54 protein-coding genes, 1 tRNA gene and 1 rRNA gene (1 of these 56 cut by a window edge) are annotated in these 57,346 nt (G+C 61.8%); 35 read left to right on the plus strand and 21 right to left on the minus strand.

The annotated features are described in order from the left end of the window. Positions 1-135: 135 nt before the first annotated feature. Positions 136-252, plus strand: a 5S ribosomal RNA gene (gene rrf / locus ACIOU9_RS13130). 451 nt (positions 253-703) lie between these two features. Here rrf and ACIOU9_RS13135 read toward each other — a convergent pair. Then, entirely contained in the window at positions 704-1,741 is a 1,038-nt protein-coding gene (locus tag ACIOU9_RS13135; protein WP_402697178.1) for a hypothetical protein, read from the minus strand. Between the two features lie 81 nt (positions 1,742-1,822). Here ACIOU9_RS13135 and ACIOU9_RS13140 point away from each other — a divergent pair, with 81 nt between their 5' ends. From ACIOU9_RS13140 to ACIOU9_RS13185, 10 genes are all read left to right on the plus strand, one after another. Continuing rightward, entirely contained in the window at positions 1,823-2,716 is an 894-nt protein-coding gene (locus ACIOU9_RS13140; RefSeq protein WP_332498095.1) for a hypothetical protein, read from the plus strand. Positions 2,717-2,764: 48 nt separating this feature from the next. Then, positions 2,765-3,772 carry an HAD-IIA family hydrolase gene (locus ACIOU9_RS13145; protein ID WP_402697179.1) on the plus strand — a complete coding sequence of 336 codons (1,008 nt, stop codon included), beginning with the start codon at positions 2,765-2,767 and terminating at the stop codon, positions 3,770-3,772. Between the two features lie 2 nt (positions 3,773-3,774). Beyond that, positions 3,775-3,948, plus strand: coding sequence for a hypothetical protein (locus ACIOU9_RS13150; protein WP_388063492.1), 174 nt, complete (start codon positions 3,775-3,777; stop codon positions 3,946-3,948). Continuing rightward, a complete protein-coding gene (locus tag ACIOU9_RS13155; RefSeq protein WP_105659025.1) occupies positions 3,945-4,733 on the plus strand; it encodes a TlyA family RNA methyltransferase in 789 nt (262 codons plus the stop codon). The genes ACIOU9_RS13150 and ACIOU9_RS13155 overlap by 4 nt, the downstream gene beginning before the upstream one ends. 74 nt (positions 4,734-4,807) lie before the next feature. Further along, positions 4,808-5,833 carry an NAD kinase gene (locus ACIOU9_RS13160; RefSeq protein WP_105659026.1) on the plus strand — a complete coding sequence of 342 codons (1,026 nt, stop codon included), beginning with the start codon at positions 4,808-4,810 and terminating at the stop codon, positions 5,831-5,833. 117 nt (positions 5,834-5,950) lie between these two features. After that, complete coding sequence (gene recN, locus ACIOU9_RS13165) at positions 5,951-7,705, plus strand: DNA repair protein RecN (protein ID WP_332487351.1); 1,755 nt, start codon at positions 5,951-5,953, stop codon at positions 7,703-7,705. 107 nt (positions 7,706-7,812) lie between these two features. Further along, complete coding sequence (locus tag ACIOU9_RS13170) at positions 7,813-9,492, plus strand: CTP synthase (RefSeq protein ID WP_332487349.1); 1,680 nt, start codon at positions 7,813-7,815, stop codon at positions 9,490-9,492. A gap of 120 nt (positions 9,493-9,612) precedes the next feature. After that, positions 9,613-10,257: an NUDIX hydrolase gene (locus ACIOU9_RS13175; protein WP_332487347.1), complete on the plus strand. Its 645-nt coding sequence runs from the start codon at positions 9,613-9,615 to the stop codon at positions 10,255-10,257. Further along, entirely contained in the window at positions 10,254-11,177 is a 924-nt protein-coding gene (xerD, locus tag ACIOU9_RS13180; RefSeq protein WP_402697182.1) for a site-specific tyrosine recombinase XerD, read from the plus strand. Before ACIOU9_RS13175 ends, xerD begins: the two co-directional genes overlap by 4 nt. Next, a complete protein-coding gene (locus ACIOU9_RS13185; RefSeq protein WP_388025414.1) occupies positions 11,177-11,683 on the plus strand; it encodes an 8-oxo-dGTP diphosphatase in 507 nt (168 codons plus the stop codon). The genes xerD and ACIOU9_RS13185 overlap by 1 nt, the downstream gene beginning before the upstream one ends. A 14-nt stretch (positions 11,684-11,697) precedes the next feature. Here ACIOU9_RS13185 and ACIOU9_RS13190 read toward each other — a convergent pair whose 3' ends face one another. The 6 genes from ACIOU9_RS13190 to ACIOU9_RS13215 all read right to left on the minus strand — a co-directional run bounded on the left by ACIOU9_RS13190 (position 11,698) and on the right by ACIOU9_RS13215 (position 16,919). Next, on the minus strand, positions 11,698-11,910 hold the full coding sequence (locus ACIOU9_RS13190) for a helix-turn-helix transcriptional regulator (RefSeq protein ID WP_105659032.1): 213 nt from the start codon (positions 11,908-11,910) through the stop codon (positions 11,698-11,700). Continuing rightward, entirely contained in the window at positions 11,910-12,407 is a 498-nt protein-coding gene (locus ACIOU9_RS13195; RefSeq protein ID WP_105662543.1) for a DUF2975 domain-containing protein, read from the minus strand. Before ACIOU9_RS13195 ends, ACIOU9_RS13190 begins: the two co-directional genes overlap by 1 nt. 178 nt (positions 12,408-12,585) lie before the next feature. Next, positions 12,586-13,725: a bifunctional 2-methylcitrate synthase/citrate synthase gene (locus ACIOU9_RS13200; protein ID WP_332487340.1), complete on the minus strand. Its 1,140-nt coding sequence runs from the start codon at positions 13,723-13,725 to the stop codon at positions 12,586-12,588. Between the two features lie 95 nt (positions 13,726-13,820). After that, positions 13,821-14,750 (minus strand): methylisocitrate lyase, encoded by a 930-nt coding sequence (gene prpB, locus ACIOU9_RS13205; RefSeq protein ID WP_332487338.1) that lies wholly within the window; start codon positions 14,748-14,750, stop codon positions 13,821-13,823. 1 nt (position 14,751) lies between these two features. After that, a complete protein-coding gene (locus ACIOU9_RS13210) occupies positions 14,752-16,269 on the minus strand; it encodes an MmgE/PrpD family protein (protein ID WP_105659036.1) in 1,518 nt (505 codons plus the stop codon). Continuing rightward, positions 16,266-16,919 (minus strand): GntR family transcriptional regulator, encoded by a 654-nt coding sequence (locus ACIOU9_RS13215; RefSeq protein WP_332487334.1) that lies wholly within the window; start codon positions 16,917-16,919, stop codon positions 16,266-16,268. The genes ACIOU9_RS13210 and ACIOU9_RS13215 overlap by 4 nt, the downstream gene beginning before the upstream one ends. 188 nt (positions 16,920-17,107) lie before the next feature. Here ACIOU9_RS13215 and ACIOU9_RS13220 point away from each other — a divergent pair, with 188 nt between their 5' ends. After that, positions 17,108-19,024, plus strand: coding sequence for an AMP-binding protein (locus ACIOU9_RS13220; RefSeq protein WP_402697184.1), 1,917 nt, complete (start codon positions 17,108-17,110; stop codon positions 19,022-19,024). 13 nt (positions 19,025-19,037) lie between these two features. On the opposite strand, the gene ACIOU9_RS13225 is transcribed toward ACIOU9_RS13220, so the two are convergent. Continuing rightward, positions 19,038-19,787 (minus strand): response regulator, encoded by a 750-nt coding sequence (locus ACIOU9_RS13225; protein WP_388025411.1) that lies wholly within the window; start codon positions 19,785-19,787, stop codon positions 19,038-19,040. Positions 19,788-19,801: 14 nt separating this feature from the next. Further along, a complete protein-coding gene (locus ACIOU9_RS13230) occupies positions 19,802-21,508 on the minus strand; it encodes a sensor histidine kinase (RefSeq protein WP_166650818.1) in 1,707 nt (568 codons plus the stop codon). Between the two features lie 167 nt (positions 21,509-21,675). On the opposite strand from ACIOU9_RS13230, the gene ACIOU9_RS13235 reads away from it, so the two are divergent. From ACIOU9_RS13235 to ACIOU9_RS13245, 3 genes are all read left to right on the plus strand, one after another. Continuing rightward, a complete protein-coding gene (locus ACIOU9_RS13235) occupies positions 21,676-22,974 on the plus strand; it encodes a cation:dicarboxylate symporter family transporter (protein ID WP_105659041.1) in 1,299 nt (432 codons plus the stop codon). A 114-nt stretch (positions 22,975-23,088) separates the two neighbouring features. Continuing rightward, complete coding sequence (locus ACIOU9_RS13240) at positions 23,089-23,700, plus strand: GDSL-type esterase/lipase family protein (RefSeq protein ID WP_402697185.1); 612 nt, start codon at positions 23,089-23,091, stop codon at positions 23,698-23,700. A gap of 9 nt (positions 23,701-23,709) precedes the next feature. Continuing rightward, the gene (locus ACIOU9_RS13245) at positions 23,710-24,153 is read left to right on the plus strand and encodes a cytidine deaminase (RefSeq protein WP_105662547.1); all 444 of its coding nucleotides are present in this window, start codon (positions 23,710-23,712) and stop codon (positions 24,151-24,153) included. Between the two features lie 16 nt (positions 24,154-24,169). Here the strand turns inward: ACIOU9_RS13245 and ACIOU9_RS13250 are convergent, their stop codons facing one another. The 3 genes from ACIOU9_RS13250 to ACIOU9_RS13260 form a co-directional block, all read right to left on the minus strand. Further along, on the minus strand, positions 24,170-24,520 hold the full coding sequence (locus tag ACIOU9_RS13250; RefSeq protein ID WP_402697187.1) for a VOC family protein: 351 nt from the start codon (positions 24,518-24,520) through the stop codon (positions 24,170-24,172). A 69-nt stretch (positions 24,521-24,589) separates the two neighbouring features. Continuing rightward, positions 24,590-24,760 (minus strand): maleylpyruvate isomerase N-terminal domain-containing protein, encoded by a 171-nt coding sequence (locus ACIOU9_RS13255; protein ID WP_133834507.1) that lies wholly within the window; start codon positions 24,758-24,760, stop codon positions 24,590-24,592. Between the two features lie 44 nt (positions 24,761-24,804). Beyond that, the gene (locus ACIOU9_RS13260) at positions 24,805-25,185 is read right to left on the minus strand and encodes a hypothetical protein (protein WP_105659045.1); all 381 of its coding nucleotides are present in this window, start codon (positions 25,183-25,185) and stop codon (positions 24,805-24,807) included. Between the two features lie 186 nt (positions 25,186-25,371). On the opposite strand from ACIOU9_RS13260, the gene ACIOU9_RS13265 reads away from it, so the two are divergent. From ACIOU9_RS13265 to abc-f, 10 genes are all read left to right on the plus strand, one after another. After that, positions 25,372-26,268 (plus strand): ParA family protein, encoded by an 897-nt coding sequence (locus ACIOU9_RS13265; RefSeq protein WP_013348536.1) that lies wholly within the window; start codon positions 25,372-25,374, stop codon positions 26,266-26,268. Continuing rightward, on the plus strand, positions 26,268-27,170 hold the full coding sequence (locus tag ACIOU9_RS13270) for a segregation and condensation protein A (RefSeq protein ID WP_402697189.1): 903 nt from the start codon (positions 26,268-26,270) through the stop codon (positions 27,168-27,170). Before ACIOU9_RS13265 ends, ACIOU9_RS13270 begins: the two co-directional genes overlap by 1 nt. Continuing rightward, positions 27,163-27,753 (plus strand): SMC-Scp complex subunit ScpB, encoded by a 591-nt coding sequence (scpB, locus tag ACIOU9_RS13275; protein WP_105659047.1) that lies wholly within the window; start codon positions 27,163-27,165, stop codon positions 27,751-27,753. The genes ACIOU9_RS13270 and scpB overlap by 8 nt, the downstream gene beginning before the upstream one ends. A gap of 101 nt (positions 27,754-27,854) precedes the next feature. Continuing rightward, a complete protein-coding gene (locus ACIOU9_RS13280; protein WP_105659048.1) occupies positions 27,855-28,964 on the plus strand; it encodes a pseudouridine synthase in 1,110 nt (369 codons plus the stop codon). A 3-nt stretch (positions 28,965-28,967) separates the two neighbouring features. Then, positions 28,968-30,068: a prephenate dehydrogenase gene (locus tag ACIOU9_RS13285; RefSeq protein ID WP_133834497.1), complete on the plus strand. Its 1,101-nt coding sequence runs from the start codon at positions 28,968-28,970 to the stop codon at positions 30,066-30,068. Beyond that, a complete protein-coding gene (gene cmk / locus ACIOU9_RS13290; RefSeq protein ID WP_105659050.1) occupies positions 30,050-30,745 on the plus strand; it encodes a (d)CMP kinase in 696 nt (231 codons plus the stop codon). The genes ACIOU9_RS13285 and cmk overlap by 19 nt, the downstream gene beginning before the upstream one ends. A gap of 65 nt (positions 30,746-30,810) precedes the next feature. Then, on the plus strand, positions 30,811-32,343 hold the full coding sequence (gene der, locus ACIOU9_RS13295) for a ribosome biogenesis GTPase Der (RefSeq protein WP_105659051.1): 1,533 nt from the start codon (positions 30,811-30,813) through the stop codon (positions 32,341-32,343). Positions 32,344-32,444: 101 nt separating this feature from the next. Beyond that, positions 32,445-32,518: transfer RNA gene (locus tag ACIOU9_RS13300), tRNA-Pro, on the plus strand. A gap of 100 nt (positions 32,519-32,618) precedes the next feature. Then, complete coding sequence (locus ACIOU9_RS13305; protein WP_402697191.1) at positions 32,619-33,461, plus strand: PhzF family phenazine biosynthesis protein; 843 nt, start codon at positions 32,619-32,621, stop codon at positions 33,459-33,461. 209 nt (positions 33,462-33,670) lie between these two features. Then, positions 33,671-35,377 (plus strand): ribosomal protection-like ABC-F family protein, encoded by a 1,707-nt coding sequence (gene abc-f / locus ACIOU9_RS13310; protein ID WP_332487307.1) that lies wholly within the window; start codon positions 33,671-33,673, stop codon positions 35,375-35,377. Here abc-f and ACIOU9_RS13315 read toward each other — a convergent pair. Further along, a complete protein-coding gene (locus ACIOU9_RS13315) occupies positions 35,370-35,822 on the minus strand; it encodes a hypothetical protein (RefSeq protein ID WP_332487305.1) in 453 nt (150 codons plus the stop codon). The two genes, abc-f and ACIOU9_RS13315, sit on opposite strands and share 8 nt — an antisense overlap. Before the next feature lie 36 nt (positions 35,823-35,858). Here ACIOU9_RS13315 and ACIOU9_RS13320 point away from each other — a divergent pair, with 36 nt between their 5' ends. Continuing rightward, positions 35,859-36,170 carry a hypothetical protein gene (locus tag ACIOU9_RS13320; protein ID WP_332487303.1) on the plus strand — a complete coding sequence of 104 codons (312 nt, stop codon included), beginning with the start codon at positions 35,859-35,861 and terminating at the stop codon, positions 36,168-36,170. Positions 36,171-36,381: 211 nt separating this feature from the next. Further along, positions 36,382-38,271 (plus strand): FAD-binding monooxygenase, encoded by a 1,890-nt coding sequence (locus ACIOU9_RS13325; protein WP_402697193.1) that lies wholly within the window; start codon positions 36,382-36,384, stop codon positions 38,269-38,271. A 236-nt stretch (positions 38,272-38,507) separates the two neighbouring features. Here ACIOU9_RS13325 and ACIOU9_RS13330 read toward each other — a convergent pair whose 3' ends face one another. After that, on the minus strand, positions 38,508-38,870 hold the full coding sequence (locus ACIOU9_RS13330) for a DUF488 domain-containing protein (protein WP_105659057.1): 363 nt from the start codon (positions 38,868-38,870) through the stop codon (positions 38,508-38,510). A 267-nt stretch (positions 38,871-39,137) separates the two neighbouring features. On the opposite strand from ACIOU9_RS13330, the gene ACIOU9_RS13335 reads away from it, so the two are divergent. The 4 genes from ACIOU9_RS13335 (at position 39,138) to ACIOU9_RS13350 (ending at position 41,779) form a co-directional block, all read left to right on the plus strand. Next, a complete protein-coding gene (locus tag ACIOU9_RS13335; protein ID WP_105659058.1) occupies positions 39,138-39,590 on the plus strand; it encodes an FHA domain-containing protein in 453 nt (150 codons plus the stop codon). Positions 39,591-39,664: 74 nt separating this feature from the next. After that, positions 39,665-40,420 carry a MerR family transcriptional regulator gene (locus ACIOU9_RS13340; protein WP_286134412.1) on the plus strand — a complete coding sequence of 252 codons (756 nt, stop codon included), beginning with the start codon at positions 39,665-39,667 and terminating at the stop codon, positions 40,418-40,420. A 40-nt stretch (positions 40,421-40,460) separates the two neighbouring features. Further along, the gene (locus ACIOU9_RS13345) at positions 40,461-40,943 is read left to right on the plus strand and encodes a bifunctional nuclease family protein (protein WP_105662558.1); all 483 of its coding nucleotides are present in this window, start codon (positions 40,461-40,463) and stop codon (positions 40,941-40,943) included. A gap of 242 nt (positions 40,944-41,185) precedes the next feature. Further along, positions 41,186-41,779 carry a MerR family transcriptional regulator gene (locus ACIOU9_RS13350; protein ID WP_105659060.1) on the plus strand — a complete coding sequence of 198 codons (594 nt, stop codon included), beginning with the start codon at positions 41,186-41,188 and terminating at the stop codon, positions 41,777-41,779. A gap of 93 nt (positions 41,780-41,872) precedes the next feature. Here ACIOU9_RS13350 and ACIOU9_RS13355 read toward each other — a convergent pair whose 3' ends face one another. Further along, the gene (locus ACIOU9_RS13355; protein ID WP_105659072.1) at positions 41,873-42,688 is read right to left on the minus strand and encodes a ParA family protein; all 816 of its coding nucleotides are present in this window, start codon (positions 42,686-42,688) and stop codon (positions 41,873-41,875) included. A gap of 351 nt (positions 42,689-43,039) precedes the next feature. On the opposite strand from ACIOU9_RS13355, the gene ACIOU9_RS13360 reads away from it, so the two are divergent. Next, a complete protein-coding gene (locus ACIOU9_RS13360) occupies positions 43,040-46,492 on the plus strand; it encodes a pyruvate carboxylase (protein WP_332487295.1) in 3,453 nt (1,150 codons plus the stop codon). 98 nt (positions 46,493-46,590) lie between these two features. Next, positions 46,591-47,133, plus strand: coding sequence for a hypothetical protein (locus ACIOU9_RS13365; RefSeq protein WP_332487293.1), 543 nt, complete (start codon positions 46,591-46,593; stop codon positions 47,131-47,133). On the opposite strand, the gene ACIOU9_RS13370 is transcribed toward ACIOU9_RS13365, so the two are convergent. The 3 genes from ACIOU9_RS13370 to ACIOU9_RS13380 all read right to left on the minus strand — a co-directional run bounded on the left by ACIOU9_RS13370 (position 47,106) and on the right by ACIOU9_RS13380 (position 50,235). Next, positions 47,106-48,917 carry a long-chain fatty acid--CoA ligase gene (locus tag ACIOU9_RS13370; protein WP_105659063.1) on the minus strand — a complete coding sequence of 604 codons (1,812 nt, stop codon included), beginning with the start codon at positions 48,915-48,917 and terminating at the stop codon, positions 47,106-47,108. The genes ACIOU9_RS13365 and ACIOU9_RS13370 overlap by 28 nt on opposite strands. Positions 48,918-49,030: 113 nt before the next feature. Then, a complete protein-coding gene (locus ACIOU9_RS13375; RefSeq protein ID WP_105659064.1) occupies positions 49,031-49,465 on the minus strand; it encodes a hypothetical protein in 435 nt (144 codons plus the stop codon). After that, a complete protein-coding gene (locus ACIOU9_RS13380; RefSeq protein WP_105659065.1) occupies positions 49,462-50,235 on the minus strand; it encodes a carboxylesterase in 774 nt (257 codons plus the stop codon). The genes ACIOU9_RS13375 and ACIOU9_RS13380 overlap by 4 nt, the downstream gene beginning before the upstream one ends. Positions 50,236-50,370: 135 nt before the next feature. On the opposite strand from ACIOU9_RS13380, the gene ACIOU9_RS13385 reads away from it, so the two are divergent. Next, positions 50,371-51,042: a 1-acyl-sn-glycerol-3-phosphate acyltransferase gene (locus tag ACIOU9_RS13385; protein ID WP_105659066.1), complete on the plus strand. Its 672-nt coding sequence runs from the start codon at positions 50,371-50,373 to the stop codon at positions 51,040-51,042. Between the two features lie 71 nt (positions 51,043-51,113). Continuing rightward, entirely contained in the window at positions 51,114-52,517 is a 1,404-nt protein-coding gene (locus ACIOU9_RS13390) for a class II 3-deoxy-7-phosphoheptulonate synthase (protein WP_402697302.1), read from the plus strand. Positions 52,518-52,588: 71 nt separating this feature from the next. Here ACIOU9_RS13390 and ACIOU9_RS13395 read toward each other — a convergent pair whose 3' ends face one another. The 3 genes from ACIOU9_RS13395 to ACIOU9_RS13405 all read right to left on the minus strand — a co-directional run. Then, positions 52,589-54,805 carry a Stk1 family PASTA domain-containing Ser/Thr kinase gene (locus tag ACIOU9_RS13395; RefSeq protein WP_105659068.1) on the minus strand — a complete coding sequence of 739 codons (2,217 nt, stop codon included), beginning with the start codon at positions 54,803-54,805 and terminating at the stop codon, positions 52,589-52,591. Positions 54,806-55,007: 202 nt separating this feature from the next. Further along, on the minus strand, positions 55,008-55,256 hold the full coding sequence (locus tag ACIOU9_RS13400) for a WhiB family transcriptional regulator (RefSeq protein ID WP_013348560.1): 249 nt from the start codon (positions 55,254-55,256) through the stop codon (positions 55,008-55,010). Between the two features lie 638 nt (positions 55,257-55,894). Then, positions 55,895-57,346, minus strand: the final stretch of a protein-coding gene (locus ACIOU9_RS13405; protein WP_402697194.1) for an FtsK/SpoIIIE domain-containing protein. Its footprint extends 2,358 nt past the window's final position; the window shows 1,452 of its 3,810 coding nt (coding positions 2,359-3,810); its start codon lies off the right edge, out of view; it ends in the stop codon at positions 55,895-55,897.

The raw sequence follows: 57,346 nt of genomic DNA on the forward strand, positions 1-57,346 counted from the left end.
TTCAATGCTGTTCGCGTTCACTATGCGGTTACGAGACAACAACCTCTAGCCAGCAAATACGGATGAGTTACAAGACTTTGTAGCACCGGAAAACACTGACCAGGAAACGTTTTGGTTTGTGTGCTTCGTGATTGTTACGGCGGTCATAGCGTGGGGGAAACGCCCGGTCCCATACCGAACCCGGAAGCTAAGGCCCACTGCGCCGATGGTACTGCACTCGTGAGGGTGTGGGAGAGTAGGTCACCGCCGGACTTAACTTGAGTAGATGGTTTGAGGCCCTGGTACCGTTTGGTGCCGGGGCCTCACCTGTTTAACCCGTCCCCTGGTAATCGACTTGCTACAGCCTATGGGTTCAGTTTCATGCTGGGCCCTTTTTGTCGTTAACCCCTTTTAGAAGAGTTGAATCTATCAAGGGGCTTCGATCGGCTACGCATGCGTCGATGGCTGGGGGGACAACCTTAGGGCCGCCACTGAGTGTCTTGCCACATTGGACCCGTTTCCCTATGGTATGACTCGTGCCTCCCGTAGACTTGAATTTAGATGTACATGCCTCGAGGGCATGCTGAATAGTTAATAGTGAAGTGATTTGCAAAGGCAAACACGAAGGTTGCGGTATTGAGATAGCCGCTGAAGGGGACATTAGATGTCTAACGAATTCCGCCGTAACTCCGACAACGGACGAGGCGACTTCCGGAACTCAGATTCAAACCGCAACAACTCCCGCGATGGCTTCAAGCGTCGCGACGACCGTAGTGATTTCAAGCGCACCGACGATAACCGTGGTGGCTTCCGCGGTGACCGTAATGCTGACCGCGGCGGTGACTTCAAGCGCGACGACAACCGTGGTGGTGGCTTCAAGCGTGATGACAACCGTGGTGGTGGCTTCAAGCGTGACGATAACCGCGGTGGCGGTTTCCGCAATGATGACCGTGGTGGTTTCCGCGGCGAGCGTCGCGATGACAACCGTGGCGGTGGCTTCCGCAATGATGACCGTGGTGGTTTCCGTGGCGAGCGTCGCGATGACAACCGCGGTGGCGGCTTCAAGCGTGATGACAACCGTGGTGGTGGCTTCAAGCGTGATGACAACCGCGGTGGCGGTTTCCGCAATGATGACCGTGGTGGCTTTAAGCGTGATGACAACCGCGGTGGCGGTTTCAAGCGTGATGACAACCGCGGTGGCGGCTTCAAGCGTGATGACAACCGTGGCGGTGGCTTCAAGCGTGATGACAACCGTGGCGGTGGCTTCAAGCGTGACGACAACCGCGGTGGCGGTTTCCGCAATGACGATCGTGGCGGCTTCAAGCGTGATGACAACCGCGGTGGCGGCTTCAAGCGTGATGACAACCGCGGTGGCGGCTTCAAGCGTGATGACAACCGTGGCGGTGGCTTCAAGCGTGATGACAACCGCGGTGGCGGTTTCCGCAATGATGACCGTGGCGGCTTCAAGCGTGATGACAACCGTGGTGGCGGTTTCCGCAATGAAGACCGTGGTGGTTTCCGCGGCGAGCGTCGCGATGACAACCGTGGCGGTGGCTTCAAGCGTGATGACAACCGTGGTGGCGGTTTCCGCAATGACGATCGTGGCGGCTTCAAGCGTGACGATAACCGTGGCGGTGGCTTCAAGCGTGATGACAACCGTGATGGTGGCTTCAAGCGTGCCGACGACCGTCGCTCGAAGGGTGAGTACCCAGCACGTGAAGACCGCTTTGCTGATAAGCGCGGTGACGCACCGCGCGCACATAATCCTGGCGATCTTCGCATCTCGAACCGTGCCGATCGTGAACAGTCCCCAGATATCGATGAGGATGTTACCGGTAAGGAGTTGGACCGCGTAGCACGCGCCCAGCTGCGTTACCTCGAAGAGCGCTCGGCAAGCTGGGTCGCAAAGCACCTGGTGATGGCTGGCCGCCTGCTGGAAGACGACCCAGAGCTGGCATACGAGCACACCCTGGCAGCATCGCGCCGCGGCGGCCGTGTCGCGGTGGTTCGCGAGGCCGTTGGCATCGCTGCCTACCACGCTGGCAAGTACGCCGATGCACTGCGCGAACTGCGTACCCACCGTCGTATTTCCGGTTCGGACTACAACCTGCCATTGATCGCTGACTCGCTGCGTGGCCTGGGCCGCCCAGAGAAGGCAATCGAGCTCGCCCAGTCCGAGGAATGCGCCAATCTGGAAAGCGCCGTCAAGGTTGAAATGCAGATGGTTGCTGCCGGTTCGTATGGTGACTTGGGCAAGCTGGATAAGGCTCTGGCTGAGCTGGAGTCGCTGGAACAGCTGAACTTCAACCGTGCCTTCTCCTTCAGCCCACGTTTGTTCACTGCCTACGCTGATCTGCTGTCGGCTGCCGGCCGTGCAGAAGACGCGAAGCGCTGGAACGCTCAGGTCGAGGTTGCAGAAAGCGCCCTGGGCATCGAGCGTGAAACCGAATCCTTCATCATGGACCTGGCTCCGGAGATGGATGAGGAAGAGGAAACCCCACGCGCCAAGGATCTGATCGAGCCTTCGGAAGCTGAAGAAGCAGATGCCGACGCCGAGGCTGAAGAAGCAGATGCCGACGCCGAGGCTGAAGAAGCAGATGCAGAAGCCGAGGCCGAAGAAGCAGAAGAGGCAGAAGCCGAGCAGACCGGCATCGACGAGGAAGATGACCTGAACGAAGTCATCGAATCCGACACGGAAGCTGGCGAAGCTGACGTGGAAGAAGAATCGGCGAAGTAAGCTTTGGCGTAGTAGCCAAATACCTCAAGTAGTAGGAACCACCACCGAATGCTGATTTCCGGATTTGATTCCGTCCTCTCCGACTTGGACGGCGTCGTCTATGCTGGCCCGAACGCCATTGACGACGCCGTGGAGTCGCTGAACACCCTCGCGGAAGTGAATGTCACCTTGGCGTTCATTACCAACAATGCTGGGCGTTCGCCGATGTCCGTCGCGGCCCACCTGCGCCAGCTGGGCGTGAAAACCAGCGCTGAGCAGGTTTTCGGTTCTGCCGACGCCGGTGCGGAGATGCTGGCCCGCGAATTGAATCCGGGATCCAAGGTTTTGGTGGTGGGTTCCCCCTACCTGCGCGAATGCATTGCCGTGCGCGGGTTGGAAGTCGTCGAATCCCATAAGGAAGAACCCATAGCGGTGATCCAGGGGTTCGACCCGGACATCTCGTGGAAGAACCTGGCCGAGGCCAGCTACGCGATCAATCACGGTGCCCAATGGGTTGCCACCAACACCGACCTGACGATTCCGCGCGCCGAGGGCCTGGCCCCGGGCAACGGATCGCTGGTCAATGCGGTGAAACTGGCCACGAGCGTGGAACCACGCGTGGCGGGCAAACCCGAATCCTACCTGTTCGCTCGGGCCGCGGACCGACTGGATTCCCAGCGCCCGCTGGTCGTCGGCGACCGCCTGGATACCGACATCCTTGGCGGCTTCCGTGCTGGGTTCTCCACCGCGCTGGTGCTGACCGGTGTGGACACTCCGCGCACAGCACTGGGCGCACCGGTCGAGCAGCGCCCCAACTACCTCATCAATTCGATGGCTGATCTGTACCGGCCGTACCCGACCATCAAGGTACTGGGCTACGGTGTGCAGGTCGGCGACGCGGTTGCCAAGGTCGATAACGGCGCGATCGAAGTCTCGGGCAGCGACCAGGACCTGAATGCCTGGCGCGCCGCCTGCCATGCCTGGTGGCTGGCCCATCCGCGCCAGTCGGGGCACGAAGAACCGGAAATCCGGTTTACCGAACGCGGGCTCGATGCCCTGCGCAAGATCCGGGGCTAAGCATGCAGCCGCAGAATCCTCTTCCGAGCCCTGGCCCTCGCGGGCCGGATGATGCAGCAGTGGAGCAGGCGCTGTCTTCCCTGGCCGACCATGACATTACCGAGCATGCCGGAATCTATGAGCAACTGCTCGCCGGCCTGCAGCAAGAACTGAATCGTACGGAGCACGGCGCGTGAATCGCCTGGATCAAGAACTTGTCACCCGTGGGCTGGCGCGCTCGCGCACCGAAGCAGCCAAGCTGATCGATGCCCAGCGGGTGCTGCTGAACGGGCAGGCCGCCACCAAGGCCGCCAAGAAGGTTTCCGCCACCGATGAGCTGGCGCTGGTGCCCAGCGAAGGCGAAGAATACGTCTCCCGTGCCGGGCATAAGCTCGCCGGAGCCCTAGATGCTTTTACGACTATTGACCCCGCTGGCCTGCACTGCCTGGACGCCGGTGCCTCGACCGGCGGCTTCACCGACGTGCTGTTGCGCCGCGGTGCGAAATCTGTGGTCGCAGCCGATGTAGGCCATGGCCAGCTGGTCGACGAGCTGCGCGAAGACCCCCGCGTCACGGTCCACGAAGGACTGAACGTCCGCTATCTGGCCCCCGAAGATATTGGGGGACCAGTCGACCTCGTAGTAGCCGACTTGTCCTTTATTTCGCTGCGCCTGGTGATCGACGCCTTGGCCGGGGCCGCCAAGGACGGCGGCTTCCTGCTGCTGATGGTCAAGCCGCAGTTCGAGGTCGGGCGCGAACACCTGAACCGCACCGGCGTGGTCACCGATCCCGCCCTGCGCCGCAGCTCCGTTGAAGCGGTGGTCGCCAGCGCGCAAGCCGCGGGACTGCACCTGCGCGGGCTGGCACGCAGCCCGCTGCCGGGACAGGACGGCAATGTCGAATTCTTCCTTTGGCTTGCCGCAGGAGAGGATCCACAGCCTGCCGATGTTCCACGCATCGGGCAGGATGTTGACTATTCTTAGTAGTGACGTGTTTTAGCCGTGGTCGATAACCACGGTCATTTTGCACCTCGCGATGCTGAGAGGGGCCGACCGCCTTGCGCCGAATCCTGATTTTCACCCATACCGGACGCCAAGAAGCGATCACCGCGGCCATAGAAACCTGCGCCCTGCTCAACGCCGCCGGAGCTATCCCGGTGATGCGCGGCAAGGACCAGCTGGCGATGACCGAAGCGATCGGCGCGGCTGTGCCTTCGGTGCAGGTGCTCGGCGAGGATTGCCAGATCGAGGACGTCGACATGGGCGTGGTGCTCGGTGGCGATGGCTCCGTGTTGCGTGCCGCGGAATTGGTGCGGGAATCCCCGATGCCGCTGGTGGGGGTAAACCTCGGGCATGTGGGTTTCCTCGCCGAAGCTGAACGCAGCGAACTGGCCTCCACCGTGGAAGCACTGGTCAATGAGACCTACACCGTGGAAGAACGCATGACCATGGAGGTCAAGGTGTGGCTGGACAACGTCTGCCTCGCCGAGACCTGGGCCTTGAACGAGGCCGCGGTGGAAAAGGCCAACCGCGAACGCATGGTCGAGGTCGTGATCGAGGTCGACGGCAGGCCGATCTCCACCTTCGGTTGCGATGGTGTCGTGATGGCCACGCCTACCGGTTCCACCGCGTACTCCTTCTCCGCCGGCGGCCCGGTGGTCTGGCCGGACGTGGCGGCGCTGATCATGGTGCCGATCTCCGCACACGCACTGTTCGCCAAGCCCCTGGTCATTTCCCCGGATTCGATCATGGCCGTCGAAATGCTGACCCGCACCGATGCCGGGGCCGTGCTCTGGTGCGATGGACGGCGCACCATCGAGCTGCCGCCGGGAGCCCGTGTGGAAGTAACGCGCAGTGACCGCCCGGTGTACATGGCGCGATTGAACACGACGCCGTTTTCCGAGCGCCTGGTCAACAAGTTCGAGCTGCCCATTACCGGTTGGCGCGGACCAGCGAAGGAAGAGGCGCGCCGTCCGGCCACTACGGCACTGCCGGTGATCGGACCAGGCCTGCAAAGCGTCGATCCGCATTACCGCGATGAACCGGGCATTCCCATGGTGGGACGCCCCGAGGACCAGGACTGAATAGCGGCCTCGAAGAAAAACTTTCCACATGCTCGAACATAGTTACGAAAAATAGGGTTAGAACACATATACTAAAAGCGCACGGTACGACTTGAACTCGACATTCGGGAGCAGGCATTGATTCAGGAAATCCAGATATCCAACCTTGGGGTGATCACCGAGGCCACGCTTCCGCTTGGTCCGGGACTCACGGTAGTCACCGGTGAAACCGGCGCTGGCAAGACCATGGTGATCACCGCCTTGTCCCTGCTGCTCGGGCGCCGGGCCGATGCCGGTGCGGTGCGCAACGGCGCCAAGCACGCTCTGGCTGAAGCCGTGGTGCACTTGCCGCCGGATCACCACGTGCTCGATGCCGCAGGCCAGGCAGGCGCATTCATCGAACCAGCGGGGGAGAACAGTGAACTGCTGCTTTCCCGCTCGCTCTCGGCCCAAGGCCGTTCACGCGCCACCATCGGCGGACGCAGCGCCCCTGTCGGCCTGCTGGCCGAGCTGGGGCACGATCTGGTGGCCGTCCATGGCCAATCGGACCAGATTCGCCTGAAAGAGCCGGTGGCGCAACGCGATGCCCTGGACCGCTTTGCAGGTAGCTCGCTGTCGCGCACGCTAAGCAACTACCAGCGAGCCTACCGCCAGTGGCGATCGGCTTCCAAGGAGCTGGCGGGGCTCAAAACCGAATCGCGCAACCGTGTTCGCGAAGCAGAAAACTTGCGCCTGGCGCTGGACGAGATCGATTCCCTGGATCCGCAGCCGGGCGAGGACGAAGCCTTGCGCGAGCAATCCATGAAGCTGGGCAATGTCGAGTCCCTGCGCACCGCCGGCCGGCAGGCGCAAGCCGTCATCGACTCCGAGGATTTCGAGAACCCGGGCGTTACCACCTTGGCGGAGACCGCCCGCGGCGTGCTGGCCCAGGCCAGTGACGATGACACTGCGCTGGCCGCCTTCGCGGAGCGGGCAGCGGAACTGGGCATTCTCGCCTCGGAACTCTCCAGTGATCTTGCCGCCTACGTTGCCGACCTCGATGAGGAAGGCCCGGAGCGCTTGGCGCAGATTGAAGCCCGCCGTGCCGATTTGAGCAAGCTCATGCGCAAGTACGCACCGAGCATTGATCAGGTGCTCGCCTGGGCTGCCGAATCTCGTACCCGTCTGGAAGAACTCGGTGGGGATGACTCGCGCATCGAGGAGCTGGAAACAGAAGTCGTTGAATTGGAGCACAAGGTGGCCTCGCTGGCCTCGGACCTCTCCGACGCGCGCCGCAAGGCTGCCAAGAAACTCTCCGCGCAGGTTTCAGCCGAGCTCAAGGCCCTGGCGATGCCGGATGCCAAGCTCGTCATCGAGGTGAAGGAACTGGAAGAACCAGGTGCCTTCGGCCAGGACGCGATTTCCATGCTGCTGGCCCCGCATGCCGGAGCCTCGCCGCGACCGCTGGGCAAGGGTGCCAGCGGCGGCGAGCTCTCCCGCGTCATGCTGGCCATTGAAGTCGTCCTAGCGGCGGTCGACCCGGTGCCGACCTTCGTCTTTGACGAGGTGGACCAGGGCGTGGGCGGCAAAGCGGCGGTGGCCATTGGCGAGCGCCTGGCGATGCTGGCAAAGCATGTGCAGGTCATCGTCGTGACCCACCTGCCCCAGGTGGCCGCCTATGCGGATCGGCACATTCGTGTGATCAAGAATTCAGATGCCAAGTCGAAGGCGGGAGCTGGCTACACTGCCAGCGATGTCATCAGCTTGGATCAGGAAGCCCGCGTCAAGGAACTTGCGCGCATGCTCGCCGGCCAAGAGGAATCCGGCACGGCGCAGGCGCATGCTGAGGAGTTGCTTGAAGAAGCGCAGAACCTAGTGTCATCGCTCACCTCCAAGAAAATGGCGAAAGCCTAAAAGTCTTGGTGAGCCCCTGAATTACGGCAATGCTAGGGCATTGGCCGGAGGTGCACTAGAGTCTTATGAGGATGCGAAATATTGGAATGGTGATAGGATGAAATCCCGTGGTGCAGCGTAATTCAACTCGTGATTCTCGGTCGTCTGAAACGACAAAGCATATCTTCGTCACCGGCGGTGTGGCCTCTTCCCTGGGTAAGGGATTGACGGCATCCAGCCTTGGACATCTACTTCGAGCTCGTGGTCTCTCAGTGACCATGCAGAAGCTCGACCCGTACCTGAACGTCGATCCAGGTACTATGAACCCCTTCCAGCACGGTGAAGTCTTCGTTACTGACGATGGCGCAGAAACCGATCTGGATATCGGACACTATGAGCGTTTCCTGGATGAGAACCTTCCGGGTACCGCCAACGTGACCACCGGACAGGTCTACTCGACCGTTCTTGAACGCGAACGTCGCGGTGAATACCTCGGCGATACCGTTCAGGTCATCCCTCACATCACCGATGAGATCAAGCGTCGTATGCGCTTGGCAGCAACCGAACCAGGGGCCGGCAAGTCGGCACCTGACGTGATCATCACCGAAATCGGTGGCACCGTCGGCGATATCGAATCCCAGCCATTCCTCGAAGCAGCACGCCAGGTCCGCCAGGACATCGGCCGCAAGAACGCATTCTTCGTACACGTTTCCCTGGTTCCATTCATCGGCCCAAGCCATGAACTGAAGACCAAGCCTACCCAGCACTCCGTTGCCGCTTTGCGTTCGATCGGTATCCAGCCAGATTCGCTGGTAATCCGCTCGGACCGTCCAATCCCGGCAGAAATGCGCGCCAAGCTCGGCCGTACCTGCGATGTGGACACCGAAGCAGTGATCAACTGCGCCGATGCTCCAAGCATCTACGACATCCCAAAGGTCATCCACTCCCAGGGCCTGGACGCTTACATCGTCCAGACCTTGGAGATGAAGTTCCGCGACGTCGACTGGGCTTCATGGGATCGCTTGCTCGAAGTCGTGCACAACCCCGCAACCGAGCTGACCGTAGCTTTGGTGGGCAAGTACATCGATCTGCCCGACGCCTACCTGTCGGTCACCGAAGCTCTGCGTGCCGGCGGGTTCGCAAACAACGCCAAGGTCAACATCCGCTGGGTACCAGCAGATGACTGCGCTACCGAAGCAGGGGCCGCCAAGGCGCTTGAGGGTGCAGAGGCAATCTGCGTCCCCGGTGGCTTCGGCATCCGCGGTCTGGAAGGCAAGCTGGGCGCGCTGCGCTTCGCTCGCGAAAACAAGCTGCCAACCCTGGGCCTGTGCCTGGGACTGCAGTCGATGGTCATCGAATACGCCCGCAACATGGCTGGCCTCACCGATGCATCGTCCACCGAATTCGATCCTGAAACCTCGACCCCGGTCATCGCGACCATGGAAGAGCAGCTGGACATCGTTGAAGGCAAGGGCGACCTGGGCGGCACCATGCGTTTGGGCCTGTACGACGCAAAGCTGCTTGAGGGATCGGTTCTGGCTGAGACCTACGGCAAGACCGAGGTTGCGGAGCGCCATCGCCACCGCTACGAGGTCAACAACTCGTACCGCGCGCAGCTCGAAGAGGCTGGCCTGGTCTTCGCTGGCACCTCGCCAGATGGCAACCTGGTCGAGTTCGTTGAACTGCCAAGGGAAGTACACCCGTACTACGTTTCAACGCAGGCTCACCCTGAGCTCTCCAGCCGCCCGACTCGCCCGCACCCGCTGTTTGCAGGTCTGGTCGAGGCAGCTCTGGAGCTGCGCAAATAAGTAATACAGCTTGCCGGAGGTAAAACTCTGAAGGCACTGCGCGCCGGTCGTTACTGACCGGCGCGTAGCTGTTTAAGCTGGAGAATACCGACCAGCTTTTTCTACCGAAGGATGATCCTCGTGCCGCTGCATCCGATAGCCGATGAATTCTCACCACGTGAATTGCTGAACCGTGAAACCGTGTATGAGGGACGGATCTGGGACGTCATCCATGACACGGTGAAGCTCTCCGAATCCGGGGCGACCATTGAACGCGATTACATCAACCACCCCGGTGCTGTATGCGTTCTGGTCATGGATGCTGAAGAACGCATCTTGATGGTCAACCAGTACCGCCACCCGGTAGGCATGCGGCTGTGGGAAATCCCTGCCGGGCTGCTCGATGTGGCTGGAGAACCACCTTTGGAAGCTGCCAAGCGCGAATTATGGGAAGAAGCGGATCGTACCGCCGAGCACTGGTCGATCCTCACCGATGTCTTCTTGAGCCCGGGCTCCTCGGCCGAGGCAGTGCGAGTCTACCTCGCGCGCGATGCGAAACTGGTTGCCGCCGATCAGCGCCATGAGCGTACCGAGGAGGAAGCTGAAATGATCAGCACCTGGGTGCCGCTGGAGGAAGCCGTCGCAGCCGTGCTGGCAGGCAAGATCCATAATCCCACCGCGACAATCGCGATCCTTGCCGCTCATGCAGCCCGTACCAGCAAGTACTTGGACCTGCGCGATGCGAACGAGCCATTCGATGTGCACCCATACCTGCGCGAACGATGAGCGACCACTTCGAGACCCCGCTCAAGCGCTACCTGCAGCATCTGGCGATCGAGCGTGGGCTGGCCGAGAATACCCTGGCTTCCTACCGGAGGGATCTGCTTCGCTACGTTGAAGCGCTGCAGGCAGCCGGCGTAGCACAACCGCAGCAGATTACCGAGCTGGTCATCAGCGGCTACCTTCAGGATCTATCCCGCGGGGACCAAGAGCATAAGCCGTTGAGCGCCCGCTCCGTCGCTCGCCATTCGGTAGCCATCCGCCAACTGCACAAGTACTGGGAGCTCGAAGGGATTTGCGCGCCTAACCCAGCCCGCGAGATCCAGCCTCCGGCTATCGGGCAATCCCTGCCCAAAGCGATCTCCATCGACCTTGTTACCAGGATCCTCGAATCGGTGAGCATCGAAACCCCTGCCGGGCTGAGGGATCGCGCGATCCTGGAGTTCTTGTACTCCACCGGTGCGCGCATTTCCGAAGTCGTGGACCTGGACGTCGATGACCTGCACTTTGCCGAAGACGCCGTGGTGCGCTTGTTCGGCAAGGGATCCAAGGAACGCGTCGTTCCGGTCGGCGGTTATGCCCAGCGTGCGGTCAGCGATTATCTGGTGCGTGCCCGTCCCGGGCTAGCCACCAAGGGCAAGGGAACTCCAGCGTTGTTCCTGAACCAGCGCGGGGGACGGCTTTCCCGCCAATCGGTGTGGCTGTTGCTTTCGAAGGCAGCCGAGCGCGCCGGGATTACCACCGAGGTTTCTCCGCATACGCTGCGCCATTCCTTCGCCACTCATTTGCTGGAGGGCGGCGCGGATGTGCGGGTGGTCCAGGAGCTGCTGGGACATGCATCGGTCACCACCACGCAGATCTACACCAAGGTCACCGTGGATTCGCTGCGTGAGGCCTACCAGCTGGCCCACCCGAGGGTGAACTAGTGGTCGCCGGCCACCAAGTGCGTTCTGCCAAGCAGGTAGCCCTCGTGGCGCTGCTGCAGGAGCGCGAAGGACGGCTGCACGTGTTGCTCGGACGCAAGCGTCGCGGATTCGGCAAGGGCAATATCGTGTTGCCCGGCGGCAAGATCGAGCAGACAGAGATCGCGCGGCAAGCGGCCATCCGGGAATTCTCCGAGGAAACCGGACTGCTCCTCGCTCCGGAGGATCTGGAGCCTGCGGCGCAGGTCAATTTCCGGTTCCCCGCCCAGCCGGCAGCCGACATGGAATGCGCCACCTTCATTGCCCGGAAGGCATCGGGCCAGCTGCACATCACCGAGGAGCTCGAGCCGCTGTGGGCCGATCCGGCGGCCTTGCCCTTGGAGCAGATGTGGCAGGATTCCCCGTTGTGGCTGCCGCAACTCGTAGCCGGCGGGAAATTTACCGTCGAGATCGTGCTGGCGCAGGACAACACCTCGGTGCAGAGCATCAGCTTCGAGAACTGGGACTAGCCAGCGAGCTGCATCTAGTCCTGTTCGGTTTCGAAGATCAAGAGGTCGCCGGGCTGGCATTCCAATTCCCGGCAGAGGGCTTCAAGTGTGCTGAAACGTACGGCCTTGGCGCGCCCGTTCTTGAGCACCGCGAGGTTGGCCGGGGTAATGCCGATGCGTTCGGCCAACTCGCCGACGGCCATTTTGCGGCGGGCCAGCATCACGTCTATATCTACGCGGATTCCCATTAGATCACGCCGCCCAGTTCGGTACGGAGCGCATCGGCTTGGGCTTCGGTCATCGCCGCTTGTGCGAGCAACTGCCGCAGTACGAGCACGATGATGCTGATGCCGATCATCAGCACCCCGGCTCCACCAACAAGAAGCACGACTCCGGGTGCAATTTCCGTGCTGGCGGCGAAGATCGCTCCGAGGGCAAAAGTGGATAGGGCGCCGATCGTGAAGGCAATGATGATCGGCGTTACATAGCCCAGGGAAGCGGGATCGAAAACGGTGCCGCGTTTAACTCTCGTGGCTAGTTTCCACACGCTGTAGACGCAGGTTTCAATGATGAGCCCGGCGAGAAGCAAGTAGCCGAGGAAAGAGGCTTGAAAGAACTTGTCGGTGCCGTTGCTCGGCGACTCGTGGATCAAGATCATCGGGATCATGAACAGCTGCACAAAAAGCGTGCCAGCCAGGATCACGGCCAGAACTACCTTCAAACCGATAATGCTGAATTTTCCCATGGCAATAGACCTTATCGTTCTTCGGAATGCATCTATCGTTAAACGATAGGCCCATTGGCCTGGGACTGCAACCTTGGGCAACGATGGCAAGCCGATGCCGTCTCGCAGCAGGCACGGCAATGGCCACGGGCTGGCACGGCTATGCCATACCCGCGGCCAATGCCGTGAGTCGAAGCGTCTACAGCGAGCGCTGCTCCACGCCGTTATAAGCCGAAAGCGGGCGGATCAGCGCATTGGCTGCACGCTGCTCGAAGATGTGGCTGGTCCAGCCGGTGATGCGTGCCGCGATGAAGATCGGGGTGAACATCTCGGTGTCGAAGCCCATCAGATGATAGGTAGGGCCGGCCGGGTAGTCGAGGTTCGGCTTGATGGACTTGGCCTCGTCCATGGCTGCCTCCAGGCCGTCGTACAAGCCCAGCATCTCATGGCGGCCGTAGTGCTCGATCATGCGATCCAGCGCGGCCTTCATGGTTGGCACGCGGGAGTCGCCGTGCTTGTAGACGCGGTGGCCGAAGCCCATGACCTTCTTCTTGGCGGCCAGTGCCTCTTCCATCCACGCCTTGGCGCGCTTGGCGGCATCCTCGCGGGATTCTTCCTTGTCGATGCCGATCTCGTTGAAGGTATGCATGACAGCTTCGTTGGCGCCGCCGTGCAGGGGGCCCTTCAGTGCGCCGATCGCCCCGGTGACGGCCGAGTGCAGGTCGGAGAGGGTCGAGGTGATCACGCGGGCGGTGAAGGTCGAAGCGTTGAAGGAGTGCTCGGCATAGAGCACCATCGATACGCGGAACGCGTCGACAACCTCGGGGGCTGCTTCTTCGCCGAAGGCCATCCACAGGAAGTTCGAGGAGTAATCCAGATCTCCGCGCGGTGCTACCGCGTCCTGGCCGCGGCGGCGGCGCTGGTCGTAGGCAACCACTGCGGGGAAGGCCGCGAACAGCTCCTTGGCCTTGAGCAGCTCTGCCTCGGGGGAGGAGTTCTCGGCCTCGGGGTGGTTGGCGCCGATTACCGAGACGGCGGTACGGCCCACATCCATGGGATGGCAGTCAGCTGGAAGCAGGTCGATGGCGGCCTTCACCCGCGGGTCCAGCGCGCGGTTGGCCCGCTCGAAAGCACTGAACTCGGTCAGTTCGCTTTGCGTTGGCAGCTCGCCGGTCCAGAGCAGCAAGGCGACCTCTTCGAAGGACTTGTTCGCGGCCAGGTCCTGGACCGGGTAGCCGCGGTAGAGCAGCGAGTTGGTGTCTGGATTGACCTTGGAGACGGCGGTGTAGTCAACGACGACGCCTGCTAGGCCCTTCTTGATTTCCTCGGTGGCAGTCATTCTTGCTCCTCTTCATTGCCGGAGAATAATAATGCTTTGGGTCGCGCCGGCCGGCGGGTGCCGGCCGGCGCAGGGGGTAGTAGGTGCTTGCGAGCCTAGAGGTTCGCGCTGTTGGAATCAATGTCCAGGGTTGGGACCTGGAAGTTGAAGATTCCGGTGTCGAAGCGGTTGTATGCCTCGTAGTCCACGAGCTCGTACAAACGTGACCTGGTCAACATGCTATCCACTTCACGGGCCTGGGTGCCATCCTCGCTGATGGCATCCAGTACGCGTTCAGCCGCGCCCATGGCGCTGCGCAGCAAGGTGACCGGATAGATGATCAGCGCGACGCCTGCATCGGCCAGTTCCTGGCGGTTGAACAGCTCGGACTTGCCGAACTCGGTCATGTTCGCCAGTACCGGCACGTCGACCGCGTTGCATACTGCCTCGAATTCGGCGACGTTCTTCATCGCCTCCGGGAAGATCGCGTCGGCACCAGCATCGACCATCGCCTTGGCACGGTCGATCGCCGCATCCAGGCCATCGACCGCACGGATATCGGTGCGGGCCATGATCAGGAAGTTCTCATCGATGCGTGCATCAGCGGCAGCGGCGATGCGCTTGAGCATGGTGTCGGTATCCACCACATTCTTGCCATCCAGGTGCCCGCAGCGCTTCGGGTTGAACTGGTCCTCGATGTGGCAGCCGGCAAGGCCGGCGTATTCGAGTTCCTGGATGGTGCGCGCCACGTTCATCGGCTCGCCGAATCCGGTGTCGGCATCCACGATCGCCGGCAGGTCCGACATGCGCGCGATCTGCCCGGCGCGGGTTGCTACCTCGGTCAGCGAAGTCAGGCCGATATCCGGCAGGCCCAGGTCGTTGGCCAGCACGGCACCGGAGATGTAGATTCCGTCGAACTGCTTCTCGCTGATCAGCTTGGCCGAGAGCGGGTTGAAGGCTCCGGGGAACTGGCGGGCAGCGCCCGGGGTGAGCATCTCGCGCAGCGCAAGGCGCTTTTCTGCGGGGGTCCTGGTCGAGTACAGCATGCTAGAACAGGCCCTTCGGTGCGGCCGCGGCGTCGATGACGCCCGCTGCGGCGGCGATGTTCAGCTGGTCCAATTCGCCGGCGGCCAGGTTTTCCAGGTTTTCCGCGGCCGCGATGAAGCGGTCGATCTCGGCGTCGTCCACCAGGCCGGCGGCCAGGGTGCGGAACTTGTTGATGTACTGCTCGCGGGCGAAGGGACGGGCGCCCAGCGGGTGCGCGTCCGCAACGGCGATTTCGTCGGTGATCACGGTGCCATCGTTCAAGGTGATTTCCACCGAGCCGCCGAAAGCCTTCTCGGCAATATCCAGCGAGTGGTAGCGGCGGGTCCATTCGGCATCTTCTTCGGTGGCCACCTTGTTCCACAGCTCCACGGTGTCGGCGCGGCCGGCACGCTCTGGCGAGTAGGAATCCACGTGGTGCCATGCGCCATCCTGCAGGGCGACGGTGAAGATGTACGGGATCGAGTGATCCAGGGTCTCGCGCGATGCGGTTGGATCGTACTTCTGCGGGTCGTTGGCTCCGGAACCGATGACGTAGTGCGTGTGGTGGCTGGTCTTGATCAGCACCGACTTGACGTTCTGCGGGTCGGTGGCCTCCGGGTGCTCGCCATGCAGCTTGCGGGCCAGGTCGATCCAGGCCTGCGCCTGGTACTCGGCCGAATGCTCCTTGGTGTAGGTGTCCAGGATGGCGCGCTTGGCTTCGCCGGCCTCTGGCAGCGGCACCTCGTAGGCGGCATCCTTGCCGTCGAGCATCCAGGCGATCACGCCGTCTTCGCCTTCGTAGATTGGCACGGGGGAAGTCTGGCCGCGCATCGCGCGGTCGGCAGCCTCGACGGCCATCTTGCCGGCGAAGGCCGGGGCATGGGCCTTCCAGGTGGAGATTTCGCCCTTGCGCGACTGGCGGGTGGCGGTGGTGGTGTGCAGGCCCTGGCCAACGGCCTGGAAGATGGTCTCGACATCCAGCCCCAGCAGGGTGCCGATGCCGGCAGCGGCCGATGGGCCCAGGTGCGCTACGTGGTCGATCTTGTGCTTGTGCAGGCAGATGGCCTTGACCAAGTCCACCTGGATCTCGTAGCCCGTGGCGATGCCGCGGATCAGGTCCTTGCCCGAAGCTCCGGTGTGCTGGGCAACCGCCAGGATCGGCGGGATGTTATCGCCCGGGTGGGAGTACTCGGCAGCCAGGAAGGTGTCGTGGTAATCCAATTCGCGCACGGCCACCCCGTTGGCCCACGCTGCCCATTCCGGGGAAACCTTCTCGGAAATGCCGAAGACGCTGGCGCCCGCACCGCCGGTGGATGGCGCGTGGGACAGTGCCTGGGCACGGGCGGCAACGATCGGCCCGCGGTTCAGCGAAGCGATCGCGACCGAAGCATTGTCGATGATGCGGTTAATGATCATGCCGGCCACTTCTGCGGTGACCTCTACCGGATCGGCAGCAACCGTGGCGATCTTATGTGCCAGCTGGTCTTCGCGAGCCAGGTTTTCCTCTGAGCGGTATACGCGTACGGGGTGGTTGATCATGGTAACTGCCTTTCTGATCCGGCCGCATGGGCCATGATGTGGGTGAAGGATTCGTGCAGGTGAACTGTGGTGGCCGCGGCCGCGACCTCTGGGTTTCCGCTGGCGATTGCCCTGGCGATGGCCGCGTGCTCGGAAGCGGAAGCCTTGAGCCTTTCGGGATTGTCCTTGGCCATGCGCCGCACCCGTTGCAGGTTCACCCGCAAGGTGCGCAGGGCGTTGGACAGGTAATTATTGCCAGCTGCTTCGTCGATGGACTCGTCCAGCAGCTGCACCAGCTGGTAGTAGGACTCCCGGGATCCGGGAAGCTCCACCTCCGTGAGAGCTGCTTCGAAGCGGCTGGCCAGCTGCGTGAAGGCCGATCGCTGCGCGGACTTGGCAGCTTCGCGTGCGCTGGCGCATTCCAATGCCAAGCGCAGTACGAACAGGTCTTCCACGTGGTCCTCGCTGACCTCGGAGACGACAGCGCCGCGTCCGCGATGCTGAACCGCCAAGCCGTCGGCGACCAGCCGGCCCAAGGCCTCGCGCACCGGAGTGCGGGAAACGCCCAGGCGCTCTGACTGTTCCACTTCGGCCAGGACGGTCCCTGGAGCCAGGCGCCATTCGACAATGTCGGCGCGGAGGCTCTCGTAAACCTTGTCGCTTGCTCTCATGGCTCCAGTGTATACATGAAACCCGAAAATGTGTGAGTTGCGCCAAATTCTTTTGGTATTTTTTCGAAATCTGTATACAAAGTGGTTGCGGTGATGTGATCGTACTCATACAGTTAACGCCAAGAGGACGACCTCAACCACCACACAGGTGCCGGATGATGATGCCCCGGTGCCAGGAGGAGAGAACCATGGTGCAGGAATACCGCCAGGCCTATGACCAAGCCACCAATGACCCCGCCGCATTCTGGCTGCAAGCTGCCCGGGATATCCATTGGGACAAGGCGCCGCGGATTGCGCTGGATGATTCGCGCAAGCCGCTGTATGGCTGGTTCCCGGATGGCATGCTGAACCTTTCGGCCAATGCGCTGGACCGCCACGTCGAAGCCGGACGCGGAGAGAGCGCCGCCTTGGTCTACGATTCGGCAATGCTGGGCACCGCCACCACCTACTCCTACTCCGAACTGCTGCGCGAAGTGGAAATCTTCGCCGGCGTGCTGGACGGACGCGGCGTGAAGGCCGGTGACCGCGTGCTGGTCTACCTGCCGATGATCCCGCAGGCGGCCATCGCGATGCTTGCTTGCGCACGCCTGGGTGCAATCCACTCGGTGGTCTTCGGCGGCTTCGCGCCCAAGGAACTGGCGGCCCGCATCACCGACTGCGCCCCGGTCGCGATCATTACCGCCTCCGGCGGCATCGAGCCAAGCCGCCGCATCGAATACCTGCCGGCAGTGGCCGAAGCGCTGGGCCTGGCCGAGCCTGCGGTCAGGGACGTGATCGTTGCCCACCGCGATGGCTTCGAGCACGGCCTGGACGAATACCAGGCAAAGCCGGTCAACGGCCAGCAGATCAATTGGCTGGACTGGGAAGAGCAGGCGAAGACCGCCTCGCCGGCCGGGCCGGTCTCCGTGCCATCCACCCACCCGCTCTACGTGCTCTACACCTCGGGAACCACCGGTGCCCCCAAGGGCGTGGTGCGCGACACCGGCGGCTACGCCACGGCCCTGCAGTACTCCATGAACGCGGTTTACGACGTGCATCCGGGAGATACCATGTTCACCGCCTCCGACGTGGGCTGGGTGGTCGGACACTCCTACATCGTCTATGCGCCGCTGATCGCCGGGGCCACCACGGTGCTCTACGAGGGCAAGCCCATCGGGACTCCGGATGCCGGTGCGTTCGGCCGGATCATCGAGGACCACAAGGTCACCACGATGTTCACCGCGCCGACTGCGCTGCGCGCGGTGCGCAAGGCCGACCCGGAAGGCGCGATGATCGCCAGCCACGATCTGTCATCGCTGCGTGCGCTGTTCGTCGCCGGCGAGCGGCTGGATCCGGATACCTACCACTTCGCCTCGAAGCTGCTGGGCATCCCCGTGGTGGATAACTGGTGGCAGACCGAAACCGGCTGGCCGATCGCGTCCAACCCGCTGGGCCTGGAAGAGCTGTCTGCCAAGGCCGGTTCGCCCACCACCCCGGTACCGGGGTTCGACGTGCAGATCCGCGATGCGCTGGGCGAGCAGCTCGGCGCGAACCAGGAAGGCAACATCGTAGTCCGGCTGCCCTTGCCGCCCGGCGCCTTGACCACCCTGTGGGGCAACGACCAGCGCTTCATCGACACCTACCTTTCGCAGATCCAGGGGTGCTACCTCACCGGCGATTCCGGCTTCCTGGACGACGACGGCTACCTGTTCGTCATGGGGCGAACCGATGACGTGATCAACGTGTCCGGGCACCGCCTGTCCACCGGTGCCATGGAGCAGGTGCTGGCCAGCCATCCCGCCGTGGCCGAATGCGCGGTGATCGGCCTGGCCGACGCGCTCAAGGGCCAGCGGGCCAGCGGCTATGTGGTGCTCAAGTCCGGTGTGCAGATCCAGGAGGAAACGCTGAAGAAGGAAATCGTCGCGCTGGTGCGCCAGCACATCGGTGCGGTGGCCGACTTCCGCGAAGTCACCGTCGTGGCGGCGCTGCCCAAAACCCGTTCGGGCAAGATCCTGCGCAAGACCATGCGGCAGATTGCCGATGGCAAGGAATACTCGGTCCCGTCGACCATCGAGGACACCGCGGTGCTCGACGAGCTGGTGCCGCTGCTGCGTCCCGAAGCCTAGGGGAAACCAGAGCCTAGCTGCGCGAGGCTGCCCGGTATTCGTATTCCGGGCGGCCTCGTGTGCCATGCCGGGGCTGCTTGACCACGGCCTTGACCTCGGCAAGATGCTCCAGATAGCGCCGGGCGGTGACCCGGGAGATGCCCAGCTCTTCTCCGAGCTCGGTCGCTGACAGGCAGGTATCGGGCTTGCTGCGCAGATGGTCGGTGATCTGCGCCAGCGTTTCCGGAATCAGCCCCTTGGGCAGGGACGCGGAAGCGCTGGTGGTGCGCAGGGCCGAGAACGCATTATCCAGCGCGGCCTGGCTGGTATCCGGGCCGGTGGAGCTGATCTCGGAAATGAACCGCCGGTGGTTCTCCAATTTCTCGCTGAACGCCGCGAAGGTGAAGGGCTTGATCAGGTACTGGGTGATTCCGGTGGCTACCGCCGAACGCACCACAGCCAGGTCCCGCACCGCGGTAATGGCGATGATGTCGGTGGTCAGCCCGCGGCCGCGCATGCGCTTGGCGACGTCGATGCCGTGCAGGTCGGGCAGGGTCATATCCAGCAGGACCAGGTCAAAGGGATCCTGGGCATCGCGGGCCGCGGCCAGGAGCCCGAGCGCCTGCTGGCCGTTGGCGGCAATGGCGCCGGTGGCGAATCCCGGAACGCGGTTGACGTACTTGGCGTGGGAGGCGGCAGTTTGCGGCTCGTCGTCGACCACGAGCACCTTGAAGCTGTGCGAGGCGGTGCCCGGCGGGGGCGTGGCTGCAGGGGATTCGTGCACGGTACCCTCCTGGGCTAGTCGCTGATTCTCAAGGGCAAGGTGACGGTGAAGATTGCGCCGGCATCGTTATCAACACCCATTGTGCCACCTAGCCGCAGCACCGCCTGCTGCACCAGTGCCAGCCCCAGGCCGCGCGGCTGGCCGCCGGCCTTGGTGCTGGCCCCGAAGCGCAGCAGCTGATCGAGGAACTCGGGTTCGATGCCCGGACCGGAATCGGCCACCGCGATGATCAGCTCGTCATCGGCCGCGGCCACTTCCACCCACACCGTCGCGTCCTGGGTGCCCGCCGAAGCATCCAGCGCGTTATCCAGCAGGTTGCCGACGATGGTGACGATGTCGGTGGCGGCAAAGGCATTGCCCGGAATCATGCCCTGCGCGTTGATATCGAGCTTCACGCCGCGCTCATGGGCTTGGGCGGCCTTGGCCACCAGCAGGCTGGAAAGATAGACGTCGTCGATGGAATGCACGATCGCATCGGTGAGCTTCTGCGAATGCTGGCGGTCATCGACCGCGAAGGCCAGCGCCTTGTCGCTCTGGCCATTTTCGATCAGCGTGGCAATGGTGTGCAGGCGGTTGGCATGCTCATGGGTTTGCGCTCGCAGGGCGGTGGAGAAGGTCTTCAGCGATTGCACTTCGCCGGCCAGTTCCTGCACTTCGGTCAAATCGCGCAGCGTCATGACCTGGCCGGTCACCGGCTGGGAACCGAACCAGCGGGCCGGCAGCCCGCCGCGGCGGGGCAACCGCGCGTTGGTCAGGCGGGCCGGGCCCTGGGAAATGGACAGCACGGTGTGGGTGCCCAAATGGATTTCGTCCTTGCAGCTGCGTCCGGTCGCCATCAGGGTGCGCAGGGTTTCGGGGATCTGCACCTGGTCGAGGTCCAATCCGCCGGAAGGCACCTCCTCGGGGAAGCCGAGCAATCTGGAAGCTTCCTGGTTGTAGAGCACGATGCGGTGCCGCCGGTCCAGCAGGACCAGGCCCTCGCGAACCGAGTGCAGGGCCGAGAAGTAGAAGGCGTAGAGCCGGCGCAGCCCGTGCGGGCCGAAGCCGAGCGTGGCCTGGTTGACGTAGCGGGAGAAGGACCATGAGCTGAAACCCGCCAGCAGCAGGGCCAGCGCCGAAACGGTCATGATCTGCGGAAGTTCGCTGCGGTAGATCGACTCCAGGCTCTCCAGCGTGATGCCCGAAGAGACCATCCCCACCAGCTCGCCGTCGTGGTAGACCGGGGCGATGGTGCGCACCGAAAGGCCCAAGGTGCCCGCGGCCACCTCGTTGTGGGTCTGGCCGGCCAGCGCCTGGTTGATGCTGCCCGAATATCCCTTGCCCAGCTGCTCGGGGTCGGGGTGGGTGACGCGCAGGGCATCGGGGGTCATGATCGTAATGAAATCCACGCCTTGCCCGCGGTCCAGGATCTTGTCGGTGTAGGGCTGCAGCTGCTCGGTGGGGTGATCGCCGGCCAGGGCCTGGGACACGAAAGGATCGTTGGCCAGGGTGATGGAAATCGTGGCCACCGTGGCCTGCTTGTCATCCTGGATCACCTGCGCCTGGTGCTGGTAGGTGGCGACCGCCAGGCCCACGACGACGAAGATGACCACCAGCATCTGGGCGGCGAAGATGACTACCGCCAGGGACCAGCCGTCGCGGCTGAGCGGTGCGGGGGAGGCGGCCTCGCGGGTGGGGCGGGCCAGCGACAGGTCGGTGAAGTGATCGGTCACTGCGCTCATCTCCTTGTGCTGCCTGGTCCTTGTACTGTTCACCGCGTGACCAATATGAACGCAATGGAGATGCGGATCACTTCGAACCGCACCATGGATACAGAACGATTCTACGTAATGCCGGCTGTGCAAGGGTGCACGGTTCGGTTCCATGCGCTCACAAGGGTAGGACTACCATGGCTGTCACAGACCAGATGCCGCCGGCAGGCAATTCGCCGCAGGCCGGAACGAAGAAGAAAGACAAGACCCACTGGCTGTACATCATGGTGATTGCCGCCGTGGTGCTCGGCGCAGCGGTCGGCCTGCTGGCCCCGGAGGTGGGCAAGGCCCTCAAGCCCCTGGGCACCGGATTCGTCGCACTGATCAAGATGCTGATCGGTCCAGTCATCTTCTGCACCATCGTCCTGGGCGTTGGTTCCATTGCCAAGGCGGCAACCGTCGGCAAGGTCGGCGGCCTGGCGCTGCTGTACTTCATCACCATGTCCACCTTTGCGCTGGCCATCGGCCTGGTCGTCGGCAACATCATCCACCCGGGTTCGGGTCTGAAGCTCGAGCCGTACGAGTCGGGATCCGGCGGCGGGGAGAACTCCACCGTGGCCTTCCTGCTGGAAATGATTCCGGGCGACATCCCCGTGCTGCCGACCCTGGTGCTGGCCCTGCTGGTCGGCTTCGCGCTGCAGTCCATGGGCAAGTCCGGCGAGCCTGTGCTCAACGCAGTCAAGCACATCCAGGCGGTGGTCTTCCGCCTGATGATGATGATCATGTGGGCTGCCCCGATCGGTGCCTTCGGTGCCATTGCCGCAGTGGTCGGCGCTACCGGCTGGGCCGCCATCGGCTCGATGGCGATCCTCATGGGTGCCTTCTACGTCACCTGCGCGCTCTTCATCGTCGTCGTCCTCGGTTCCCTGTTGCGCCTGGTCACCGGCCTGAACATCTTCCTGCTGCTGAAGTACCTGGCTCGCGAATACCTGCTGATCTTCTCCACCTCATCCTCCGAGTCGGCACTGCCGCGCCTGATCGCCAAGATGGAGCACGCAGGGGTGTCCAAGCCCGTCGTGGGCATCACCGTGCCTACCGGCTACTCCTTCAACCTCGATGGCACCGCCATCTACCTGACCATGGCGGCACTCTTCGTCTCAACGGCCATGGGCATGCCCATGAGCCTGAGCGAGCAGATCGGCCTGCTGGTCTTCATGATCATCGCTTCCAAGGGCGCAGCCGGCGTGACCGGCGCCGGCCTGGCCACCCTGGCAGCCGGCCTGCAGTCGCACCGCCCGGAACTGCTGGACGGCATGGGCGTGATCGTGGGCATCGACAAGTTCATGTCCGAGGCCCGCGCGCTGACCAACTTCACCGGCAACGCCGTGGCAACCTTGCTGATCGGCAAGTGGACCAGGGAGATCGACATGGACCAGGCCAAGGCCGTACTGGCGGGCAGCCTTCCATTCGACGAGAGCAGCGTCGAAGGCCACTAGGACCTTGCTGGAAATCCGTTATCCGACACGTTCGGGTAACGGATTTTCTGCGTCTGGGCGCCTTTGGCAAGATAGGGCCAGCCGGGCGCAGCAGCCAGCAGGCGGAAAGGCATCATGGGTTCAGCGGTACGAGTGTGCTTTGTCGGCGATTCCTTCGTCGCAGGAGTCGGCGATGAAACCCATCGCGGATGGGCGGGGCGGCTGGTCGCCCGGGGAATCGAACGGGGCCATGGGCTCACCGGCTACAACCTCGGTGTTCGCGGCGATACCAGCGCCATGATCCGGCAGCGATTCGAAGCTGAATGCGCCGCACGCTTTCTGCCGGGGGACTACGCGCCAGGCGTGGTGCTCTGCTTCGGGGTCAACGACGTGATCCGCTGGGACGCGAAGCCGCGGGTGGCCGCCGGAGAACGGATCCAGAACCTCGAGGCCATCCTGGATGCGGCAAAGGAACGCAATTGGCCGGTTCTCATGATCGGTCCGCCGCCGATCGCCGATGATGCATTGAACGCGGAACTGCGCGAGCTGGATGCGCAAATGCGGGCACGGTGCGCGTCGAGGAATGTGCCTTATCTAAGCGTGTTCGGGGATCTCGCGGGACATGAGCTGTGGCGCCGCCAAGTGGCCGCCGATGATGGAGCGCACCCGCGCGCAGCAGGCTATGACCTGCTGGCGGGGATGGCCAGCCAGGCTTGGGACCCGTGGCTTGCGGAACTGGGCAGCTAGGCTGGAGCAATGAACGGGACACCGCACCGGCAGCAGTATCGTGCACTGGCAGACGCCGAAGAAGAACTGGTCGAACTCGCCCGGCGGACCATTGAGGCAGCAACCGACGCGCCCGATGGCGGCGACGGGGTGCACACCATGGGTGCCGCGGTGCTGGCTGCCGACGGCGCCATGCACGCCGGCGTGAATTTCTACCACTTCACCGGAGGCCCGTGTGCAGAGCTGGTGGCCTTCGGTGCGGCCCGTGCGGCCGGGGCAAGGGATCCGCAGGTGGTGGTGGCAGTGGGCAACCAGGGGCGCGGCATCAAAAACCCGTGCGGGCGCTGCCGCCAGGTGATGGCTGATAGCTATCCGTGGCTGCGGGTCATCGTCGATACCCCGCACGGGGCGCGCAGCATCGGCATTCGCGAGCTGCTGCCGTTGTCTTTCGACTGGTTGGCCGAGCAAGCCTGAGAGCCTGATGCCCGGCTCAGCGCGAGAGGCCGGGCAAGGGCGAAGCGAGCACCACCCGGTTGCCGTCGGGATCCTGCAGCTGCACGATCCGTGCTCCGCCGCCGGGCTGCGGGCCGTGATGCCCGATGCCCGCATCCAGCAGGCGCGCGGCCTGCGCGTCGAGGTCGGCCACTTCCAGGACCAGCGTGCTGTATCCGGCACGGTCGGGCTCCGCGAAGACCTGGACTCCGAATCCCGGGGCCAGATGCCATTCGAGCAGCCCGTCCATGGGCAGCTGGTCCGGCGCCCGGTTGAAGAGCCGCGCGTACCAGTGCTCGGCTCGGGCCAAATTCGATACCGTGCAATTGCTGAGCATTCCCGTGAACATCTGCCTCGCCCCTTATGCCGCCGGATGCCGGCGCGTGTGGAACCATTCGACCACCGGAATGCGCCAGGATCAAGAACTTATCCGAATAGCCAGCGGATGATCGGGCTGGGCACCAGGGCGCTGCCCAGCCGGGGACTCCACGGCAGGATCACCCTCCAGTGCCTGGCCGGTGGCTTGGGCCAGATCGCAGGGGTGGTCGAGCAGGTCGCGTACCGTCCAAGCGGTGCATGGCGCGGGAATCCTGGCTCATGATGATTCCGGTTTTCGGCCCAGAAGCACACAGGTCAGTGGCCGGCCGCGGTGAGCAGGCGCTGCAGGCGCGGGCCGAACTGGACCTCATGATCCAGAGCCATCAGCTCGTCGATCGACGCGTGCAGCTGTTGCGCAGCGAGAATCGACTGGATGTACTCCCAATAAGCATGCAGCTCCTCGGCCCGTGTCCACCCCGGTGCCGGTTCATCCGGGCCCACCACAACCAACGCGGTTTCGCGGATTCCGGCCGGCGTCACCTGCGCCCATTCTTCGCTGCTGGACCATCCGCGGTCGTCGAGCACCACGATGAATAGCCCGTCGTCCAGTTGGGCCTGGAGGAGCACACGGACCCTTGCCTGCTTGCTGCCTGGCTCGGCTTCCGCCCAGCTGGCGAGCTTTTCAATGGTGCGCATCGCGCCCTTCCCGTAAATGCCAGATTGCGTTCAGCTCGCATACAACATTAGAGCTAAGGTTCAAGGTAAAGGCTCGCCGTGGAAGAACCCAAAAAACCAAGATCTTTTGCTTCGACCGATAACCTTGAAAAGAGCTTACAGCTCGAAGAATCAGGTTTATCGAACGGGAAGTGTGGTTTACCCATCGTGAGCGAGGAACAGGGAAACAAGCACCGCGGAGCGGGGATGCTCAAGGAGCCTCGCCCAGTGGGTCCTACTGGCAAGCCATTGACAGATTTCCCCGTGCCAGCACCGTTGCCATCGCACGGCCCGGCACGCGTGATCGCCATGGTGAACCAGAAGGGCGGCGTTGGCAAGACCACCTCCACCATCAATCTCGCCGCCGCGCTCGCCGAGTACGGCCGCAAGGTGCTGCTGGTGGACTTCGACCCGCAGGGCGCGCTGTCTGCCGGCTTCGGAACCAACCCGCATGAAATGGACATCACCGTCTACAACGTGCTGATGGACCGCAAGGTGAAGATCACCGACGCCATCGTGAAGACCGACGTCGAGAACATCGATCTGCTGCCAGCCAACATCGATTTGTCCGCAGCCGAGGTGCAGCTGGTCAACGAGGTCGCCCGCGAGCAGGTGCTGGAACGTGCGCTGCGCAATGTCATCGACGACTACGATGTGGTGCTCATCGACTGCCAGCCATCGCTGGGCCTGCTGACCATCAACGCGCTCACCGCCGCCCATGGCGTGATCATCCCGCTGACCGCAGAGTTCTTTGCGCTGCGTGCGGTGGCATTGCTGATGGAAACCATCGACAAGGTCAAGGACCGGCTGAACCAGGTGCTGGAGTTGGACGGCGTGGTGGCCACCATGTACGACGCCCGCACCCTGCACAGCCGCGAGGTCATCACCCGGCTGGATGAGGCCTTCGGCGACAAGCTCTTCGAGACCGTCATCAAGCGCACCATCAAGTTCGCCGACGCGAACGTGGCCGCCGAACCGATTACTTCCTACGCCGCCAACCACCCGGGCGCTGAGGCCTACCGCAACCTCGCCCGCGAACTGATTTGGCGTGGTGGTGCCCCGTAATGAGCGCCACGCTCAGCGAAGAAGCCGCCACCGATTCCACCACGCCAGCAGAAGCTGAGCAGGAATCGGCTGGCGGTTTTCGCCTTGCCCTGCAGAATTTCAACGGGCCCTTCGATGTGCTGCTGCACCTGATTACCAAACGCGAGCTGGATATTACCGAGGTCGCGTTGGCAGAGGTCACCGACGAATTCATCGCCTACCTGCGCGAGCTGCAAGCCACCAGTGCCGCCGAGGGGAGCGACGGGATGAAGGTGCTCGATGAAACCACCGAATTCCTCGTGGTCGCCTCCACGCTGCTGGATTTGAAGGCGGCCCGCTTGCTGCCGCGCGGCGAAATGGCCGATGAGGAGGACTTCGAGCTGCTCGAAGCCCGCGACCTGCTTTTCGCGCGGCTGCTGCAGTACAAGGCCTTCAAGCAGGCCGCCGAGTTCTTGGGCGAACGCTACGGAATCGAGGGAGCGCGCCATCCCCGCGAAGTCTCGCTGGAACCGCAGTTCGCGGCCCTGCTGCCGGAACTGGTGTTCAGCATCGGGCCCGACGCCTTGGCCGCGATGGCGGCCAAGGCGCTGGCGCCGAAGCCGGAACCGGAAACAGAGGTCGGCATCGGGCATCTGCACGGGGCGAACGTCACCATTGCCGAGGAAGCCGATGCGATCACCGCCCTGCTCGAAGCCCGCGGCACGCTGGCATTCACCGAGCTGGTGGCAGACGCGGATGCGCAGCTGGTGGTGGTCGTGCGTTTTCTGGCATTGTTGGAGATGTTCAGGCAGAGAGCCATTAGCTTTGCGCAGGAAGATCCGCTCGGCCCGCTGCTGATCTCGCTGGTCCAGGAGTCCAGTTTCGATGCGCAGGCCGTGCAAGACGACTACGAGGGGAGTGGTGGTGAGGTGGATCATGAGTGAGATTGCACCCATTGACCAGCTGCCAGGAGGCCTGGAATCGGGCCTTGAAGCGGTGCTGATGGTCGCCGATATCCCCGTATCTTCGGCGCGTTTGGCCGAAATCTTCGAAGTCCCCACCGCCAGGGTTGCCGCCGCTTTGGAGACCCTTGCTACCGAGTATGATAGTAAGGATCGCCCGCGCGGATTTGAACTGCGTCGCGTCGCCTCCGGGTGGCGCTTCTATTCGCGGGCCGATTACGCCGATTTCGTCTCCAGTTATGTGCTCGACGGGCAGACAGCACGCCTGTCACAGGCCGCCCTAGAAACCCTGGCTGTCATCGCTTACCGACAGCCGGTCTCGCGTGGACGTATTTCGGCGATTCGAGGTGTCAACGTCGATTCAGTGGTGCGCACGCTGCTCACCCGCGGATTGATCACGGAGTATCCGGAAGTTGGGGATGGCGGAGCGACGCTGTACCAAACCACCGAATACTTCCTGGAACGACTGGGACTGGGCTCGCTTGATGAGTTGCCTGCGCTGTCCCCGTATCTTCCCGGGGTGGCCGACCTCGAATCGCTCGATTCGGCAACCTACGACGACTAGGTAGCTGCCAGCCGGCAGCTACAACGGACCAACCACGCGTGAAGCCCCAAGACTGGCGGGCTCGCGCAGCGAACACGTAACAGCAAGGGACACAGGCAAGCATGAGCAGGGGACCATCCTCAGGCCGCAACGATCGCGGCAACAATTCAAACTTCGGCGGCAAGCCAGCAGGCGGCCGCGGCACTACCGGCGGCAAGGCCTACGGCAAGCCAGGCGGTGCAGGCCGCACCGGTGGCAAGTCCTTCGGCGAGAAGCCATTCGGCGAGAAGCCGTATGGCAAGTCCGCCTCGGGCAAGCCAGGGGAAAAGTCGAATTCGGCCAAGCGCAACACCGCAGCACCGCGCAAGAACTCCGAGCGTGCTTTCGGCAAGGAACGCTTCGGCAACTCCGTGCCGACCAACTATGCGCGCCCGACCCAGCGCGCCCGCGCCCAGGCTCGTGCCGAAAGCCAGGCAGCTCGCGAGATCAACGGCGAGCAGCAGGACGGCATCCGCCTGCAGAAGGCCATGGCCAACGCCGGGGTGGCCTCGCGCCGCGTCTGCGAGGAGATGATCCTCGAAGGCCGCGTCGAGGTCAACGGCAACCTGGTCGTCGAGCTGGGTTCGCGCGTGGATCCAGCCAAGGACCGCATCCACGTCGATGGCATGCGCATCCAGATGAACCAGGCAAACCGCTACTTCGTCTTCAACAAGCCGAAGCACGTGATGTGCACCATGGATGACCCGGAGGGCCGCCGCACCATCGCCGACTACTTCAAGAACGAGCACCACTCGCTGCGCTTGTTCCACGTTGGCCGACTGGACTACAAGACCGAAGGCGTCTTGATCCTGACCAACGACGGCGAGCTGGCCAACCGCCTGCAGCACCCGAAGTACGAAGTCCCCAAGACCTACCTGGTGCAGATCCCCGGCCCGCTGCCGCGTGCGGTAAGCAACCAGCTGCGCGAGGGAATCAAGCTCGAAGATGGCTGGATCAAGGTCGATGACCTGAAGATCATCGCCACCACACCGAAGCACGTGATGGTCGAGGTGACCCTGCACTCGGGCCGCAACCGCATCGTGCGCCGCATGTTCGACGCCGTAGGCCACCCGGTCCAGCGCCTGGTGCGCGTTGCCGTGGGTCCGGTGCTGCTCGGCGACCAGAAGCAGGGCACCATCCGCTCCCTGGGCAACCAGGAAGTCGGGCACCTCATGGCCATGGTGGGGATGTAGCCCATGGCGTCTTCTCACCTTGCAGGCCCGGTGCTGGTCATCGGCACCGGCTTGCTGGGCACCTCGGTGGGATTGGGCCTGCGTGCCAAGGGCGTGCACGTCTACCTGTCGGATATTTCGCCGACCGCTGCCGGAGTAGCCCAGGACATTGGCGCCGGGGTGCTGCTGGAGCACCAGCAGATCGCCCCGGAACTGGTCGTGATCGGTGCTCCACCGGATGTCACCTCCGCCCTGGTGGGCGACGCGCTGCTGGCCTATCCGAACGCGGCCGTGGTGGACATCGCCAGTGTCAAGGGCTCGATCCTGGCCGGCGTGCTGGCGGACGAGCGGCTGGGCGAGGCTGAGACTTCCCGCTATGTGGGGACGCACCCGATGGCGGGCCGGGAGAAGTCCGGACCGGCCGCGGCCCGTGGCGAATTGTTCACCTCCATGCCGTGGGTCATCTGCGCCCATGAAGGCGCGCAGGCTTCGCGGGTCAAAGCCGCCGAATCCCTGGCCATCGACCTGGGTGCGACCATGTACCGGATGAGCGTGGCCGAGCACGATGAGTCCGTCGCGCTGATCAGCCACTTCCCGCAAGCGGCCAGCTCGATGATCGCCTCGCGCCTGCTGAACGCCGAAAGCCACCAGCTGGCCTTGGCGGGCAACGGGCTGCGCGACACCACGCGCATCGCGGCCAGCGACGAGAAGCTCTGGATCCAGATCTTCTCGCACAATGCCGCCGCACTGGTGCCGATCCTGACCGGGATGAAGGAAGATCTGGACCGGCTGATCAGCACGCTGCAGAACCCGCAGGGCCCCGGCGCGCTGCTGGACCTCTCGCAGCTGATGACCGAAGGCAACGCCGGCAAGGCCCGGATTCCGGGCAAGCACGGCGCACCGCCGCAGGCGTTCGCGTTGGTCACCGTCGTGATCGATGACCGGCCGGGGCAGATCGCCCAGTTGCTGACCGAAATCGGCGACGCGCAGATCAACATCGAGGATTTGCGCATGGAGCACTCCGCGGGCCATCAGGTCGGCATGGTGGATGTTTCGGTCGTGCCCGGCCGGCGCGATGAATTGATAGATGTATTGACCAAGAACGGATGGAAGGTAGCCCAGTGAGCACCTTGAACAACGACAAGCTGGTTATTGCCATCGACGGCCCTAGCGGCTCCGGCAAGTCCTCGGTCTCCAAGGCCGTCGCCCGCAAGCTGGGCGCAGCCTACCTGGACACCGGCGCCATGTACCGTGCGATCACCTACTCGGTGCTCGCCGATGGCACCGATCTGTCCAACGCCGAGGCCATTGCCCAGGCCGTGCGCGATGCCAAGCTGTCCATCTCGGTCGATCCTGATGCTGAACTGGTTGAAATCGGCGGTGTAGACGTGACCGCGGCAATCCGCGAACCACGCATCTCCGAGCAGGTTTCCACCGTTGCCACCAACCTGGACGCGCGTGCCGAACTGGTCCGCCGCCAGCAGGAAATCATTGCGGCCAACACCCGCATCGTGGCCGAAGGCCGCGACATCACCACCGTGGTCGCCCCGGATGCCGATGCGCGCATCCTGCTGACCGCATCGGAAGAAGCCCGCCTGCGCCGCCGCGGCCTGCAGCTGGGCGGATCGCAGAACGAGTCGCAGCTGGCTACCCAGGTGCTGGCGCGCGATGCGAAGGACTCCACCGTGGTGAACTTCACCCAGGCTGCCGACGGAGTCATGACCGTAGACTCCTCGGACCTGGATTTCGAGCAGACCATCGACGCAGTGCTTGACGCAGTCGGCACTGCAACGAAAAACTAGCCTAAAGCTGGTGCCCATCCTCGGCGAGAGCCGATGAAGATTACGATCGCTGTGAAGGGAAAATCATGAGCGAGAACAACTCCACCCACGACGAGGAATACATCCCCGTTGGAGACGACGATATCGCCGAGCGCCTGGCCGAACTGAGCGAGGAAGAGGCCGCGGTTCGCGCCCAGGCCCTGCTCAGCGGACTGGAAGACTACGAACTGGACGAAGAGGACTCCGCCCTGCTTGCAGGCCTGGATAGCTTCGATGACGACGATGAAGACGTTGTCATTCCGCCGGTCCTGGCTGTTATCGGACGACCTAACGTCGGCAAGTCCACCTTGGTCAACCGCATCCTGGGCCGCCGCGAAGCGGTAGTCGAGGATACCCCGGGCGTCACCCGCGACCGCGTGTCCTATTCCGCCGAGTGGGTGGGACGCCCATTCACCATCGTCGATACCGGTGGCTGGGAGCACGATGCAAAGGGCATCCACGCCTCGGTTGCCGACCAGGCCGAAATTGCCGCCGACGTCGCTGACGCCATCCTCTTCGTGGTCGACTCCCACGTGGGCGCGACCGCAACCGACGAGGCTGTGGTGAAGATGCTGCGCAAGAAGGGCAAGCCGGTCTTCCTAGTGGCCAACAAGGTCGACGACTTCAACCAGGAAGCCGAAGCCGCCGCGCTGTGGGGACTGGGATTCGGCCAGCCATGGCCAGTCTCGGCCCTGCACGGCCGCGGCACCGCCGACCTGCTGGACGCTGTCATGGAGAAAATGCCGGCCCATTCGGCTTTCGGCGGCATGATCCCATCGGGCGGTCCGCGCCGCATTGCGCTGATCGGCCGTCCGAATGTGGGCAAGTCCTCGCTGCTGAACAAGGTGGCCGGCTCCGAGCGCGTAGTTGTCGACGATCTGGCCGGCACCACCCGCGATCCCGTGGACGAACTTGTCGAGCTGGGCGGCGAAGTCTGGCGCTTCGTGGATACCGCCGGTATCCGCCGCCGCCAGCACATGGCCGTCGGCTCGGACTACTACGCGTCGTTGCGTACCCAGACGGCGCTGGAGAAGGCCGAAGTCGCCGTCATCCTGCTGGCTGCCAATGAAACCATCTCCGAGCAGGACGTGCGCATCATCCAGCTGGCCATCGAAGCCGGCCGCGCGATGGTCATCGTCTACAACAAGTGGGATGAGGTGGATGAGGATCGCCGCTACTACCTGGACCAGGAGATCGAGCGCGACCTTGCCCATATCGAGTGGGCACCGCGCGTGAACATCTCGGCGAAGACCGGCTGGCACAAGGACAAGCTCGTTCCCGCACTGAATACCGCGCTGGAATCCTGGGACAAGCGCATTCCAACGGGCAAGCTGAACGCCTTCCTGGGCGAACTTGTCGCAGCCCACCCGCACCCGGTGCGCGGCGGCAAGCAGCCACGCATCCTGTTCGGCACCCAGGCTTCGGCCCGTCCGCCGCGCTTCGTGCTGTTCACCACCGGCTTCCTGGATCCAGGCTACCGCCGCTTCATCACCCGGCGGCTGCGCGAAACCTTCGGTTTCGAAGGAAGCCCCATCGAGGTTTCGATGCGAATCCGCGAGCGCCGCGGACGCAATCGCTAAATTTCGAATTTAGCCCTTCACTTGGTGTAGGCTAATAAAGGAGCTTTTCGCAGACGGCACCCTTGGTTCTCACGACTTGGGGATAACGGCTGCGAGGGCATCGGGCTATGGCGCAGCTTGGTAGCGCGCCTCACTGGGGGTGAGGAGGTCGCAAGTTCAAATCTTGTTAGCCCGACGATCCAATCGGAAAACCCCGTCGAGAGTTTCTCTCGGCGGGGTTTTGCCGTGCCTCCCCAGAATTCCACACCCACGGCGAAGATCCGGAAGATGGTCCAATGCAACGCAGATTCCAGCAGGTCGATGTCTTCGGCGCCACCCCGTACAAGGGCAACCCGCTAGGCGTGGTGCTCGACGGGCAGGGCCTGGATACCGAGTCGATGCAGGACTACTCGCTCTGGTCCAATCTCTCCGAGGTCACCTACGTACTGCCGGCCAGCGATGAGCGGGCCGACTACCGTTTCCGCATCTTTGCGCGCGAACGCGAATTCCCATTTGCCGGCCACCCTGCCTTGGGCACAGCGCGTGCCTGGCTGCAGGCCGGGGGAGTGCCGCAGGATCCGAAGCAGCTGGTCGTCGAGTGCGAAGCTGGTTTGGTACCGATCAGGATCGAAGGTGAAACGCTTTCCTTTGCTTCGCCGCCGGCTGTTCGAACCGGTGCAATTGCGCCGCACGAACTGACGGAAATGATCCAGATCCTGGGCATTGAGCCCGAGCAGATTGTGGATTCGCAGTGGACGGACAACGGGCCGGGGTGGGCCGCGGTGCTGCTGGAAAACTCGCAGCAGGTTATGGACATCGCACCGCGGATCCCCAATAGGCCGGGACGCTGGAAAATCGGGGTCTTCGGCGCACTGCCGCAGTCGTCGGCACCGGAAAAATTCGAAGTCCGAGCTCTGGCCATCGAAAACGGGGGCTTGCGCGAGGATCCGGTCACCGGAAGCCTGAATGGAGCGGCCACGCAATGGCTGATGGCCACCGGGCACGCCACCGCGCCACTGGTCAACCGGCAGGGTGCGAAAGTCGGACGCGATGGGCATGTGCATCTGGACTTGGCCGACGGCCAGCTTTGGGTTGGCGGGGCCGCGAACGTCCTGATTGAGGGCATCATCGAGCTGTAGTGCGCAAAACCTTGCCTGTTGTGATGGCTTGGGCTTAGCCTTGAATGGTGGGAACGTTAATTCATGGAGTCCATTTCCTCTAGGCGGTAACCAGTGTAGAGCTTCGCTCCGCTGACGCCATATTCATTGCACCTTTGTGGTGCCCGCCAACCACCAGCACCGCACCGGCCCTGATTACTCGGCGAACCGGTGCTAGGCAGGAAACTCCCATGACCCAGTCCCAAAATATCCACCAGTCTTCCCAGCATGAGCGCGAAACCGAACCGGACTACGTATGCTCATTGCAAGGCATCGCAGTCAGTTTCGGCGAACGGGATGTGCTGACCGGCATCGACCTTGCAATTTCAGGTACCGACCGCATCGCAGTACTTGGCGATAACGGTTCGGGAAAATCCACGCTGATGCGCGTGATTGCAGGGAATCTCGAACCCGACCACGGGCAGCGGAAGATGAACGCGCCCGGTGCCGTTGCCTACGCTGCGCAGAACCCGAGCTTCGCTGCGAACATGAGCGTGCAACAGGTGATCGATTCCTATCATCGGCGCTTCCGTGAACTGGAAGGCTTGATGCGCGTCGTCTCGGCCAAGCTCGAAGATGCTCCAGAACCTGTCGCCGAACGTTTGATGAAGCAGCTGCAGCAGGTTACCGACCTGTATGAGGCGGCCGACGGCTATTCGCTGGCTCCGCGCCTGGATAGCGCCTTGGAGCAGCTGGGCCTAGGAGATCTGGATCGCCAGCGCCTTGTGTCCCAACTTTCCGGTGGGCAGCGATCCCGGCTGTCGCTGGCCTGTGTCCTGTGTTCGGGTGCGCAATTGCTCCTGCTCGATGAACCAACGAACGACCTGGACGAGGCGGCCATGAACTGGCTGGAGCGCACCCTGGATAAGCATCGCGGTGCGCTAGTGCTGATCAGCCATGACCGGATGTTCCTCAAGCGTTTTGCCCGATCCATCGTTGAGGTTGCCGACGGGTCGGTCGCGCATTACGGCAATGGCTATGACGGTTATCTGCATGCCAAGGAGCAGGAGCGCATCGCGATCCGCGTCGCCTACGAAAATTGGGTGCAGGAGCTTGAGCGTTCACAGAACTTGGTTGATAAGTATGCTTCACGCGTCAGCGCCATTCCGCGCAAGCAGGAGAAATCCAGTTTTGGACATGGAAATTTCCGGGCCCGCGATTCCAGCCATGGGTCGACCTCCAAGATCCGCCAGGCAAAATCCCGAATCGAAGACCTCGAAACCCACCGGGCACCCGAGCCGGCTGCTGAGCTGTCGTTCTTGATGCCCGGCAGCACCCAGGACCAGGCTGGTGGCGAAACCTTGCTGCAGGTGATGAACGCCTGGCGCGGCTCGGATCCGAAACTGTCCACGCCACGCTTCGACATCAAGCTCGGCGAGCGCTGGCTAGTCACCGGCCCCAATGGTGCTGGCAAATCCACATTGCTCAAAATGCTCGCCGGAGAACTGGAATGCGCCGAGGGGAAGATCGAGCGCGCTGCCAACTTGCACTGCGGTTGGCTCCGCCAGGAAGTCGGAATTTTTCCTGGCAGCACCCTGGTTGAAGCCTTCGCCGCGGCCACCGGCCAGTATGTCCAGGACGCCGGTGCGTCCCTGGCCCAGCTGGGCCTGTTTTCGCCGCAGGATTTCCTGCGGCACCCCATGGCGCTTTCGGTAGGCCAGCGCCGCCGCCTGGAACTGGCTATTGCGGTCAGCACCAAAGCGCAGATGCTGTTCCTGGACGAGCCGACGAACCATCTCTCACCGGCCTTGGTGGAGCAGCTGGAGTCAGCGCTGGCGGAATATCCGGGCGCCGTGGTCACGGTCAGCCACGACCGGCGCTGGCAGCAGAAAATGCGCGAGCATTCGGTGGTGCATCGGCTCGGGGTGGAAGCAGGACGCGTCGAGCTGATCAGGTAGCGCTGGAGTTCTGGCTTCTCAAGTTCAGTCCGCCATCAAACAGGTGCTGCGGGTCAGTTCTCTCGGACAGGGCACGCAGCCGGGTTCCGGTCTGCCCAGGCCAGGCGAGCTCGGCAGCCGAACGGCGAACGTCCGAAGAGTAGGCGCCGTACGCGCCGGTGCCCAGAACCTGCAGGGCAGCGAACGACTGGTCCTGCTCGGCGATGCCCAACGGGTGGATCCAGGTAGCTGCCAGCACTTCTTGATGCCGCGACCCCCAGGCGGTGGCGTGGGCCGGGACCCGGGCTACGGCACCGCCCAAGGCCCGCAATTCGCCGACCAGGCTGGCCCGATGGGCCAACGACTGCGCCATGGCATCGCCCAACTGCTCATCCGCCTGATCGACCAGGACATCACGCATTTTGATGCGCTGCTGACCGGCATGCGGCGAATTCGGGGCTGGCACGATCAGCGGATAAGGCACTAGCTCGGTGCGCGAATCGTGAAGTTGGGCCAGGCCCAGGGCCTCGCGCAAGACCGGTGCTGCCTGGTCCTGGCCATCATTCGCGAGGGAGCGGATCGGGAACCATCGGCGATCCTGCGATTTGCCGCGGATTGCGCTGCCACGGCCAGCATCATCCGCCCCTATCTGTCGGCCACCAAATGGAAGCCGTGGCTGGTCGGAGATATCTCGTCCTCGCGCGACTTGGAGATTGGCGGGAAGTTCAACGCGGTGCACGGAGCCTATGGGCGTTCGCAACTTAATGAAGAGCAGATGCTGGAGTATGCCGGACCCGAGTGGGAGCATCGGTAGCAGCTGGCATCAGTGATGGGCCCCGGCGCGAGGTTATTGCGCCGGGGCTTCTGCCCATCTGCGGCTTAGGGTGGCCGGCGCAGCGTGCGTGAACTTGTGCCTGAGCTCACAGATTGTATATGATTAGTGTGCGATAAAAGATCATGCAGTTCTAATATAGAACATTATATTTATTGACTGAGGTCATCACAGGGAATTGGGGGATGAAACGGTGCAGTTTCACCACAACGGATACATTTCAGCCGATCCACGGGTGCAGCCAGCGGCTGGCGTGGGCATAAACCGTCCCATGGAGATGCCCGATGTCATGGATGTGCTGATCGTCGGTGCCGGTCCCGCAGGCATCATCACCGCCGCCCAGCTTTCCCAGTTCCCTGATGTGCACACCCGCATCATCGACCGACGGCCCGGCCGCCTGGAAATCGGCCAGGCCGACGGGATCCAGTCACGCACGGTGGAGACGTTCCAGGCTTTCGGTTTTGCCGAGCGCATCACCGCCGAGGCCTACATCATCAAGGAAACCACCTTCTGGAACCCTGATCCGCAGAACCCGGATCAGATCATCCGCACCGACCGCACCGCCGATGATCCAACCGGCGTCAGCGAATTCCCGCACCTCGTGGTCAACCAGGCGCGCGTTATCGACTATTTCGCTGATTTCGCGGCGAACTCCCCAGCTCGCACCGTCCCGGACTACGGGTGGGACTTCAAGGAACTGGTCGTTGAAGACGGCGAAGAGTACCCGGTGAAGGTCACCCTGATCGGCTGCGGCGAGAGCAATGACGGCATTGAGCGTGTAGTGCGTGCCAAGTACGTGGTCGGTTCCGATGGGGCCAGAAGCAATGTCCGCCGCTCGATCGGCGCGAAGCTCTCCGGTGACAAGGCCAATCACGCTTGGGGCGTCATGGACACCCTGGGCCTGACCAACTTCCCGGATGTGCGCACCAAGTGCGCCATCCATTCCAAGGCTGGTTCGATCCTGCTGATTCCGCGCGAAGGCGGGCAGCTCTTCCGCCTCTACGTCGACCTGGGTGAAGTTCCGGAAGGGGATAACGGCAAGGTCCGCGAGACTCCGCTGGAAGAAATCATCGAGCGCGCCAAGGCGATTTTGAATCCCTATACCCTCGAGGTCAAGGACGTCGCGTGGCACAGCGTCTACGAAGTAGGCCACCGGCTGGCTGACCGCTTCGATGATGTGCCGGTTGAAGAGATCGGTACCCGTGAGCCGCGCGTGTTCATTACCGGCGACGCCTGCCACACCCACTCGGCCAAGGCCGGCCAAGGCATGAACGTCTCCATGCAGGACGGGTTCAACCTGGCCTGGAAGATCGGCTATGTGCTCTCGGGCCAAGCTCCGGAAAGCCTGCTGCGCACCTACTCGGACGAGCGCAAGGTGATCGCCAAGGACCTGATCGACTTCGACAAGAAGTGGTCCTCCATCATGGCTGCTACTGCGAAGGAGCTTGAAGGCCAAGAAGGCGTTGCCGAGTTCTATGTACGCACGGCCGAATTCCCTGCCGGCTTCATGACCGAGTACGCGGCATCTGCGCTGGTCGCCGGCAAGGAGCACCAGGAGCTGGCCGCCGGATTCCCCGTGGGCAAGCGCTTCCGCTCTTCGGAAGTCATGCGCTTGGCCGATGCCAACCCAACGCACCTGGGCCACCACCATCGTGCCGACGGCCGCTACCGCATCTACGTCTTTGCTGATCAGCAGCCGGTGGGAGAGTCCCAGAAAATTGCCGCCTTGTCGAGTTGGCTGCTGGAGAATGAGCGCTCGCCACTGGTTCGCTTCACGCCGAAGGGTGCCGACGCCGACGCGCTGTTCGATGTCAAGGTGGTCTACCAGCAGGACTACACCACGATGAACGTGAATGACGCGCCGAAGGTGTTCCGTCCGGACACCGGCGTGTTCGGCCTGGTGGATTACGAGAAGGTCTACACCGCATTGGACGGCTCGGACATCTTCGAGGAGCGCCAGATCTCCCGCGATGGCGCGATCGTGATCGTCCGTCCGGATATGTATGTTGCCAGCATCCTGCCATTGGATGCGGCCAACGAGCTGGCCCGTTTCTTCGAGCCGATCCTGCTGGAGCAGAACTAGTAGCGCCCTCGCTCCACACATCACCGATGGCGCCGCGAGTATCTCGCGGTGCCATCGGTTTCCCTGCGCAGGGCGTCGCGTGGAAGTGCGGAATATTCTTTGTCGCAACGTGGTTGAACCACCAAGGGACAGGACTTCGATGAAAGGTGCCACGGTGAGCCAGGAATTCAGCTTTGACCTTCAGCAGGTGGTCGATTCGGATATGGTGTGTGCCGACGGCGTGTGCTTCGTGCCGCCTACGGACCAGAGAGCTGATCGAGCAGATAGTCACGCAACACCACAGCATGATTAGCCTGCTCATTTTTTGCTCCGTAGACCAAAGTGACCACGGGATGCTGGTCCAGTACTTCCAGAAAGCCATCGACAGCGGGGTTCTGATATAGCTCGGCGCGATAGTGCTGCGCAAATTCGCCAAAGCGGTCGGCATCGTGATCCCAGCCTTTGCGAAGCCCGGTGCTCGGTGCCAAGGCCTTGGCCCAGTGATCCAGCTGAAGGGCAGCCTTGCTCTTCCCGCGCGGCCAGAGCCTGTCAACCAGGATCCTGTAGCCGTCCTCGACGCTGGGCGCGGTATACGCGCGTTTGAGAAGTATCTTCGTCATGATTCACCTGAAAGTTCCTGATTTATCCTTGCATCGCCTCCATCTGTGGGAAAGGATCGAAGTGCAGGGGCTGCCAAGCCATCATCGTCTCTCTTGGCATCTTGCCACACTGGCAATCCCTTGCAGCGGAAAATATGTACTTTTCTGTTATCAGTTGGGCAGTGAGTAGGCTAATCTGTAAATAGTTTGGTATTACTGACTGTGCCAACACAGAACTCAAGGTCGTCACGCACGAACTGTTAACAGAATTTTCTGGAGGACCCCATAATGTCGGAACATCGGCCGGTTGACCCGCACAACGAGTCTGCCTCTGAGACGACCAATATCGCTCTTCCTGCGGTGCACAAGGGTGCTGAACCTTCGGTCATCTACACCCTGAGTGAGGATGAGAAAAACGCAGTTAACGCCCTGCCAGCTGGTTCTGCGCTGCTGATTGCCCATTCCGGACCAAACAAGGGCGCACGCTTCTTGCTGGACACCGACGAGAGCATCGCAGGCCGCCATCCAAACGCCGATATCTTCCTGGACGATGTGACCGTTTCGCGTCGGCATGCCAAGTTCTCCCGAACGGACGCGAGGTTCACGCTCAGCGACATCGGATCGCTGAATGGTACCTACATCAACGGCGACCGTATCGACGAGATCCCGTTGAGCACTGGTGTTCAGGTTCAGATCGGCAAATTCCGCCTGAATTTCTACCAAAGCGTTCCGAACCTTTAAACTAGTAGAGTTCGAGGTTTTGTCCGCCGGCGTCTGGCACGCCGACATATCCATACATCCGAGGTGTAGACCCTTTGCCGATCTTTGACGCAGCCCGCAGCCCACGTCTCGAGGCTCAACGCCACGAGACCTTCCGGCAGGCCGCGCTGAATATCGGCGAGGTGCTCTCGGAACTCAAGGATGAGTTCCCACGTGTCACTGCGTCCAAGATCCGCTTCCTGGAAGACAAGGGACTGATCATCCCGCAACGTACCTCCGCTGGATATCGAAAGTACTCCGCGTCGGATGTGAGCCGCTTGCGTTTCATCCTTTCGGTTCAGCGCGACCAGTACCTGCCGTTGAAGGTCATCAAGGACCATCTCGACTCGGTGGATCGCGGTGAAGCGCCAGCAGCATTGCCTGGGGGAGCCCCGGTGGCGCCACAGGCGGTCAACGATGACATGGCTGAGGCCGTGGAGCGCAAAACCCGTTCGGTGTCCTTGGCTGAACTGCAGGGGCTGACCGGTGCCAGCGAGGAGCTCGTTGGCGAATTGATAAAGTTCGGCTTGATCGAACCGGTTGCTGGCCTGTTCGACGCCAACAGCATCAAGGTCACCAAATCGGCCGTTCAGCTGGCGGGCCATGGCGTTGAACCTCGCCACCTGCGGCAGTTCCGTACCGCAGCTGATCGCGAGTTCTCGCTGATTGAATCGATTGTCGGCAACGAACTGAAGAAGCCTGAAGTCTCCGCTCGTGCCCGCGCTGCGGAAGAGGCCCAGGAAATCTCGCGCCAGTGCCTGGAAATTCACGAGGCCCTGGTGCAACGTGCTATTTCCCAACTGGATCGCTAGGCTGAATTCGAACAGGCAACAACAACTCTAAGGGGCTAGCATGCTGGAACTGGAGTTTGCCGGAATCCGTATTCAATTGCCGGCGAATCAGCCGCTGTTGCTGCTCAAATACCCTGAGCGTAATCTCTACCTTCCGCTGTGGATAGGTGCGCCCGAAGCCTCGGCCATCGCAATGTCTGAACAAGGGCTCACTCCGCCTCGGCCGATGACCCATGATCTGCTGCTCAGCGTCATTGAAAGCATGGACGTGAAGCTTGAGCGGATCGAAATAGTCTCGGTAAACAATGCCGTGTTCGTCGCGGAGCTTGTCCTTTCCAACGGCAAACGCGTAGATTCCCGTTCCTCGGATGCCGTCGCCCTTGCCGTGCGCGCCCAGTGCCCGATCATGTGCGCCGAGCACGTCCTGGAAGAAGCTGGCGTGGCCATCGAGAATGAAACTGGCGGCGAAGAGGCACCCGAAGAGCAGTTGCGCGAATTCCGTGAATTCTTGGACAATATTGATCCAGAAGATTTTTCTTCGTAGATATCGCGCGTTTGGTTTCAGTGGAATATTGGCCTTGAATTGGGTAATTCCCCAAGCCTGCGCGACACGCCTTAAAGTTAAGCTTGAAGGTCTTTGACCATTAGTCGTTATCGCCGTACCGTCTTTGCATAGGGACATTTAAAAAGAGCTGTTTTTTGATGGTCATCACTCGCATCTGCGCGGTTCTCATTCGGTCCCTGGATACTCGTTTAGGAACGTGCTGACACGCAAGGAGCAATTGGATGGAGTCTCGCCAGACTGGGCCTCACTATGGGGTCGACGGTGGCAACAAGCAATCCAGCACCCAGGGACTGCTCTTCACCGATGACCTGCCTGAGCTGGATGAACATGCCGGCTACCGCGGTCCAATTGTGTGCAAGGCAGCCGGCATTACCTACCGCCAACTCGACTACTGGGCACGTACTGGCCTGGTAGAGCCGGCAGTGCGCGGAGCCAAGGGATCCGGCAGCCACCGCCTTTATTCATTCCGGGATATCCTCGTGCTCAAGGTTGTCAAGCGGCTGCTGGACACCGGAGTATCCCTGCAGCAGATCCGTTCGGCCGTTTTGCACCTGCGTGAACGCGGCGTTGAGGACCTTGCCCAGATCACGTTGATGAGCGATGGAGCTTCGGTCTACGAATGCACCAGCGCCGACGAGGTCATTGACCTTGTCCAGAAGGGCCAGGGCGTATTCGGCATCGCCGTAGGCCGTGTTTGGCGCGAGGTGGAAGGTTCCCTTGCCCAGCTGCCTTCAGAGAGCTCTGTGCAGCAGACCCTGCCAGAAGATGAATTGGCTGCCCGTCGAGCTGCCAAGGCGGCGCGCAACGTCGGCTAGGGCCGGCAGATAATTCAAGAGCTTAAGCAATTGACCGGATCTTCCTTGAAGGAAGATCCGGTCAATTGCTTAAGCTGCTATCCGTATCCGGGCCTAGGTGTTGTTCGGGCCTGCTGCGGACATGACTTCCTTGAGCAACGCGTCGAACTGCGCCAGCATCGGAGCAGTAGCCTTGGAAGGCCACTGGTGCACCGAGTACGCGGCACCTTGGATCTGCTGCCATTCCGGGTGTTCGGGAATCTCGGGCTTGACCATGGAGTCGCCGAACATCTGGCGCATTTCGCCCAAACGGAAGGTATGCTCCGCGGAGTCCTTGCGGACGCGGTTGGCGACAACACGTACCGGTCCCAGGGAAGGAGCGAATTCACGGCGGAAGAGTTCCAATGCGCGCTGGGTGCGCTCGGTGCCGGCCACGGAGAACAAGCTGGGTTCTGCCACTAGCACGAGCTGATCCGACGCGCTCCATGCCATGCGGGTCAAGCCGTTCAGCGATGGCGGGCAGTCGATGAGAACCAACTGGTAACCGCTGGTGCGGCTCAGAAGCTGGGAGAGGCGGCGTAGGTCGCGGGTCCGCAGATCTGGTCGATCGTAGATGCCGGTGAATGCGTCGCCAACGGCAACATCGAGCACTGGAATGCGGGTACGGGATTTCTTCTCTGCTGCCTTGGACTGCCAAGCGCTGGCGACAACCTGATCTTGCAGACGGGCGCGACGAGCGTTCTTGAGCATTTGCCCAATTGGCTGCTTCCCATTAGCCCGGACTCCAAGGCCAGTGCTGGCATCCGCATGGGGATCCAGGTCAATGACGAGAGTCGGAATGCCGGCGGCAAGTGCTGCTGAAGCCAATCCGAGTGTCACGGAGGTTTTTCCTACGCCACCCTTGAGGCTGCTGATGCTCACTACGTGCACGGACCAGACCACGCCTTTCACTGTTCGTTAGTTTAAACGTCCCACCGAATTTTTAGTCTCTCATCATCATAGTGTGCCGAGCCGTGTTTCTCCGACTTTGCAACGTCAGTTTTTGCCATTAGGCACCAGTTAGTGATTAAAACTTCAAAGATCCAATTATTTCATGTGGTCTGACCACAAGGCGAAATGTTTGGACGTTCTGGAGAATCCCCGTGTAGTGTGTTTCACAGAAGTGGCAAATGCTAGCTGCTTTTCGAGACCCGACACGCTGGGATGGCGGGCCTGCACCTGAGGGGAACAGTCCTGATTGTGCCGTTGAACCAGCGTGTACAGATTCGATGTAGGGACACTATGTTTGAAAAGATCTTGGTCGCCAACCGCGGTGAGATTGCGATTCGCGCTTTCCGCGCCGGCTACGAGCTGGGCGCAAAGACCGTTGCTGTCTACCCACATGAGGATCGCAATTCGATCCACCGTCAGAAGGCCGCAGAGGCCTACCAGATCGGCGAAGAGGGCCATCCGGTCCGCGCCTACCTGGATATCGACGAGATTATCCGCGTTGCCAAAGAAGCCGGCGCGGATGCAATCTACCCGGGCTACGGCTTCCTCTCGGAAAATCCTGACCTCGCACGAGCTGCCGAAGCAGCAGGCATCAAGTTCATCGGTCCAAAGGCGGACGTGCTTGAACTGGCCGGCAATAAGGTAGCGGCGCTGAAGGCTGCTCGCGAGGCAGGCATTCCGGTACTGGAATCCTCCGAGCCAAGCGATGATGTTGATTACCTGATTGCCGAGGCCGATCGCATCGGCTTCCCGATCTTCGTCAAGGCTGTAGCCGGCGGCGGCGGTCGCGGCATGCGCCGTGTCGACAAGCGCGAAGACCTGCCGGAGCTGATGGGCGCGGCAATGCGCGAAGCCGGCACCGCCTTCGGGGACCCCACCGTTTTCCTGGAACAAGCAGTGCTGCGTCCGCGCCACATCGAGGTGCAGATCCTCGCCGACGAGCAGGGCAACATTGTCCACCTGCATGAGCGCGACTGCTCGCTGCAGCGCCGCCACCAGAAGGTTGTCGAAATCGCTCCAGCACCGAATCTGGATGAATCGATTCGCCAGGCGCTGTTCCGGGACGCCGTGAAGTTCGCGCAGACTCTGGGCTACCAGAACGCAGGCACCGTCGAATTCCTCGTTGATACCGTGGGCGACCGCGCCGGGCAGCACGTATTCATTGAAATGAACCCGCGCATCCAGGTTGAGCACACGGTGACCGAAGAGGTTACCGACATCGACCTGGTGCAGGCGCAGATGCGCATCGCTGCTGGCGAGTCGCTGAAGGATCTGGAGATCAGCCAGGACACCATCCAGGTGCGTGGCTGGGCCTTGCAGTCCCGCATCACCACCGAAGATCCAGCCAATGGCTTCCGTCCGGATGTTGGAACCATTACCGTCTACCGCTCCGCCGGCGGCTCGGGTGTCCGTCTGGATGGCGGCACGATCTACACCGGCGCCGAGGTGTCCCCGCACTTCGACTCGATGCTGGTCAAGCTCACTTGCCGTGGCCGTGACTACCAGACGGCTGTGGCTCGCGCCCGCCGTGCGCTGGCCGAGTTCCGCGTGCGCGGTGTGGCCACCAACATCCCGTTCATCCAGAATGTGCTCAGTGATCCGCAGTTCCTGGCCGGTGATGTCGCTACCGACTTCATCGACTCCCGCCCGGATCTGCTCACCGGCAATGAATCCCAGGACCGCGGTACCAAGGCGCTGAACTTCCTGGCCCATGTCACGGTGAACCAGCCAAATGGCAGCCGTGTCGAGGGAATCGACCCGCGCAAGAAGCTTCCTGCTTTCCCGGGTGACAAGACCGACGAGCCAGAGCGTTCGCCATTCGATGGCCCCTCCAAGTCCGCCGTGCCGGCCGATGGCTGGCGCCAGAAGCTGCTGGATCTCGGTCCGGAAGGATTCGCCAAGGCCCTGCGCGAGTCGAAAGCGGTGGGCATCACCGATACCACCTTCCGCGATGCGCACCAGTCGCTGCTGGCCACCCGCGTCCGCACCCGCGACCTGCTCGCGGCAGCACCGGCCTACGCGCACAACGTCCCGCAGCTGTTCTCCATGGAAGTCTGGGGCGGTGCCACCTACGATGTGTCCCTGCGATTCCTGGGCGAAGATCCCTGGAAGCGCCTGGAGCTGCTGCGTGCGGAGCTGCCGAACATCCCGTTGCAGATGCTGCTGCGCGGCCGCAATACCGTGGGCTACACTCCATACCCAACCGAGGTCACCGACGCTTTCGTGAAGGAAGCCGCGTCCGCAGGCATCGACATCTTCCGCATCTTCGATGCGCTGAACGATGTTTCGCAGATGGCTCCGGCCATCAAGGCGGTACGCGACACCGGCACCGCAGTCGCCGAAGTGGCCCTGTGCTACACCGGCAACCTGCTGGATGCCAACGAGAAGCTGTACACCCTGGACTACTACCTGGAGCTGGCACAGCAGATCGTCGACGCTGGCGCGCATATCCTCGCAATCAAGGACATGGCCGGCCTGCTGCGCCCAGCGGCAGCAACCAAGCTGGTCACGGCCCTGCGCGAACGCTTCGATCTTCCGGTGCACCTGCACACCCACGACACCTCCGGCGGGCAGCTGGCGACGTTGATGGCTGCCATCGACGCCGGTGTGGACGCCGTCGACGTGGCCAGCGCGGCCATGGCGGGCACCACCTCGCAGCCATCGGCCTCTGCACTGGTCGCAGCGCTGGAGTTCACCGAGCGTGATCCCGGCCTGTCACTGGATGCCGTGGCGTCGCTGGAACCGTACTGGGAAGCAGTGCGCGCCATGTACAAGCCATTCGAATCCGGACTGCCAGCGCCAACCGGCCGTGTCTACCAGCACGAGATTCCGGGCGGCCAGCTTTCGAACCTGCGCCAGCAGGCCATTGCATTGGGCCTGGGCGAGCGTTTCGAAGCCATCGAGTCGATGTACGCCTCGGTCAATGACATGCTCGGCAATGTGGTCAAGGTGACTCCATCGTCCAAGGTCGTCGGCGACCTGGCCTTGCAGCTGGTGGGTTCCGGAGTCCCAGCCGCGGACTTCGAAGCGAACCCGCAGAACTACGACATCCCGGATTCGGTCATCCAGTTCCTCTCGGGCGAGCTGGGCAACCCTCCAGGCGGTTGGCCGGAACCGTTCCGCACCAAGGCGTTGCAGGGGCGCAATGTCAAGGCCCATGTCGAGGACCTCTCGGCAGAGGACCTGACAGCGCTGCAGGCGGATTCGCAGACGATTCGCGGTACCCTGAACCGGTTGCTCTTCGCTGGCCCAACCCGTGACTTCGAGAAGTCGGTGGAGAACTACGGCGATTTGTCCGTCCTGCACACCCGCGACTACCTCTACGGCCTGGTTCCCGGCTTTGAGCATGTCATTTCGCTGGGTACCGGTGTTCGATTGCTGGTCAGGCTGGTATCGGTATCGGAAGCCGATGAGAAGGGCCTGCGCACCGTCGTGGTCAACCTCAACGGCCAGTCCCGCCAGCTCAAGGTCCGCGACGAATCGGTAGAATCCACCGTGAAGTCCGCGCCGAAGGCCGATCCGAACAACAACGGCCACGTCGCTGCACCCTTCGCGGGAGCGGTGACTGTGAACGTCAAGGTCGGCGACCTGATCGAGGCCGGCCAGTCTGTGGCCACCATCGAAGCAATGAAGATGGAAGCTGGCATCACTGCCAACGCGGGTGGCGTGGTCAGCCAGGTAACCCTGAATGGCACCAGCCAGGTACAGGGTGGCGATCTGCTGCTGGTGATCGAACCCAAGTAGCATCCGCAGTACCCAGAGCACGGGGGCTCGTGACCAAGGTTGCGGGCCCCTGCGCTCTGCCAACTAATCGTGCGAACCACAAAGCAGAAGGAGCTGTGATGCGCCCAAGCAAGATGACGCCCGGGGCTGTGCCCGCCCGGCTGAGGCAGCAGGTTGCCGAGCTGGGATCCAAGGGCCAGCCGATCACGGTACTGGTCTTCACCCTCGACACGCATCTTCCGTTTTGCGAAATCGCAGAGCACCTGGCCGAACAATTCGGCGAATTGGATTGCAAGGCCCAGGTGGCCACGGCCGGACCGCAGCGCGTGCAATCGGTGATGGACGGGAAATTCACAACCACCAACGTGTTGGTGGTTGTGGGCGATACCAGTGCCGACTCGGAAGACCGGCTCATGGAATTGGTCGAATGGCTGCTGGCCAATGGCCGCAAGGACCTGGCTGGGAACCTGATCTACGCGGTGCTTGGCCACGAGCACCAGAATCACGCCACCCAGGCATTCAGCCGCGTGGTATTGCCGCGCAGCTACTATGCCCGAACACAGCAAAGCGGCCTCAAGTTGCCTTGGGCCGCCTCAGCTCGCGAATCGTGGGAGCTGGCTAATGCAGTGCTGGACTATGCTGTCGGCTTGGGCGCCGAGTAGATGCCTTCGATCACGGCCTCGTAGTCCTTGAGCACTACTGCACGCTTGATCTTCATCGAGGGAGTCAAATGACCGGTTTCCTCGGTGAAGTCAGCAGGCACAACGCGGAAGGACTTGATCGCCTCGGCCTTGGATACCGAGGTGTTGGCCTTGTCGATGACCGCCTGCACGGTTTCGAGCACCTTTGGATGGGTCGATAGCTCGTCCAGCGACAGGTTCTGGTCCATCTGGTGACGGGCCAGCCAACCTGGCAGGGCTTCTGGATCCAAGGTCACCAGGGCCGCAATGAACGAGCGGCCCTCGCCGATGACCACGCACTGGGAAACCAGCGCGTCGGCGCGGATCTGGTCCTCAAGCAGCGCAGGAACCACGTTCTTGCCGCTGGCGGTGACGATGATTTCCTTCTTGCGCCCGGTGATTCTCAGGAATCCGTCGGCGTCGAGTTCGCCGATATCCCCGGTGCGGAACCAGCCATCGGTGAAGGTCTCATCCTGTAGCTCTGGACGGTTGCGGTAGCCGCGCATCACGCAAATGCCCTTGGTGAGGATCTCTCCGTCCGCGGCGATGCGCACGGCGTTGCCCGGCAGCGGCTTGCCTACGGTGCCGATCTTGATCCGGTCCAGGGTGTTCACCGTGATCGGTGCGGTGGTTTCAGTCAGGCCGTAGCCTTCCAGAATGGTCACCCCGATGCCGTTGAAGAAGTGGCCCAGGCGCTCGCCCAGCGGACCTCCGCCGGAGACCGCATGGCGGATGTTGCCACCCATCGCGGTGCGCAGTTTCTGGTAGAGCAGGGCGTCGAAGAGCTTGTGCTTCAGGTTCAGCACCAGCGGAACCTTGCCCTCCTGCTTGGCGCGGGAGTATGCCACTGCAACGTCAACGCCGGCGTGGAAGATCTTGCCCTTGCCGCTATCTTCAGCCTTGAGCATGGCCGAGTTGTAGACCTTCTCGAAGACGCGCGGCACAGCGAGGATGAAGTTCGGCTTGAAGGACTGGAGGTCCTCGAGCAGGTGCTTGACATCGGGGGTGTGCCCGGTGCGGCAACCAGCGGCAATGTTGACTACCGAGATGAAGCGGGCGAAAACGTGAGCCAGCGGCAGGAACATGATGGTCGATGCGCCCGGGTAAACGGCGCCGGGCAAGGTAGCCACAGCGTTCTCCGCCAGCTCCACGAAGTTGCCGTGGGTCAGCTCGCAGCCCTTGGGACGGCCGGTGGTGCCCGAGGTGTAGATGATCGTGGCGATGTCATCCAATGCTGCGCCCGAACGGCGGGCTTCGAGCAACTGGTCATCGACGTTCCGGCCATCTTCGGAGAGCTGTTCCAGCCCGCCATCGAACTGCCAGACGTGATCCAGTCCGTCGAGCTGTTCCTGATGGGCGGCGCGGCGCACCACGGCTTCCTGGGCGGCGGCCTCAACGACGACGGCCTTGGCACCGGAATCGGAAACGATCCAGGCAACCTGGCTAGGGGAGGAAGTTTCATAGACGGGGACAGTGACACAGCCGGCGAACCAGATGGCGAAGTCAACCAGCGTCCACTCGTAGCGGGTCTTGGCCATCAGCGCGATGCGGTCGCCAGCTTCGATGCCATTGGCGATGAACCCCTTCGCAATGGCCCGGGCGTCGGCAGCGAACTGCGATGCCGTGACATCATTCCACGTTCCGTCGGTTCCCGGCTTTGAGAACAATGCCGGGTTGGCCGCTGAATTCGCGTGGCGTAATAGCAGATCTGTAATATTCGACTGCTGTGGCGAATGAATGCGAATTGGCGAGCTGTATTCGCGCATCTGGTCTTCAACTCCTGAAACTCTGTGGGACCCCATTAGCAATAGCGGGTAACCCGCATCACATCTTTATTACTATAGAGTAACCTACCGTGTGGTGTACTCAAAGCCGTTTTCTATACTTGAGCCCCATCATCTCCCGGATCGCGTTCAGTGGGAAGACGTTTGAGCAAGTAGGCGATTCCGAGCAGGGCGGCGAGTGCCAGTCCGAAATAGATGAACACCGGAGCTGATCGGAAAAACACCACGCACAGCAGCAACCCAAGCGGACCGCCAGCGGCGCCAACCCAGGCGAGGTTCAGCATCGGATCACCCGAACCCAGCGCGGCGGGTTCTTCTGGAACGAACTCTTCCGGGGTCTGCTCAGCAACATAGTCGCGCGGTCCGCGAACCGCGGCAGGCCCGGTGTTGAAGAGCTTCTCCAGTCTCGCCGCGCGCTCGTCGGCGCTGGGTTCGCGGGGTGCCGAGGCATCAAGCTGACGGAAATTCTCGACTAGCTCATCCCACTGCGGATCATTCTGGTTTGAAGGATGGGCATCTTCCGGATTCATGCGCGCTCCTCCTTGCGCTTCTGTTCCGTGGCGGCCAGCTGCGCGAAGAAGCGAGCGGATTCGTGGAAAATCTGCTCCGCATCGTAGTCCAGTGTGGCTACGTGCTTGGAGTGCAAGAGCATGTGGTGCTCGGCCAGGGTGCCTGAGTTCAGGCCCTCGACCAGCTCGCGCACCGACTGCTCTGAGACTACGTTGTCGACGGTGGAACGGAAGAGCTGCACCGGGGCGTTCACCAGTTCCAAGCGCCGGCGGGTCTGGGCAAAGAGCGAACGGAGTTCGGCTACGGCTGCTACCGGGGTGCGCGGGTAGGCCCCTTCATCGACACCGCGCTTGGCGATGTCATTGCTGATAGGGGCAACGCTGCGCACTACATGCTTGAGCCAAGGAGTATAGGGGGACAAGGGGGAGTCCACGACCAGGCCCGGATTGACCAGCGAAACACCGGCTACATTGCGGCGGGTCGCCAGATGCAGGGCCAGGGCGCCACCCATGGAAAGGCCAGCGGCGAATACCTGCTCGTGCGTGCGCGCGAGCCTGTCAAAAGCCGCTTCGGTAGCGTGGATCCACTGGCCATAACCTCGACCGACCATGTCCTGCCATTGCGTTCCGTGCCCGGGCAAAAGGGGAATGTCCGTGTCGAATCCGGCCTGCTCCAAGGAATCCGCCCATGGCTGCATGGAAACAGCGGAGCCGGTAAAACCGTGGATCATAAGTACTGCACATGGACGTTTGCGCTCGTCCAGCGGAGTATTGCCTGCATCAAGTTTCATCGTGAACCCTCCGGATTTCTGCCTTCACCTTCGAGCGTAGTGCACAATTGAAGGGTGCGGAGTGCGCTTCGACCAGTAAGGTCGCGGTTTCTCTTCCCGCGTAGCTGGTCAACTAGAAGAAGGAATTTTCCCGCTGTGCTGTACGACTTCCTCAAGCGTTTCGCTGTCCGGCCGCTAATACGAATTTTCTTCCGCGTCAAGATCCAGGGCATCGGCAATGTGCCTGAAACCGGTGCGGCGATCTTGGCTTCCAACCACCTGTCGGTGAGCGACTCGGTGTTCCTCCCAGCGGCGCTGGATCGTACCGTGATCTTCCTGGCCAAGGACGAGTACTTCAACGGCAAGGGCATCAAGGGCCGGATCACCGCGTGGTTCTTCCGCAATATCAACCAGCTGCCCATGGACCGTTCAGGCGGGCAGAAATCGGCTGCTTCGCTGGCCAGTGCCAAGAACGCACTGGCGCAGGGCCAGGTGCTGGGCATCTATCCGGAAGGCACCCGTTCACCGGATGGACGGTTGTACCGGGCCAAGCTCGGCGTCGCAAAGCTCGCCCTGGAAACCGGTGCCCCGGTGATACCAATTGCAATGATTGGCACCGACAAGGTCCAGCCCATCGGCCAAAGCCTGCCGCATCCGGGCCGGATCGGGATCAAGATCGGCAAGCCGCTGACCTTCGAGCACCTGAACGGCAGGTCCGCGAATCCTGAAACGCTTCGCGCTTGCGCCGACGAGATCCGCAAGGCAATCAATGTCCTGTCAGGTCAGAGCTACGTCGACATCTATGCTCCACGCAAACCAAAGAAGTAGCAGGCCGCTATGCGCAGTGTTACGGCGACTTGTTACATTCATCGCGGTCCTTTGAGCTGATGCCACGTAGAATGGGCAAGGTGAGCGAAGAAAACCGAACCCCATTGCCAGGCTCCTCCGTAGCCGGCCCCGCCACCGATCCGCAACTAGATTTGTGGCGTGAATTGCCAATTGCCCAGCAGCCGACTTGGCGTGAGCACAAGGACTATCAGTCCTCCATCAACGAATTGGGTTCGCGTCCGCCACTGGTATTTGCCGGCGAAGTCGACGTACTGCGCGAACGCTTGGCCGCAGCAGCCCAGGGCAAGGCCTTCTTGCTGCAGGGCGGCGACTGCGCCGAAACCTTTGCCGATGCAACCGCCGACAAGATCTCCTCGCGAGTTCGCACCATCTTGCAGATGGCTGTGGTGCTGACCTATGGCGCATCGATGCCGGTAATCAAGATGGGACGCATGGCTGGCCAGTTCGCCAAGCCGCGCTCCTCGAATGACGAAACCCGAGATGGTGTTACTTTGCCGGCATTCCGCGGCGACATCGTCAACGGCTTCGACTTCACACCCGATTCCCGTGCCCACGATCCGAAGCGCATGGTGCAGGCCTACAACACCTCATCGGCCACGCTGAACCTGATCCGCGCGTTCACCCAGGGCGGCTTCGCAGACCTGCGCAGCGTGCACTCGTGGAATAGCGGATTCATGGCCAACCCGGCGCACTCCGCCTACGAGCAGCTGGCCGGCGAGATCGACTCGGCCATCCGCTTCATGGATGCCTGCGGTGCAGACTTCGAGGCGCTCAAGCGCACCGAGTTCTTCGCCTCCCATGAAGCACTGCTGCTGGACTACGAGCGTGCGTTGACGCGTACCGATTCGCGGACCGGCCTGCCGTACGACACCTCCGGCCACTTCCTGTGGATCGGTGAACGAACCCGTCAGCTGGACCACGCACATGTGGACTTCCTCTCGCGCGTGCGCAACCCAATCGGCGTGAAGCTGGGCCCGAACTCGGATCCGGAAGATGTCCTCGCGCTGATCGAAAAGCTCGATCCGAACCGCGAACCAGGACGCCTGACCTTCATCACCCGCATGGGTGCGAAGAACATCCGCGAGAAGCTGCCAAACCTGATCGAAAAGGTCACGGTCTCCGGCGCCCAGGTGCTGTGGGTTACGGACCCAATGCACGGCAACACGGTCACCAGCCAGAACGGCTACAAGACCCGCAACTTCGAAGATGTCATGGACGAAGTCCGCGGCTTCTTCGAAGTGCACGACGCGCTGGGCACCTTCCCAGGCGGCCTGCATGTGGAGATGACCGGCGACGATGTGGCTGAGTGCCTCGGCGGAGCGGATCCGATCCGCGAGGAAGACTTCGACTCGCTGTACGAGTCGCTGTGCGACCCGCGCCTGAACCACCGCCAGTCCCTGGAGATGGCCTTCCTGGTCTCCTCGGCACTGCAGAGCCGCAGCCGAAACCGCTAGCAGCTAGAGAATAATCCGGTTCCCGACAGCGGGAACCGGATTATTTTTATGCCTGGGGAACGGCGCAGGCCTCAGAAGGCGTAGATGCTGATCTCGCTGCCGCGCACGGCTTGCTGGTGCAATGGAGACTGCATGCGAACGGTCTGGCTGAAACCGCCAAAGACATTGTGCGTCTTCACGGAAAAGCCGGCGGCTTCCAGTGCAGAGAGTGCTTCCTCGACGCCCATGCCGAGCACGGATGGGATCTGGACGTATTCTGGTCCTTCCGAGAGATTCACTGTCACGGTGCTGCCGTACGCAACGGTGCCCTGGGCCGGGTCCTGGACGGCGACTAGGCCTTTTTCGGTCGTCGTGGAATGGACGGATTCACCGGTTTCCAGCTTCAAGCCCATGGACTCAAGCTTTTCCTTGGCCGCATCCTTGCCAAGACCAATGACCGCAGGAACAGGAACCGGAGCATGTCCCTTGGAAACAGTGAGGGTGATGATGTTCTTCCGCGGCAATTTCTTGCCGGCGGCAGGGGAGGAACTGATAATCTCGCCCTTCGTCACCGATTCCGAGTAGGCCTCGGCTTCCTGGACATCTTCGAAACCGATTTCATCGAGCAACTTGGTGGCCTGATCCAGGGTTTTCCCGGTGAAATCCGGAACTGCAAAAAGCTGAGGGCCTTGCGAAACGATCAGATCGATTCCCTGGAACTTCATGATGTTCTCGCCGGTCCCCGGCTGCGAGTCGACCACCCTGCCGATGGCAATCTCGTCGTTGTAGGTCGTGCCTACCCGAACTGGAACACCTTGGCCATCCATTTGCGCGACTGCCTGCGATTGAAGCATGCCGGTCAATGACGGGATGCGGATGACGGTTCCGGGGCCGCGGCCGAAGAACCATCCGGCACCTGCGACCAGAGCCACGATGAGGATCCACATCACGGTGATGACGAACTTCTGCGTACCCGAGCGAGGCTGACGCAACCGGTGGGTGGGTACCTGTGCTTCCTTGCGCCACTTTCTTGCAGCCTGCTTCTGCGCACGCTTTTGGCCACGTACCGACAGCGGTGCTTCGGAATCGGCGTCATTCTCGTGGGCCGGTTCCAGATCGCGGCCGCGGGTGTACACCGACGTTGCGGCTATGCCAGAATCAGCGGCAAGATCAGTGGGACGAGGCTGGGCCAGTGTGGCTTGCGCATCGCGAAGATCCAAGACTTCGGTGGCGTCAACCGCGGCAATGACGGTTGTCTGGTCAGGATCGGCGGGGGCATCATCGATAACGTAGCTGTCCTCGTGCTGAGCAGTATTCCGCTTCAGCCATAGCTGTTCACGCTCATCTTCGCGCTCGCGTTGCATCGCATCAAGACGCTGCTGCAGCGTAGTGGGCATCTGCGCCATAGTTTGCGGGGTGAGATCTTCAATCCCGCCGAGGTCCTCGGCGCCCAGGTCCAGTTGCGCATCGTTGAGCGTTGAGCGGATCTGGATGATCTCCTCCAGCAGCAGCGAAGCATCTTGCGGGCGCTTCTCTGGATCCTTCTCGGTGCACCATCGAACCAACTCATCGAGATCTTCGGCCAATCCCGGAACCAAGTCCGAGGGCATGGGCATGGGGGAGTCCAGATGATGCTTCATTAATGCAGCGGCATTGGTCTCGGTATACGGTGCTTGTCCAGTCAGCATCTGGTAGATCATGATGCCCAGTGCGTAGATGTCGCTGCGCGAATCGGCTGGTGCCCCTGAAACTAGTTCGGGGGAGACATGGGACAGCGTGGCGACGAGCGTGGCTGACTGGGTATGGGCGCTGGCAGCACGGGCCAAGCCGAAGTCGGTAACTTTCACTTCGCCGGTATCGGAGAGCAGCACATTTGCCGGTTTCATATCCCGGTGGATGATTCCCTCGCTGTGCGCGGCGCTGAGACCGTGGCAAATTTGTTCAAGGACGCTTAGCGCCTGACGCGGAGTAAAGCGGCCGCGTTCTTCAATGACCTGTTCGAGGTTCCGTCCTCGAACATACTCCATCACGAGGTACACCAGATTATCGCTCACGTTGTGATCGCGGATGGAGACCACATTCGGATGAGTGATATTCGCAGCGATGACAGCTTCGGATTCGAATCGCTCACGCACTGTATGCTCGCTGGAGAAGTTGTCGTTCAGGATCTTCACGACAACCGCTCGATGCAGGCGCTTGTCCATGCTGCGGTAGATGCGTGACATGCCACCCAGGGCAAGCAGATGGTCCAGTCGGTATCGACCATCCAGCGTCTTGCCCAGGTTGGGGTCGGTCAGGGCCGGGCTCATTTTGCGGTCGCACCTGCCTGAACGGTGCACGCGAAGCGGGCCAGAGTCACTAACGGATCCTTTCGAACATGAATACTACTTTTAATGTACCTAGCTGAGCTGACAATTTGTCGCTTAAACTCGAAATCCGCCAGTGGTGTTTACCTCTGGCGGATTTCGTATAGCGTCTCGGGTTGCGAGAATTACCTCGAGCGCAGCTTAATTAGGAAGCGCGGCGAGCTCGTGCTGCACGACGCTTCAAGGCACGACGCTCATCTTCGCTCATGCCACCCCAGACGCCTGCATCCTGGCCGGACTCAATAGCCCACTGCAGGCAGGTTTCGGTTACTTCACATCGACGGCAGACGCTCTTGGCCTCTTCGATCTGCAACAGGGCCGGACCGGTGTTTCCCACTGGGAAAAACAGTTCCGGGTCCTTTTCCAGACACGCCGCGCGGCTACGCCAATCCATGCTTATTGATGCTCCTTGAAATCTGAGAGGGTGTGAAACACCAACGACAATCAACACACAGGCAAAAAATAACTAGGAGTGAAATGAAATCCTGGTTGCCTAGCGGTTAACATCTGGCGTCTCGAAAGGTCGGAGAAGTCCATTCGGGCACTTCGTTTAACCGACCACATAAGGTTTTCATGTAACGCGGAAGTAAACAAGAGTCACGGTAGCGAAATGTTGCTGAATGCCTGAGTGCTTTCTCACATGGCATTTGGCACTAGGATCCGCTAGTTATCAGAGGTGTGGCGCGAGCAACAGCAAAAGTCAATTGTTGCGGTTTGAGTTCCTGCAGAAGGTCAACGAAAATTGTTGATGTGAGCAACGAAAATGCAATCTCGTCCCGCCCAACCAGTGTTTTCGTGGTTGCCGCGCTTGTCCTAATTGAGGCCCTGGCTGTTCTGGCGTACGCCATCAGCTACATGTTGAACCTCGACACCAACGGAACAGTCAATATGGGCGGGCAGTTATTCATGCTGGCCCTGTGCTTGCTTCTTGCCGTTTGGCAAGGCTCGGTAGCTGTCAACTTCTTCAAGGGAAAAGCGTTCACTCGTGCTCCGATTGTCGTTTGGCAACTATTCCAGCTCATCCTCTCTGTTTCATTCCTGAGCTCCAATATCCCGATGGTGACGGCCGCGGCGGTACTTTCCATCGTGGTCGCCGGAACCACTGTGGTGATGCTCTTCGCGCCGAAGACCACCGCATTCCTCGGAGACCGGCCAAACCGCTGAATTGCCAGCAGATAATTCGTACGGAATATGAATCATCCGCGGTTTGCCTCGTTTGGAGATGACCGCGCACCAATAGTCTTTGGCTCCTTGATGAGGCACCTGATGGATTGGCTGCCAATTCATCGGTTGAAGATCTTGCGGATGATGGGCTTCGACAGCGACTACCTGGCGATCATCGAACCCGTTGGCGCTCAATCCCAGGTCGAAGGCCATCCTGCTGGACGGCGGAACGAATAGCGCGACACCGATTCCCCTCGAATTCAGAGCGTTCAAGAGCGGTGGCAACCGAGAGTCATTGGTGGTTTCGAGGAAGAGGCAAAGCAAGTCCTGCCGAACACGGTACGAGCCGTCCTCGAGAGAACGTACGAACCGTTCAAAGTCCGGTAGGCCGCAAATATGCGGGGAGTTCCAACGCACAGCGAGTACGGCAGTCAGCTGCCGGCGCTGTTGCGTATCGGGGCACAGCACAACAACCATCGGACCTGCTGGTCGAGGGACCGCCTCACCATCGAAGGGCGAGTATCCCAGAAAGTTTGCCGGTTGAAGGGCAGAACCTGAAGGCATCTGCCAAGCCGAAGGCACTTCGGGCCAGGTGCTTCCCGGGATTTCAGCTAATTGAACTTCGGTGAGTTGGAAGACCTGCGGAGGATGCCCCGAACTCAGCTTGACCCCTCGACCCGGCAAAAGCGAACAGGCCGGGATCTTGGGCCACATCATCTTTAATGACTCGGTAGCGTTGAATGGGAAGAACCATTGCTCTGTACAAAGACCGGTGGACTTAAACGCGTTTTGGTCGCGGTCAACTGAACAAATCACCATAGGCGATTGCGGGCCGCCGAAACGCAATAGCGTACCGAGTGCTTCGTCCAGGCGTTGGAAATGTTGCGGGTGGATATTGGACTGCAACTGGGCCAGTGAATGAACGAGAATGATCAATGCTGGATCACTGGGCATGGATTCCAGGAAGTCGACAGCATCGAAAAAGCCATAGGGATCCTCACCCGTGACAACCTTGACGTTTTCAGTGGCATCCGGGATCGGCGACGGACCGAAGCAAAGTATTTTTCTGGGCGAACGGGCGAGGGAAGCGAACAGGGTTCGGGCACCGGCTTCTGGCAAGCCGCAGATCAATGTTGATCGTGAACGGGCAGGGTCAAGAATCAAAGGTTCAAGCCGGGCCAAATGCAGATTATCTGCAACGCCGCAGTAAATCGTTCCTCGTTCCTTCCCATCCCACGTATCTGGCGAGTGCGTTGGTTCTGCTGGCCGAGGCAACGCTGGAGCAAAACCAGATACCGGGAGCTCCGAAGTGGACCACTG

The organism is Glutamicibacter sp. NPDC087583 (genome assembly GCF_044743685.1).
Taxonomy (GTDB): Bacteria; Actinomycetota; Actinomycetes; order Actinomycetales; family Micrococcaceae; genus Glutamicibacter.

Bases quoted from the DNA above. Each gene is read 5' to 3' on its own strand.
- ACIOU9_RS13375 (WP_105659064.1), bottom strand. From the start codon at position 49,465: ATGAATCCGGAAGATGCCCATCCTTCAAACCAGAATGATCCGCAGTGG.
- ACIOU9_RS13250 (WP_402697187.1), bottom strand. From the start codon at position 24,520: ATGTTCACGGGAATGCTCAGCAATTGCACGGTATCGAATTTGGCCCGA.
- xerD (WP_402697182.1), top strand. From the start codon at position 10,254: ATGAGCGACCACTTCGAGACCCCGCTCAAGCGCTACCTGCAGCATCTG.
- ACIOU9_RS13360 (WP_332487295.1), top strand. From the start codon at position 43,040: ATGTTTGAAAAGATCTTGGTCGCCAACCGCGGTGAGATTGCGATTCGC.
- ACIOU9_RS13370 (WP_105659063.1), bottom strand. From the start codon at position 48,917: ATGCGCGAATACAGCTCGCCAATTCGCATTCATTCGCCACAGCAGTCG.
- ACIOU9_RS13330 (WP_105659057.1), bottom strand. From the start codon at position 38,870: ATGACGAAGATACTTCTCAAACGCGCGTATACCGCGCCCAGCGTCGAG.
- ACIOU9_RS13215 (WP_332487334.1), bottom strand. From the start codon at position 16,919: ATGAGAGCAAGCGACAAGGTTTACGAGAGCCTCCGCGCCGACATTGTC.
- ACIOU9_RS13305 (WP_402697191.1), top strand. From the start codon at position 32,619: ATGCAACGCAGATTCCAGCAGGTCGATGTCTTCGGCGCCACCCCGTAC.
- ACIOU9_RS13135 (WP_402697178.1), bottom strand. From the start codon at position 1,741: ATGTGCGCGCGGTGCGTCACCGCGCTTATCAGCAAAGCGGTCTTCACG.
- ACIOU9_RS13395 (WP_105659068.1), bottom strand. From the start codon at position 54,805: ATGAGCCCGGCCCTGACCGACCCCAACCTGGGCAAGACGCTGGATGGT.
- ACIOU9_RS13350 (WP_105659060.1), top strand. From the start codon at position 41,186: ATGGAGTCTCGCCAGACTGGGCCTCACTATGGGGTCGACGGTGGCAAC.
- ACIOU9_RS13260 (WP_105659045.1), bottom strand. From the start codon at position 25,185: ATGCGCACCATTGAAAAGCTCGCCAGCTGGGCGGAAGCCGAGCCAGGC.
- ACIOU9_RS13200 (WP_332487340.1), bottom strand. From the start codon at position 13,725: ATGACTGCCACCGAGGAAATCAAGAAGGGCCTAGCAGGCGTCGTCGTT.
- scpB (WP_105659047.1), top strand. From the start codon at position 27,163: ATGAGTGAGATTGCACCCATTGACCAGCTGCCAGGAGGCCTGGAATCG.
- ACIOU9_RS13345 (WP_105662558.1), top strand. From the start codon at position 40,461: ATGCTGGAACTGGAGTTTGCCGGAATCCGTATTCAATTGCCGGCGAAT.
- ACIOU9_RS13195 (WP_105662543.1), bottom strand. From the start codon at position 12,407: ATGGGAAAATTCAGCATTATCGGTTTGAAGGTAGTTCTGGCCGTGATC.
- ACIOU9_RS13235 (WP_105659041.1), top strand. From the start codon at position 21,676: ATGGCTGTCACAGACCAGATGCCGCCGGCAGGCAATTCGCCGCAGGCC.
- abc-f (WP_332487307.1), top strand. From the start codon at position 33,671: ATGACCCAGTCCCAAAATATCCACCAGTCTTCCCAGCATGAGCGCGAA.
- ACIOU9_RS13230 (WP_166650818.1), bottom strand. From the start codon at position 21,508: ATGAGCGCAGTGACCGATCACTTCACCGACCTGTCGCTGGCCCGCCCC.
- ACIOU9_RS13150 (WP_388063492.1), top strand. From the start codon at position 3,775: ATGCAGCCGCAGAATCCTCTTCCGAGCCCTGGCCCTCGCGGGCCGGAT.
- ACIOU9_RS13190 (WP_105659032.1), bottom strand. From the start codon at position 11,910: ATGGGAATCCGCGTAGATATAGACGTGATGCTGGCCCGCCGCAAAATG.
- ACIOU9_RS13210 (WP_105659036.1), bottom strand. From the start codon at position 16,269: ATGATCAACCACCCCGTACGCGTATACCGCTCAGAGGAAAACCTGGCT.
- ACIOU9_RS13270 (WP_402697189.1), top strand. From the start codon at position 26,268: ATGAGCGCCACGCTCAGCGAAGAAGCCGCCACCGATTCCACCACGCCA.
- ACIOU9_RS13220 (WP_402697184.1), top strand. From the start codon at position 17,108: ATGGTGCAGGAATACCGCCAGGCCTATGACCAAGCCACCAATGACCCC.
- ACIOU9_RS13390 (WP_402697302.1), top strand. From the start codon at position 51,114: ATGGGCAAGGTGAGCGAAGAAAACCGAACCCCATTGCCAGGCTCCTCC.
- ACIOU9_RS13280 (WP_105659048.1), top strand. From the start codon at position 27,855: ATGAGCAGGGGACCATCCTCAGGCCGCAACGATCGCGGCAACAATTCA.
- ACIOU9_RS13365 (WP_332487293.1), top strand. From the start codon at position 46,591: ATGCGCCCAAGCAAGATGACGCCCGGGGCTGTGCCCGCCCGGCTGAGG.
- ACIOU9_RS13245 (WP_105662547.1), top strand. From the start codon at position 23,710: ATGAACGGGACACCGCACCGGCAGCAGTATCGTGCACTGGCAGACGCC.
- ACIOU9_RS13240 (WP_402697185.1), top strand. From the start codon at position 23,089: ATGGGTTCAGCGGTACGAGTGTGCTTTGTCGGCGATTCCTTCGTCGCA.
- der (WP_105659051.1), top strand. From the start codon at position 30,811: ATGAGCGAGAACAACTCCACCCACGACGAGGAATACATCCCCGTTGGA.
- prpB (WP_332487338.1), bottom strand. From the start codon at position 14,750: ATGCTGTACTCGACCAGGACCCCCGCAGAAAAGCGCCTTGCGCTGCGC.
- cmk (WP_105659050.1), top strand. From the start codon at position 30,050: ATGGAAGGTAGCCCAGTGAGCACCTTGAACAACGACAAGCTGGTTATT.
- ACIOU9_RS13335 (WP_105659058.1), top strand. From the start codon at position 39,138: ATGTCGGAACATCGGCCGGTTGACCCGCACAACGAGTCTGCCTCTGAG.
- ACIOU9_RS13400 (WP_013348560.1), bottom strand. From the start codon at position 55,256: ATGGATTGGCGTAGCCGCGCGGCGTGTCTGGAAAAGGACCCGGAACTG.
- ACIOU9_RS13285 (WP_133834497.1), top strand. From the start codon at position 28,968: ATGGCGTCTTCTCACCTTGCAGGCCCGGTGCTGGTCATCGGCACCGGC.
- ACIOU9_RS13380 (WP_105659065.1), bottom strand. From the start codon at position 50,235: ATGAAACTTGATGCAGGCAATACTCCGCTGGACGAGCGCAAACGTCCA.
- ACIOU9_RS13145 (WP_402697179.1), top strand. From the start codon at position 2,765: ATGCTGATTTCCGGATTTGATTCCGTCCTCTCCGACTTGGACGGCGTC.